Below are 57,171 nucleotides of genomic sequence, written 5' to 3'. Positions count from 1 at the left end.
CGCCAGGACGAGGTTGGCTCGATGGCGGGTGCGCTGCTGGTGTTCAAGCAGGCGGCGGTCGAGAATTCCCGCCTGCGCGAGGAGCAGTTGCGGCAGGAACAGGAGGCCGCGCGCGCCAAGCGCAGCGCCCTGCAGCAGATGGCCGAGACCGTCGAACGCGAGACCGGCCGGTCTGTCGACAGCGCGAGCGCGGCGACGCAGGGCGTGGAGCGGGTCGCCACCAGCCTGTCCGAGATCGCAAGTTCGCTCTCCGCGCAGTCGCAGGCGGTCGCCGCGGCCTCCACCCAGGCCCTCGGCAGCTCGCAAACCGTCTCGGCTGCGGCCGAAGAGCTGAGCGCCTCGATCCGCGAGATCGCGAGTCAGGTCGCGAGGACCAGCACGGTCACCAAATCTGCGGTCGCCGGCCGTGAGCAGGCGCGCTCGACCATTCAGGCGCTGGCTGGTTCGGTGAGGAAGATCGCCGAGGTCTCCGATCTTATCGGCGGCATCGCCGGCCAGACCAACCTCCTGGCGCTCAACGCCACGATCGAGGCGGCGCGCGCCGGCGAGGCCGGCCGCGGCTTCGCGGTGGTCGCCACCGAGGTGAAATCGCTGTCCGATCAGACCGCCAAGTCCACCGAGGAGATCGGGCGGCTGATTGCCGAGATCCAGACCGCGACTCAGGCTGCCGTCGACGCCGTCGAGACCATGGGGGGCCACATCGCCGAGATCGACGGTGTCGCGATCTCGGTTGCTGCCGCGATGGAAGAACAGGACGCCGCGACGCGTGAGATCACGCGATCGATCTCCGAATCGGCGTCGGCGGCGAAGGAGGTCTCGGCCAAGATCGGTCATGTCAGCCGCGACGCCGCCTCCGTGAACGAGCGCGCCGCGGAGGTCAGGCAGGCGATCGCCGGCATGGCCGCCAATCTCGAGCAACTGCGGTCGGTCGTGGTGCGGACCGTGCGGGACTCGACTGCCGCGGCGTGACGCCCGGCGCGATGCCTGCCGCTGGTGCCGGCGGTTGTGATCGTGCAGTATGGCGCGGCACAGGGGCATCGTGGTCTTCATGACGAATGCGCAACTGCCGGCGGTTGCCGAGCCCGGTCACCTCACGGCCGCGCTGCGCCGGGCCGGCGCGCTGGACGCCGGTGCGGTGCGCGAGGTGAAGGTGCTGCATCAGCGCGACACCATCGTGTCACATATCGTGCGTCTCGGTTTGCGCTATGTTGGGGAGTCCGCTGGCGCCCCGCAGTCGCTGATCCTGAAGACCGCGCATGCAGGCTTCGCCAAGTCGCTCGCAAATAGCGGCCGGAACGAAGTCGCGTTCTACACGCAGCTTGAGCCAGAAACGCCGCGGGGTCTCGTGCCGCGCTGCTTCGACGGACATTTTGACGAGGACGGCCTCACCTGGCATCTCCTGCTCGAGGACCTCACCGACAGCCATGAGATTGCAACTCAATGGCCGCTGCCGCCCTCGCGAGAGCAGGCAACGGCGATCGTGACGACACTCGCGCGCTGGCACGCGGCGTGGTGGGACCACGATAGCTTCGGCGATACTATCGGCACCTGGATGAGCACCGACGACAGTGCGAAGCTGATGGCGACCTTCGCTGGTCACTACGATCGTTTCGCCGATCTGCTCGGCGACCGCCTCAGCGAGGAGCGGCGCATCCTCTTCCGCCGCTTCATCGAGCAATCGGAACGGTTGCTCGAGCGTTATCATTCGCGCCGGCATGTCACCATCGCTCATGGCGACGCCCATACCTGGAATTTTCTGTTGCCGCGCACAGGCGTTGCCAACACCGTTCGCATCTTCGATTTCGACCAGTGGCGCATAAACGTGCCGACCGGTGACCTCGCCTACATGATGGCGACGCAATGGTATCCGGACCGCCGGCAGGCACTCGAACGGCCCCTGCTCAACCTCTATCACGAGACGCTGATACAGCACGGTGTCACGGGTTACACGCGCGGCGCGCTCGATCAGGACTATCGCCGGTCGGTGCTCTGGCAGATCACCAAGCCGGTCTGGCAATGGAGCATCAACATCCCGCCGCTGATCTGGTGGAATAACCTGGAGCGGGTGATGATGGCGGTCGAGGATCTCGGGTGCGAGGAGTTGTTGTAGCGCGCTCGTGTCCCGGGCGCGGTGCAGCGTGTAACGCTGCGCCGCAGAACCGGGACAATCGTGCCGCGGGCATGGGCCCCGGCTCAGCAGCGCATCAGTTGCGTGCTGCGCTGCGTCCGGGGCACGGGACCGATCACTACTCCATCACCGCATGCTCCGGCCCGGCGGCCTGCTTGCGTAGTGTGGCCTTGGTCGAGCCGATCAGCAAAGCGAGCGGGATGGTGCAGAGGATGAAGACCATCACCAGCTGGTAATCGTGCGCGAAAGCGATGATCTGCGCCTGCACGCTGACCATTCTGTCGGTCATGGCGCGGCCGGCGTCTGTGGAAAGATTGATCATGCCGCTGACGCTGGGCATCTGGAGCGCATGGTTGAACGGGTTGATGTGCTCGGAGAGAATCGCATAAGTCCGCCGCGTTCCCTGCGTCAGCTGGGCGATGACGACGGAGATGCCGACTGAGCTTGCGACGTTGCGCATCAGGGTCAGCATCGCGGTGCCGTCGGTACGCAGCTCGTTCGACAGCGTCAGGAACGCCACGGTCGAGAGCGGCACGAAGACAAGGCCGAAGCCGAAGCCCTGGATGACGCTGACCGTGACGATCTCCGGTACCTGGGTCAGGTCGGTCCAGCCGGTCATCTGGAACAACGAGCCCGCGGTCAGCGTGAGGCCTGCGATGATCAGCGTGCGGGCCTCGACATAGCGCATCATGCGGCCGACCAGCATCATGGCGAAGAAGGTGCCGATGCCGCGGCTCGCCAGCAGCAGGCCGGCGGTGATGATGGGATAGCCGATCACGTTCTGCATGTAGGGCGAAGCCAGCGCCATGGTCGAGAACAGCACGAGCCCCATCACGACCATGAACACGCAGCCGGTGACGAAGTTGCGATCCCGAAACAGCGCGAAGCGGATGAACGGCGTCGATGTCGTGAAGGAGTGCGCGAGGAAGAAGTAAAAGGCGACAGCGGAGACGATGAATTCCGCCAGGATCTCGCTCGACTCAAGCCAGCCGAGCTGCTCGCCGCGGTCGAGCGCAAGCTGAAGTGCGCCGATCGCGATCGCCAGCGCGGCGAAACCGAACCAGTCGAACTTCAGGCTGAAATCCTTCCGGGTCTCGTCCATGAAGACGATCAGCCCGAGCACGGTGATGGCGCCGAAGGGCAGGTTGACGAAGAACACCCAGTGCCAGGAATAGGTCTCGGTGAGCCAGGCGCCCAGCGAGGGGCCCATGATCGGGCCCATCATCACGCCCATGCCCCAGATCGACATCGCCTTGGCGCGCTCCTGGAGCGTGTAGTAGTCGAGCATGACCGACTGAGACAGCGGCACCAGGGCGGCGCCGAACACGCCTTGCAGCAGGCGGAACAGCACCATCTGGTTGATGTCCTGGGCGAGGCCGCACAACACCGACGCCATGGTGAAGCCCGCCGAGCAGATGATGAAGATGCGCTTGCGGCCGAAGCGGTTGGCGATCCAGCCCACCGGCGCCGTCATAATCGCGGCGGCGACGATGTAGGAGGTCAGCACCCAGTTGATCTGATCCTGCGAGGCGGACAGCGTGCCTTGCATGTAGGGCAATGCGACATTGGCGATGGTGGTGTCCAGCGCCTGCATGATGGTCGCGGTCATGGCGCAGATCGTCACCATGTTCCGGCGCAGGCCTGGGACCATCAGACTGGCATTGGGGCCGGACATCGATCAGTCCTTCTCAGGTTTATTCTTTGTCCTGGCCTTGGCCCGCGGTCGCTGACAGGCCAAGCAGGCCGGCGAGCGAGCGCCGATGGCCGGTGTCGATGGTGGCGTAGACGCTCATGCCGGCCTTCAGTTTCCGCACGTATTTGTCGGTCTCGTCGAAATAGATCCGGATCGGCACGCGCTGCACCACCTTGACGAAATTGCCGGTGGCGTTCTGCGGCGGCAGGATCGCGAATTGCGCGCCGGTGCCGGGCGAGAGCGATCCGATCTTGCCCTTGAAAAGGTGGTTCGGAAATGCGTCGACTTCGAGCGTGACGGGCTGTCCTTCGGTGACGTAGGTGAGATCGCTCTCCTTCGGATTGGCATCGACCCAGGGATGGGCGACGTCGATGATGGAGAACACCGGCGTGCCGGCGGCGACGTAGCGGCCGAGCTGGATCTGTTCCACTTGCGTGGCCACGCCGTCCATCGCCGCGCGCAGGACGGTGTGGTCGAGGTTGCGCTGGGCGTCGTCCAGCTTGGCTTTCGCCTGCGCGTAAGGCGGGAACTGCTCCAGCGGCAACGAGGGATCGCCCAGCAATTGCGTCTTGGCGTTGGAGAGCTGCTGCTTGATGTATTGTGCCTGTGCGCCTGCGGTCACCAGCGCGTTGGCAGCGTTGTCGAGATCGAGCTGCGAGCCGTAATTGTTCTTGACCAGCGCCTGCTTGCGCTCGACATCGCGTTGCTTCAGGTCGACGCCCTGCTGGGCAAGGTTGAGCATGTCGCCGTAGATCTTGATATTGGCGACGAGGTTCTCATAGGTCGTGCGGGCCTGCGCGAGCTGCGCCTTGGCTTCATCCACTGCGTGGCGGAACGGAACGGGGTCGATCTCGAACAATTCGTCGCCCTGCTTGACGGACTGTCCTTCTCTCACGATCACCTTCTGAATCTTGCCCGAGATGTCGGGCGTCACCAGCACCTTCTGCGCACCGACATAGGCGTCGTCGGTGCCGACATAGCGGCCGCCATGGAGATAGAAGGTGATGCCGCCGATGGCGACGGTGACCGGCAGGACGACCAGGAGGAGGAAGCGGCGGTAGCGGCGCAGGCCCGCCGCCACGCGGCGGCGCGGATCCGTGCCAGCCTTCTTTGTGGGCTTGCCGCCGTCGATCTTCTGCTCGGGCTGGAACTTGAGGACCTGATCAGCCATAGCGCTGCTCCTTGCGTGCTTGTTCCGCTCCGGATGTCTGGATCGCGGTCCGCACGTTTTCCTTGATCGTTTCGAGCTGGGTGAGGAGGCGGTGGGCGTCGGCCGCGTTGATGCCGTCGAGCGCATTGGCGGTGATTTCGGACTTCAGCCCGCTCATCCGGCCGAGCAATGTCCGGCCCGCCTTCTTCAGATACAGGCGCTTGACGCGGCGGTCCGAGGCGTCGCTGCGGCGCTCGATCCAGTCATTGTCGCAGAGCTTGTCGATCAGGCGCGTCAGCGTGATCGGCTGCATCTCGAGGAGCTCGGCGAGCTCCGACTGCTTCATGCCCTCGCTGCGCTCGACTTTGGACAGCACGGCCCATTGCGCGCGGGTGATGCCGAAACGGGACGCCTCCTTGTCGGCATAGACACGCAACAAGCGGTAGAGCTCACCCAGCGTGAACAGGAAATTCTGGTCGACCGACCCTCGGGTCATGAGCTTCGTCTCCAATAAGCCTGGAATATAATAAGCAAGCTTATGATTATTTCATGGCGGATTAGCGGGACGCCGTCCCGCTCCAAGAGCATGGCTGGCAGCCGCGTTGCCGGTCGCGCTTTGGGTTCCATCAGCAAAATGCTAGAACGCGTCCCGCATGACCCTCGCAAACACGGCATTTCCCGCGCCCGATCACGATCACGACCGCTGCACTGCGGATGCGCTGGCGCATGCCGAACAGGTCTGCGAGCAGCGCGCGCAGAAATTCACGCCGATCCGCCGTCAGGTGCTCGGGGCGCTCCTCTCCAGCCACCGCCCGCTTGGCGCCTATGAGGTGATCGACGAACTCGCCAAGTCGATGGCGCGACCAGCGCCGATCACGGTCTATCGTGCTCTCGATTTTCTGATGGCCAACGGCCTCGTGCATCGCATCGAGAGCCGTAACGCCTATTTGGCCTGCGCCGCCCATGACCACGACGCGACCTCGGCGGTGGCGTTCCTGATTTGCGAACGCTGCGGCCTGGTCGGCGAGATCCCGTCGGCCTCCTTCGCCAAGGAACTCAATGCCGCTGCGCGCAGCTCAGGCTTCGCTCCTAAATTGTCCGTGGTGGAGATCACGGGCATCTGCACCCATTGTCAGAAAGCTGCCTGAAGAATGCGATCAACTCGACCCAAGGCCGCGGTGTCCACCTCTCCCCGCTGGGGAGAGGTAAAGAGCCCCACCGTCCGATCGCTCAAGTAACAACGGCACAACGCCGGTAGTCGGGAAGAGATGTCCTCACCACAAGCCATATCCTCCGCCGGTCGCCCGCTGAGCGTCGGCGCCATCGCCCTGATGCTGATGCTGTGCTTGACCTGGGGCTTCAACCAGATTGCGGTGAAGCTGGTGCTGCCGGATATCCCGCCGATGCTCCAGGCCACGATCCGCTCGATGGGCGCGCTGCCGGTGCTATTCATCATCGGCACCCTTCGTGACGTCAATTTCTTCGAACGTGACCGCACCTGGAAGCCCGGCCTGATCGCCGGATTGATGTTCGGAATCGAGTTCGTTCTGATCTTCCAGGGCCTGCGCTTCACACCGGCCTCTCGGGCGGTCGTCTTCCTCTACACCGCGCCGTTCTTCGTCGCGCTCGGCTCCTATCAGGTGCTCGGCGAACGGCTTGGCGGCACGCAATGGCTGGGACTGGCGGTGAGCTTTGCCGGCGTCGCGCTCGCCATCGGCGTGCCGCAGCCGGATGTCGATGCCAAGGTGTTGCTCGGTGACCTCATGATCGTCGGCGGCGCGGCGCTGTGGGCGGCAACCACGCTGGTCGCCAAGGGCACGCGGCTGCGCTTCGCCGCGCCCGAGAAGGCGCTGGGCTATCAGGTCGCGACCTCGATCCCGATCCTCGGCCTGGCAGCCTGGCTGTTCGGCGAATCCGTCACGCATACGCCTGCGCCCCTGTCCCTCGCTCTCATGGCCTTCCAGGCGATCTGGGTGGTTGGAACCACGTTCACGCTTTGGTTCGCGCTGGTGAAGACGTATTCGGCCAGCAAATTGTCGGCTTTTACCTTCATCACCCCTTTGTTTGGCGTGGTCGGTAGCTATTTCATCATGCACGACACCCTAAGCCTGACATTCGGGGCCGCCGCGGTCCTTGTAATTGCTGGGCTTTTTCTGGTTAACCGTCCCAGCTCATCGGCTGCGGCGGCGCGCGATGCATTGCTGAACGTCACCAAAACCTGATATTTGGACCCCATGAACAAGCTCGAAAACCCTCTCGATTCCGACATCGCGGGCCCCGCGCCCCGGCACCGAACCACCCAGGTCAAGGTCGGCGACGTCTCGGTGGGCGGCGGTGCGCCGATCGTCGTGCAGTCGATGACCAACACCGACACCGCCGACATCGACGGCACCATTGCCCAGGTCGCAGCGCTCGCGCGCGCCGGCTCAGAAATGGTCCGCATCACCGTGGACCGGGAGGAGGCTGCCGCCGCCGTTCCGCACATCCGCGACGGCCTGCTCAAGCGCGGCATTACCACGCCCTTGATCGGCGACTTCCACTATATCGGTCACAAGCTGCTCGCGGCCTATCCGGCCTGCGCCGAAGCGCTCGCCAAATACCGCATCAATCCCGGCAATGTCGGCTTCAAGGACAAGCGCGACACCCAGTTCGCCGACATCATCGAGATCGCCAACAAGAACAACAAGCCAGTGCGCATCGGCGCCAATTGGGGCTCGCTGGACCAGGAACTGCTGACCAAGCTGATGGACGAGAACGCTGCTTCGGCCAATCCACGCGACGTGCGCGCGGTGACGCGCGAGGCCATGGTGCAGTCCGCGTTGTTGTCGGCCGCGCGCGCCGAAGAACTCGGCATGCCGAAGAACCGCATCATCCTGTCCGCCAAGGTCTCGGCGGTGCAGGATCTCATTGCGGTCTACCAGGATCTCGCCAGACGTTCCGACTATGCCATCCATCTCGGGCTGACCGAGGCCGGCATGGGCTCGAAGGGCATCGTGGCGTCCTCAGCCGCGCTCGGCATTCTCTTGCAGCAGGGCATCGGCGACACCATCCGCATCTCGCTGACGCCGGAGCCCGGCGGCGACCGCACCCGTGAAGTGCAGGTCGGCCAGGAACTGCTCCAGACCATGGGCTTCCGCACCTTTGTGCCGCTGGTTGCGGCCTGCCCCGGCTGCGGCCGCACAACCTCGACCACGTTCCAGGAGCTGGCCCGCTCGATCCAGGATTTCATCCGTGATGAGATGCCGAACTGGAAGACAAAATATCCCGGCGTCGAAGAGCTCAACGTCGCGGTGATGGGCTGCATCGTCAACGGCCCCGGCGAGTCCAAGCACGCCAATATCGGCATCTCGCTGCCCGGCACCGGCGAAGCCCCGGCCGCCCCGGTCTTCGTCGACGGCAAGAAGTTCCGCACGTTGCGCGGCCCGACGATCTCCGCCGACTTCAAGGCGCTGGTGATCGACTATATCGAACAGCGCTACGGCCAAGGCGCCAAGGTGCCGGTGACGGCGGCGGAGTGATCGAGGTCAGCACCGCTTCGGTTGCTCATATGCTTCGCCCCAATCCGGGTCCGCTGGTTCGGTAAGATCGACACCAGAGGGAACGAATGTAACGTCCTTCAACGCTCCGAACAGCGGATGGCGTCCGCTCGGCTTCGGAGGCTGAGAAGGGAGTGTCGAAGGATCATCCTCGGCCATTTGTTTCTCCCCGATTTTTCGCCCAACCTATCGGAAAAAGCATCAGCGCGCATCGCCGGGCCCATCAAGCGCCTGTGGCCCGGATGGAGCGAAAGCGAAATCCGGGGCCTTGCCCATCGTGGAACGACCGTTCTCAGATTGCGCATCGTTCCAGCCGGGCTACATTGCTCTCAATCAACAATGATCGGGAGCCAACCGCCATGAGCTCACTCGCCGGCAAGCAGGGTCCGCGCTATCGCCACACCGCCGAAGACGGTGCTCCCTACGAGACCATCGCGGTTGAAAAGCTCACCCCGATCATCGGCGCGGAAATCTCCGGCGTCGACATCGGCAGGCTCGTCGAGGGCGACACCCGCTCCAACCGGCAGATGGACGAGATCCACCGCGCGCTTGCCGAAAACCTCGTGATCTTCTTTCGCGATCAGCACATCACGCCAAAACAGCATCTCGCCTTCGGCCGCAAGTTTGGCGAGCTGCATTTTCATCCCGCTGCGCCGCATGAGGATGAAGACCCGGCGCTGATGAAAATCTATGCCGACAAGAACTCGCCGCGTGCCAATGGCGAGGGTTGGCATTCGGATGTGTCCTGCGATCTCGAGCCGCCGATGGGCTCGATCCTCTACATTAAGCAATGTCCGCCGCGCGGTGGCGACACGCTGTTCGCCAACATGTATGCAGCCTATGAGGCGCTGTCCGATCGCATGAAGGTCTATCTCGACGGGCTCACTGCGCTGCATGACGGCGAGCCGATTTATCGTGGACTCTACGCCAATTACGGCGTCGCGGACCGCCCCTCTTATCCGCACGCCGAGCATCCCGTGGTGCGAACGCATCCGGTCACCGGCAGGAAGGCGCTCTATGTCAACCGCGGCTTCACCCGCCACATCAACGGCATCCCGCGCGACGAGAGCGACGCGATGCTCGCCTATCTCTATCAGCACGCCGAAAATCCGCTGTTCCAATGCCGCTTCCGCTGGACCGAGAACGCCATCGCGTTCTGGGACAACCGCTGCACCCAGCACCGCGCGATGTGGGATTACTGGCCGCATACGCGCTCGGGCACGCGCGTGACGGTGAAGGGTGAGCGGCCGGTGTAAGCTCGTGCCCGGACGCAGCGCAGCGCGGTAGAGCGGGGCCCTAGGTGGCAGCGATGGCCCGGCTCTGCGTCGCGGCATTTCATGGCGCGCCACGTCCGGGACAGGGGCGCTATCTTGCGTTGACGCCCTTGCGCTCTCGCCCCAATCTTCCCGAAAACAAATCGGGAGGATCACATGCTCCGCGCCGAGGACAACAAGTTCCTGACCGAGTCCGGCCCCGGAACGGGCATGGGCGAGCTGCTGCGCCGCTTCTGGATTCCCGTCCTGCTCTCTGAAGAGCTCCCCGAGCCTGACGGCGAGCCGAAGAAGATCATCGTGCTCGGCGAGGAGCTGCTCGCCTTTCGCGACTCAAACGGCGTCGTCGGTGTCATCGACCAATATTGCCCGCATCGCGGCGCCAATCTCTGGCTCGGGCGCAATGAGGAATGCGGCATCCGCTGCGTCTATCATGGCTGGAAGTTCGACACCGACGGACGTTGCGTCGACATGCCGACCTCCTATCCCGATCTCAACGCCAAGGATCTGATCCGCATCAAATCCTATCCGGTCCGCGAATGGGGCGAGATGATCTGGGCCTATATGGGCCCGGCCGAAGCGATGCCCGAGCTGCCCGATCTCGAGCTGGCGCTGCTGCCGGCTTCGCATCGCTACGTCAGCAAGAAGTGGCAGGATTGCAACTGGGTGCAGGCGCTCGAAGGCTCGATCGACACCGCGCATTTCACCTTCGCCCATCTCTCCTTCGACAAGGAAGAGAACGAGATTCTGGACATCAAGAGGCATTTTGTGAATCCGCTCACCCGCGTGAACACGGACCATATGCGCTGGATCGCCGAGGACCCGCGCCCGATCATCAAAGTCAGCTCCCACGAGGCGGGGCTGACCATCGCCGGTGGCCGGCTGACCGGCGGCGACAACATCTACTGGCGCATCGCGCAATTCCTGATGCCGTTCCACGCCTATGCGCCGAGCGCGATGCCGGGCGAGAATATCTTTGGCCAGACCTTCGTGCCTGTGACCGACACCAATTGCTGGATCTACACCTATGCCTGGAATCCGGAGCGTCCGTTGACGCAAGCCGAGCGCGACGCTTTTGATCGCGGTAATGGCGTGATCGCGGAGGTCGACGACAATTACGTGCCGCTCCGCCACAAGGGCAACGACTATTTGATCGACCGCAAGCTCCAGAAGACCAGGAGCTACACCGGCATCAAGGGCGTCTCCGAGCAGGACGCTGCCGTGCAGGACAGCCAGGGGCCGATCGCCGACCGCACCCGCGAGCATCTCGGCCCGACCGATCTCGGCATCATGCATTTCCGCAAAACCGTCATGGATCTGGCGCGGGCGCTCCAGCACGGCGAGCCGCCGCCGCAGGCGGCGCACCAGGATCGCTACGCGGTGCGCTCCGGCGCCTGCGTCACCAGCAAGACCAAGGACCTGCCCGCGGTGATGCTGGAACGTTTCGGTGATGTCGCGGGCTTCGTCGGCCGCCCGCGGATCGCGGCAGCGGAGTAGAGCTTGGGGCAGTCGCGCAGCATCATCGCCGGGCTCATCGCCTCGATCCTGCTGTCGCCGCTCGCGCTTGTCGACGTCGGCGAGGCTGCTGCTACGCGAAAGATCGCGAGACCCAGGCCGAAGCCGTCGCCGGCCAAATGCGAGATGGCGAAATTCCGCATCGTCGTGGATGTCGGGCACACCCCAGACGCCTACGGCGCATTGAGCGCGCGCAATGATCCGGAGTTCGGCTTCAACTTGCGTCTCGCAAGTCTCATCACCGCAAGACTCAAATCCGAAGGTTTTGCCGCAACCCGCCTGCTCGTGACGAACGGCAAGGCGAGAGCGAGCCTGTTCAAGCGTGTTAGTGCCGCGAATGACGGCCGCGCCGATCTGTTCCTGTCGGTCCATCACGATTCGGTGCCGGACAAGCTGCTCGAGACCTGGGAATTCGATGGCGCAAACAGCTATTTCAGCGACCGCTTTTCGGGCCACTCGCTGTTCGTGTCGCACCAGAATCCGCACTTCGCCACCAGCCTGTTGCTGGCACGGATGATCGGCAGGCAGCTGAAAGAGCAGGGCCTGCACTATGCGAGGCAATACACCCTTCCAGTGATGGGCCACTACCGGCGCCAGCTGCTCGACAAGGACGTCGGCGTCTATCGCTACGACGGGCTCGTCGTGCTCTCGCGGACGAGAAGCGCCGCGGTGCTGCTCGAGGCCGGCTCGATCATCAACCGCGACGAGGAGATGGAGATGAATTCGTCGGAGCGGCAGGACGCGGTCGCGGGGGCCGTTGCGGCTGCGATGAGGGAGTTCTGCGAGAGGCGATAGACTGCCTGTTCGTTCAAACAACTGTCATTGCGAGCGCAACGAGGCAGTCCAGGCGGCCGCGGTGGAAAGAGTCTGGATTGCTTCGGTGCGCTCGCAATGACGGCGGGAAGCTACAGCGGCGCGCCCCGATACTCCCGATTCGCCAAACTCGCCTCCTCAAGGTCCAGGTCGCGCTCGATCCTTCGCCTTGTCTCGTCGGTGATTTGGCCGTCGCGCAGCAGGTCGTGGATGAATTTGCGCTCGGCGACGATCAGCTCCCGGGTCAACGCGATGCCGGCGGCGGAGACGTCGTGGTGCGTAGGATCGAGCAAATCCGGAAGCTGGCTGATGCGGATCTCGTGGCGAGCACGGAGGAGCCGCATCACCTCGTCGGACACCTCCTTCTCCGCTGTCAGCGCGTCGAGCGATTTGAGTGCTGCCTCGAGAGCCTGACGACGCGCGGCGATCTCGGCCTCATGCTCGCCGACATGCTCGTTGCGGCCGGCCTCGGCGACGCCGAGCCAGCGCACCACCGGCGGCAGCGTCAGGCCGACACCGATCAGGGTGATGAAGATGACGCCGAAAGCGACGAACAGGATCAGGTCGCGATATGGGAACGCCTCGCCGCTCGGCAGGGTGAACGGCAGCGCCAGCGCAGCCGCCAGCGACACCGCGCCGCGCACGCCGGTGAAGGCGAGCGTGAACACCCATTGCCAGGGCGGCGACGGATCGCGCTCGCGCAGCGATTTGCTGAACATCCGCGGTAGATAGGTCGCGGGATAGAGCCAGGCGAAGCGCGCAATGACGACGATCACCAGGACCACGGCGGTCGCGATCACGATGTCGTCGAGCGGAAAGGCCTTCGACTTCTCGTACAGCGCGCGCATCTGAAAGCCGGTGAGCAGGAACAAGAGGCCTTCGATCAAATAGATCACGAGGTCCCAGAAGAAGATGCCCTGCAGGCGCGTCGCGGAAGAAATCAGCAGCGGGCCGTTCCAGCTCACATAAAGGCCGCAGGCGACCGTCGCGATCACGCCGGAGCCGCCAACATGTTCGGGCAGCCAATAGGAGACGTAAGGCGTGATCAGCGACAGCGTGAGCTCGACCTGCGGATCCCCCGACCATTTGCGGAGACGCAGGGAAAGCCACCCCACGCCGATGCCGAAGGCGATCTCGCCGGCGATGATGAGGAGGAATTCGCCGGCCGCCAGTGGCAGCGAGAAATGGCCGACCATGATTGCAGCGAGCGCAAAGCGGTACAGGATCAGCGCGGTGGCGTCGTTGGCGAGCCCTTCGCCCTCGAGCACGACCAGGATTCGCCGCGGCATGTGCAGCCGGCGTGCGATGGCGAGCGGCGCCACCACGTCGGGCGGCGCGACGATGGCCCCCAACAGGAAGGCAACGGTCCAGGGCAGGCCGATCATGTAATGCGTGGCGGCCGCCACCATTGCCGCAGTGAAGATCACCGCGCCGACCGCGAGCAGCACGATCGGGCGCAAATTCTTCCTGAACTCGCGCCAGCTCATAGCGACGCTTGCCGAGTAGATCAGCGGTGGCAGCACCATCAGCAGCACCAGTTCCGGCGGCAGTTCAACCGACGGCATGCCCGGCACGAAGGCGAGGCCGACCCCGGCCAACATCAGCAGGATGGCAGGGGCGACGTTGAAGCGGCGTGCGGCCAGCGCCACGCCTGCCAGCACGGCCAGCAGGATGAGAAAGGTCTGAAACTTCGCTTCCATGATGGCCTGTCTTGACCCGGAAGCGGCGGCAACGTCAATGCGCGCGGCTCACGCCAGCCGCTCGGCCACCATCCGGCCGATCCGCGCGAAAGCCGCCGCGATCTGTGCGGCAGTCGGCGTGCCGCCTTGGACGTAGGCCGTAAGCAGGATCGGCGTGTCGGGCTTCGGCCAAGCCACCGCGATGTCGCCCGCTGCGTCCTTGCCATTGTAGCCGGTCTTGTCGCCGATCTTCCAGCCTGCGGGCAGGCCACCGCGCAGCCGGTTCGCACCGGTCTTGCAGTTCACCATCCATTCGGTGAGCTGCGCGCGCGAGGCCGGCAACAATGCTCCGCCCAGCATCATGCGGCGCAGGTTCCCGGCCATCGCCGCCGGCGTCGTCGTGTCCCGGGGATCGCCCGGCTGGGAGCGGTTGAGCTCGGGCTCGTTGTGGTCGAGCCGCGAGGTGGTATCGCCGATTGATCGCCAGAACGCGGTGAGCGCGGTCGGCCCGCCGATCCGCGCCAGCAGCAGATTGGCGCAAGTGTTGTCGCTGAGCTCGACGATCGCCTTGCACATCTCGGTGACCGACATTGCGCCGGCCGCCAGATTTTGCTTCGCGACCGGCGCGTATTCCAAGAGGTCGTCCTGGCCGTAGGGAATCATGGCGGCAAGCTGTTCCTCGCCGCGGTCGACCCGCGCCAGCACACAGGCCGCGAGCGAGGCCTTGAATGTCGAGCACATGACAAACCGCTCGTCGGCGCGCCAAGCGAGTTTGGCGCCGGTCGCGAGATTTTCCGCATAGACGCCAATCCGCCCGACGCTCTCGCGTTCGTATGTTTCGAGTTCAGGCGGCGCATCCGCGGCCAGCGCAGGAGATGCGGCCATCCAGCACAGCGAGGCAAGCAGGGAGCGGCGGTCGAGCAGCATGGGGGACTTTCGCGCGAATGAAGATGGGGGATGCGGCGCACTCTATCCGCATTGTCGTTGCGAGCGGAGCGAAGCGGAGGGATTCTGGATTGCTTCGCTTCACTCGCAATGATGGAGAATGGGAGACGAGCGCGCCCGATTTCGGGCAGCGGAAGGTTGAGCCCCTCACTCTCTCAGGTCGTATCGATAAGATTTCGAGACAATCTGCCAATCCGTCGGCGAGCTTCATCGCCACCAGGTAGTCGGTGAAATAGCGCGGCGGCAGCTGGCATCTGACCTTGACGAAGGCGGTCTTGTCGTCAGAACGGTCGATGGTGACGATGAAATCCTCTCGCGGCTTGCCTTCAGCCTTGCCGGAAGGACGCTTGCGCACGCGGTCGAGCCAGTCCGGCACGGTCAGCACCTGCAATTCGCCCTTCTCGACCCAGCGCAGGTCGGCGGAGGGATGGAAAATGGCGCCGAGCTTTTCGGCGTCGCCCTCATAGAGGCCGTCAAAATAGGATTGCACGACGGCTTCGAGACTTGAACGATTTGGGCTCATGGGTCATCCCTTTGAATGATGGCTTGAGGCGAGCTTAGTCGTACACATCAAAATGCGCTATGGAATGTCCAGACCGTTTGCGCAAGGACATCATGATGACTGGATCAGAGATTTCGAACGCTCGTATCCTGATCGGCGAATGCTATTGCCGTGCAGTGCGCTTCGAGGTGGCCGACGAATTCTCTTATGCGATGAACTGCCATTGCTCGAACTGCCGCCGCACCACCGGCTCCGCCTTCAAGCCGTTCGCCGGTATCGCGCGAGACAAGCTCCGCATCGTCAGGGGCGGCGACCAGCGGACTATTTTCGGCGACGATATCACCCACGATGTGCATTGCGCCCATTGTGGCTCCTTGCTCTATTCCCAGGTGCGTGAGGGAAAATGGGCCCATGTCGCTATGGGAGCTCTGATCGACACCCCCTCGATCCGGCCCAGCGCCCATATTTTCGTGGGCTCGAAAGCGCCCTGGCACGAGATCACGGATGACCTGCCGCAATATCGGGAGCATATCGGGGTTGACTGAGGGAACCCGGCCCGATCTGCTTCCCGGCGAACCACGGCCGCGCTGGCGCGACCAACAAAGGGGTATTTCGTCCGGTTGCGGGCGCCGCCTTCGTGACCTCCATCACAAGCGCCGGTGGCGGATCCTGCTAAAGCGGTCCCAAAGGGCCCAGCGGCCCGAATTTCGGAAGTCGTGTCATGCGCAATTTGCTCAGACTTTGTCCGCTTCTCCTTGCCTTCGCGCTGCTGTTTGGCACTGATCCGGCTTTCGCCGGCAAGCGCGTTGCGCTGGTGCTCGCCAATTCGGCCTATCAGCATGCGCCGTTGCTGGCCAACCCGGTCAACGACGGTTCGGTGATGGCCAAGACGCTGAAGGAGGCCGGCTTCGACATCGTCGATTCCCGGCACGATTTGTCGGCGCTGGACACGCGGAGGGTGCTCCGCGACTTCGCGGACGCGACCCGCGATGCCGATATCGCCGTGGTCTATTATGCCGGTCATGGCATCGAGGTCGAGGGGTCGAACTATCTGATCCCGGTCGACGCCAGGCTCGAGCGCGACACCGACGTCTACGACGAGGCGCTCTCGCTCGACCGCGTCCTGGTTGCAGTCGAGCCCGCCAAGCAGCTCCGCCTGGTGATCCTGGATGCCTGCCGCGACAATCCGTTCGGCAAGAGGATGAAGCGCACAATCGCTTCGCGCGGCATCGGCCGCGGCCTCGCCCAGGTCGAGCCGACCAGTCCCAACACGTTGATCGCCTATTCGGCCAAAGCCGGCTTCACGGCGCAGGACGGCGACGGCGCTAACAGCCCGTTCACGGTCGCGCTGTCCAAGCATCTGGCGACACCGGGCCTCGACGTCCGCCGCGCCTTCGGATTCGTCCGCGACGACGTGCTCAAGTCGACTGGCAACAAGCAGGAGCCGTTCGTCTATGGCTCGCTTGGCGGCGAGGATGTTCCGCTGGTGCCGGTGAAGATGACGGCGGCGGCTCCGGCGGCACCTGTGGCGAACCCGCAGGCCGATATCCGCCGCGATTACGAGCTCGCGCTCCAGCTCGGCAACAGGGCGGCGTGGGATGCCTTCCTCGCCCAGCATCCCGACGGTTTCTATGCGAGCTTGGCCAAGCTCCAGCTCGAGAAGATCGGTGCCGAGCAGGCCCATGCGGCGGCGATCGCGAAGGCGAAACAGGCCGAGGCCGAGCGCGACCGCCTCGCCGCCCTTGGTGCGCAGAAGGATGCGCAGGCCAAAGCCGCAGCCGATGCGAAAGCCGCTGAGCAGGCGCAGCTTGCCGCCCAGAAAGCGAAGGAGCAGGCGCAGCAGCAGGCAGCCGTGGCAGAGCAGCAGCGCGTCAACCTCGCCGCTGCGGCACCCGGCGGTGCGCCGGCCAGCACGGCCGGTCCGGCCGGCACCAACGTTGCCTCGCTGACCCCCGCCACCGCACCGGCTGATCTCACTCGCACGGTGCAGTCCGAGCTCGGCCGCGTCGGCTGCTTCTCCGGGCAGGCCGACGGCAATTGGAATACGTCTTCGCAGCGCTCCCTGTCGCAGTTCAACCGTTATGCCGGCACCAAGCTCGACGTGAAGGTGGCGAGCACCGGAGCGCTCGATGCGGTCAAGTCGAAACCGTCGCGCGTCTGCCCGCTGGTCTGTGAGCACGGCTTCAAGGTCGACGGTGATAAATGCACCAAGATCGTCTGTCGTGACGGCTATGCGGTCAACGACGACAATGAGTGCGAGAAGAAGCGTGCCGCCAAGCCGGCCAAGCCTGCGCTTGCGAAGCGCGACGACGGTGATGAACGTCCTGCACGGCAGCGTCGCCAGTCCGCCGGCGCTGGCGCAGCGGACGGTTACGGTGCTGCCGCCGGCATTGCTGCCGCCGCTGGCGCCAGTCGCGCTAAGGGTGGCGGGCAGGTGTTCTGCAATAGCGGGGGCTGCCGTCCGGTCCACCGCGGCTGCCATCTCGAATATCGCGGCGGAGGCGGCCCCGGCAACGACGCCAATGCCGAGGTCTGTTACTAGGATCGGGGTGTCCCTAAGGAATCGTCCTGGCGAATGCCAGCACGATTCCTTGGAGTGAGTTCAGGTCGCAATCGCGCTTGCCGCGATGTTCACCGTCAGCGCCAGCAACGCCGTGTTGTAGATGAACGACACGATGCCGTGCGCCGTTGCCGTGCGGCGGATGGTCTTGTCGGTGATGCCGACGTCGGAGACCTGCGCGGTCATGCCGATCACGAACGAGAAATAGACGAAATCCCAATAATCGGCGTGATCTTCCTTGTCGCCGCTCGGAAACTGAAGGCCTCCTGCCGTACCGTGCCGATAATAATCATGCGCGTAATGCAGCGCGAAGGTCGTGTGCACGGCAGCCCATGACAGGGCGATTGTGGTGATCGCGATGGTCAGCTCCATGACGCCGCGATGCGACGTGCCGAGCTCGGAGACGATCGCCGCGATGCTGGCGAAGGCGCCGGTCGCCGTCACCAGCAGGATGACGAAGCGGCCGTCGTCCTGCATCGCAGCGGCGCGACGAATGTGCTGGTGGTCGTTGCACAGCATCATCGCATAGACCAGCACGAGGTAGACCGCGATCAGCGCGTCCCAGCCGAACAAGAGCCGCGTCACCAGCCGGTGCGTGCCCGGCAGCAGCAGGCAGACAAGGATGCCGACAGCGACCGCAACAAACGTTCGCGGCCGTGCATAAAGCAGCTGCATCGGCCGCGACATCTGGCGGAAGCGGGCGAGGACGGGATCCTCTTTGCCGCCGGCGGCCATCGATGCGCGTCAGTTCTTCCGTTCGGCGACGAATCGCGCCGCGGCTTGCAGCACGGCAGCGCGGTCGTCGAAGATCGACACGGCGCTGTCGGCTCGCGCGAGCAGGTCGCGCAGGCGCTGCTTGGCGCCTTCAATGCCGAGCTGGGTGACGAAGGTGGTCTTGCCAAGCGCGGCGTCCTGGCCCGACGGCTTGCCGAGCGCTGCCGCATCGCCCTCGACGTCGAGCAGATCGTCGGCGATCTGGAAGGCTTCGCCGAGCGCACGGCCGTAATCGTCGAGCGCCTGATATTCCGCACTCGAGGCCTGGCCGAGGATCGCGCCGGCGATGCAGCCATAGCGCAGAAGCGCGCCCGTCTTCATCTGCTGCAGGCGCGCGACATCGACGGGCTCGCGGTCGCCGAAGCGGCCTTCGCCGGCGAGGTCGAGGATCTGGCCACCGACCATGCCGCCAATGCCGGCGCAGCGCGCCAGCGCCCGTGTCAGCAGCAGCCGCACATTGGCGTCGCGATGGATCTCGTCGCGGGTGATGATGTCGAAGGCGAGCGTCAGCAGGCCGTCGCCGGCGAGGATTGCGGTGGCGTCATCGGTCTTCTTGTGCAGGGTGGGGCGGCCGCGGCGCAGGTCCGAATTGTCCATCGCCGGCAGGTCGTCATGGATCAGCGAGTAGCAGTGGATGCATTCGAGCGCCGCGCCCGCGAGCAGCGCGGCTTCGCGCGGCACACCGAACACGGCGGCGCTTTCGACCACCAGGAACGGCCGCAGACGCTTGCCGCCATTGAGGCTCGAATAGCGCATTGCGTCCATCAGTCGCTTGGGGCGGGCGATCTCATCGGGCAGGATGTCGTCCGACAACAGGCGCCCGAGCAGGGCCTCGGTGTCGTCAGCGGTCTTGTCCAGACGTTTGGCGAAATCGGACGGGGACGTGCCGGTCATCAAGAAAGGCTCCAGAACAAAAATTCGGCGGGACAATCCTTTATGAGTCGGCCCCAGTCAATCGTTTGGAAGGCCTAAAAACTGCTGGAAAAGGCCCGAATTATCACAGACTTAATGGCCGGCCCGTGGCCGCGTTTCATTTTGCGCCGGAAAGGTCGATTTGCGCATCGTCAAGATCCTGCTGGTCGTGCTCGCGGTCGTGGCTCTCGCGCCCTATGTGATCGCGCCGTTTTACCGGACCGGCCATCCGGTTTCGACGCTGATAGCCTGGCGTTCGCTTCGGGGCGCGCCGATGCAGCGCCAATGGATCGATCTGGCGGCGATGTCGCCGTATCTGCCGCGGTCGGTGGTGGCCGCCGAGGACGCGCATTTCTGCAAGCATCACGGCATCGATTGGGGGGCGCTGCGCGAGGCGATCGATGACGCCCAGGAGGACGGTACGCCGTTCCGGGGCGCCTCCACCATCACCCAGCAGGTCGCAAAAAACCTGTTCCTCTGGCAGGGGCGGGACTTCGTCCGCAAGGCGCTGGAATTCCCTTTGGCTCTGTGGATCGACCTCGTCTTGCCCAAGCAGCGAATCCTGGAGATCTACCTCAACATCGCAGAACTCGGCCCGCAGGGGCAGTTTGGCGTCGAGGCGGCCAGCCTCTATGCCTTCGGCAAGTCGGCCGCCAGCCTCTCCTCCCGGGAAGCCGCCCTTCTGGCCTCGATCCTGCCCAATCCGGTCAAACGCAGTGCCCGGACCCCCGGACCGGGTGTCAGGCGGCTGGCAGCAACCTATGTGGCGCGGGGGCAGGCGAGCTCGCTTGCGACCTGCTGGCACGAAAATCGCTGATTCCGGGCCCATTCCGGGCGTATTTTCCGGCCCAAGAGCCTAGCTTTACGGCCAGCCTTCCTCTATAAGCGCGGCCTTGATCGGCATTCAGCTCGCCTCGTATTGCGGGTGCTGAGCCGTCCCTTCGCGGACGATGCCCTGATGACACCAATCCCTAGAGGATAACTGAAATGGCCGTTCCGAGAAGAAAAACCTCGCCGTCGCGCCGCGGCATGCGCCGCTCGGCCGATGCCATCAAGAAGCCGACCTATGTGGAAGACAAGGACTCCGGCGAGCTCCGTCGTCCGCACCATCTCGACCTCAAGACCGGCATGTACAAGGGTCGCCAGGTCCTGAAGAAGAAAGAGTCCTGAGGGCAGGACCTTTCTTCGGGCGGGCCGATTGGCCTGCCTGATTTCGGCCACCCCATGAGATAGACGGGGAGGCGGCGGAGCAAATGCTTCGCCGCTGTATTATCCTGTCCGGATATCTTGATCGAGAAGGCATCTTGCCGATGGTCGGTTTCCCGCTACTTCTGATTCCGCTCGCGGTCTACAATATCATCGCCTTCCTGATGCCGACGGTGTCCTTTACGGACGTGCTGTTTAAGGTGCCGATGGTGTCCGGCGAGACTTGGCCGGTCACGCTTGCCGATCTGCTGCTCGCGCTCGGGGTGGTGCTGCTGCTGCTCGAGGTGGTCAAAGGCGCGCGGCCCGGCTCGAAATTCCTGATGGATCACCTGCTGTCGCTGATCGTGTTCGGCGCGGCCGCCGCCGAATTCGTGATGTGGCCCAAATTCGGCAATTCCACCTATTTCCTGCTTGTGCTGCTCGCGATGGCCGACTTCCTCGGCGGCATCGCCCAGCGCACGCGCCGTCGCGTCACCTATGTCGCCGAGACGACGATGGCTGCGCCACGCAAGGCCAAGCGCCAGGCCGAAGCGTCGGCGGACGATGTGGCGTCCGAGCGCAAATTCGAGCCGGTGATCGCGCCACAGCCGGCACCGGTCGTGCCACCCGCACCCTCGGCGCAATCCGTCGCCGAATCCGTGCTGACGGATCATCCCGCGCCGAAGCCGGTGCAAAGCGCGCCGTCGCCGGAAATCCCCTCGCCGCATCTTCAGCCGGGCAACGGCACGCCTTCCTCGCCGGATACACCGCCGCGCTGATCAAGCCACCTGCCGTGTCCGCGCGCTGACGCTCGGCAGCGGGCGCTTGCTGCCATAGGCCATCTGCGCATCTTCGGACGAGGCGCGGCGCAGCCGGCTCGCCTGGGGCAATTGCTCGGCATTGGCGATCAGCTGGGTGACGAAGCTCGGATCGGGTCGCGGCAGCGGTGCCTTATGGACCCACTGCAACGTCGGCATCAGCGGCACGAGGGCCGTGCCTGTCCCGTTGTCTCCTGCGTCCGCTCGATCAGTACTCAACATCGCAATCACCGTTGATCCGGCGGGATTGTCGCGTTTCGGGACGCTGGCGCCGGTGCGTGCCATGTACTCGCAAGCCCTATGCCGGCCGGGCCGGATTGGTTCCCGGGTGCCGACAAACGTGGTTTCCAAATTGTTTATCAACTTTGCCTAGGGTCGAGGCCGAATCTGGCTTTATCCTGTGCCGGCTCAGGACTTCCCGCTGTCCCGAAACGAGGCGACTTTGACCCCAGCATTGCCGCAAGCCTCCGACATCCTGGCCGCACTCGGCCAGGCCGTGTTCGCCTGGGACATCGCCAGCGACGTCATCGTCTGGGGTGAACAGGTCAGCGCCGTCTTCCCGGGCATTCCCGCCGAGCGGCTCGCCACCGGGGCCGAATTTGCCAAGCTGATCGAGCCTGCGCAATCGCTACGGAGCGCTGCGCTGGCGCAGACCTCTGCCGTGCACGGTGCCGGCGGCACGCCTTATCGGGTCGAGTACGGCGTGCGCATGAGTGCTTCCGATCCTGTGATCTGGGTCGAGGAAACCGGCCGCTGGTTTGCCGGTCCCGACGGCCGCCCCACGCGCGCGATCGGCTCCGTCCGCATCAACAACGAGCGTCATGCCCGCGACGAGGAATTGACGAAGCTGGCCCGGCTCGATCCGCTCACCGGCGAGCTCAACCGCTCCCATCTGATCGCGTCACTGGCCGAGGCGATCGAGGAGACGACCCGCTTCCGCTCGACCGCAGCCTTCATGCTGGTCGGCATCGATCATCTCGCCCGCGTCAACGACGCCTTCGGCTTCGACGTTGCCGACGCGGTGATCCTCGACGTCGCCAAGCGCATTCGCGCGCGCTTGCGCGGCGGCGACGTGCTCGGCCGCTTCTCCGGCAACAAGTTCGGCCTGATCCTGAAGAACTGCACCGTCGACGACATGAACGTTGCCGCCGAGCGCTTCCTCGCCGGCATCCGGGACGAGGTGGTACCGACGAAATCAGGCCCGGTCTCGGTCACCGCGTCGATCGGCGCGGTCAGCGTGCCGCGCTATGCCCGCACCACCGACGAGGCGGTCAACCGCGCCCATGAGACGCTCGACGCCGCAAAGCGCCGCCGCGTCGGCTCGTTCGCCGCATGGCGCCCGGATCCCGCGCGCGACGCGCAGCGCCGCGTTAACATCCGCGTCACCGACGAGATCGTCACCGCGCTGAACGAGCGCCGCATCAAGCTCGCCTATGAGCCGGTGGTCTCGGCCGCCTCGCGCGAACGCGCGTTCCACGAATGCCTGGTGCGGATGGATCAGGGCGATGGCCAGGTGCTGCTCGCACCCGACATCGTGCCGGTCGCCGAACGGCTCGGTCTGATTCGCCTCGTCGATCATCGCGTGCTCGAGCTCGTGGTCGCCGAGCTCGCGGCTGCACCCGACATCTGCCTCAGCCTCAACATCTCGCCCGATACGACCATGGATCCCGATTGGTGGGCGGGGATCGAGTCGCTGATGCTGGCTCATCCCGGCGTCGCCGAGCGGCTGATCGTCGAGATCACCGAAACGGTCGCGATTCAGGACATCGATGATGTCCGCGGCTTTGTCACGCGGCTGAAGAATTTCGGCAGCCGCATTGCCATCGACGATTTTGGCGCCGGCTACACCTCCTTCAGGAACCTGCGCAAGCTCGGCGTCGACATCGTCAAGATCGACGGCGCCTTCGTTCAGAACGTCACGCGGTCCGCCGACGATCGCGCCTTCGTGCAGACCCTGATCGACCTCGCCCGCCGCCTCGAAATCAAGACGGTCGCCGAATGGGTGCAGGACGAAGAGGCCGCAAGCATGCTGCGCGACTGGGGCTGCGACTACATCCAGGGTCGTCTGATCGGCCTCGCCTCAGCCGAGCGGCCATGGGGCGCACCGCCGGACAATGCGCTGCCTGCGGCAGGGTAGGTGTTTTCGTTTTCGTCGCGCGGGGATCTCGCTTCACCTCTCCTTTGCGGGAGAGGGCGGATACGTCAGGCAGTAAGTATAAACCTCCTCACGCCCCTTCGTCCAACGCCACCAGCTCACGCTTCTTGCGCAGCGCGGGCAACAGTGGTGCGATCAGCAGCACCATCGCCAGCGCAAGACACGCCGCCGAGATCGGCCGCTGCACGAAGGTCCAGAGATCGCCCTGCGACAGGATCAGCGACTTGCGCAGATTGTTCTCCAGCATCGGTCCGAGCACGAAGGCGAGTACCAGTGGCGCGGGCTCATAGCCGAGCTTGCGCATGAAATAACCGATGATCCCGAACGCGATCATCACGTAAACGTCGAACACGTTGTTGCTGGAGCAGTAGACGCCCAGGATCGTGAACAGGATGATCAGGGGGAAGAGGATGTTATAGGGCAGCTTGAGCAGTTGCACCCACATGCCGATCATCGGCAGATTGAGGATCAGCAACATGACGTTGCCGATATACATGCTGGCGACGATGCCCCAGAACAGGCCGGGGTTTTGTGTGATCAGCAGCGGCCCCGGTTGCAGGCCGTGAATGACGAACGCGCCGAGCAGCAGCGCCATCACCACGTTCGGAGGGATTCCCAAGGTCATCAGCGGAATGAACGCGCCGCCGGCCGCCGCATTGTTGGCGGATTCGGGGCCTGCGACGCCCTCGATCGCGCCTTGGCCGAACCGCTCCGGCGTTTTCGACAGCCGCTTCTCCAGCGCGTAAGACGCGAACGAGGCCACCACGGCGCCGCCACCCGGCAGGATGCCGAGCAGAAAGCCGAGCAGCGTACCGCGTGCTACGGGACCGGCGCTCGCCTGCCAATCGGCCTTGTTGGGCAAGAGCTGCGTGATCTTGGTGTTGATGATGTCGCGCTTGATCGCCTGCTCGGTGTTGAGCAGCACCTCGGCGACGCCGAACAGGCCCATCACGACGGGCACGAGGCCGATGCCGTCGATCAACTCCATGCGGCCGAAGGTCAATCGCGGCTGCGCCGTGATGCTGTCGAGGCCGATCAGGCCGAGCACGACGCCGATGCAGGCCATCAGCAGCGCCTTCGGCATCGAGCCCTGGGTCAGGAAAGTGAGCACGACGAGGCCGAGCACCATCAGGCTGAAATACTCGGCCGGGCCAAAGGCGATGGCGATACTGGCAAGCCTCGGCGCCACCAGCATCAGCGCGATCAGCGCAAAAGTGCCGGCGATGAAGGAACCGAAGGCGGAGATGCCGAGCGCGGGGCCGGCGCGGCCCTGCTTCGCCATCTGGTGGCCGTCGATGCAGGTGACAACGGAGGCAGCTTCGCCGGGGATGTTGACCAGGATCGACGTGGTCGAGCCGCCATACATCGAGCCGTAATAGATGCCGGCCATCATGATGATGCCGGATTCCGGCGTGCCCGACAGCGTCACCGGCAACAGCAACGACATCGCCGAGATCGGCCCGATGCCCGGCAGCACGCCGACCAGCGTGCCAATGAAGACACCGATGAAGCAATAGAGCAGGTTGATCCAGGTCAGCGCAACGCCGAACCCGTGCGCGACATTGGCGAGCGTATCCATGCGATCAGCCGATCCCGAACAGGCCAGAGGGCAGCTGAATCAAGAGCAGGCGCTTGAGCACCCACCACATGCCGAGCGGAACAAGCACGGCGATTGGAATCGCCAGCGTCCAGCGCACGGGATCGATCAGGCGCAACAGCAGCAGCATCAACGGGATCGACGACAACAGGAATCCCAGCGGCTCCAGTGCGAACGAGAACGCGGTGAGGCAGGCGATGACGAGAAGTGGCTTGCTCCAACGCACATTTTCCCAGCGTGAGGCCAGCGTTGGCCCGCCCTCGGTGATTGCCGAGATGATGATGCTGGTTGCGAACACGCATATCAGGATGCCCGTGTAGAACAGCACGTAGCCGGAGCCGGGATCGTTGATGGTGCCGAGCTTGAGCTTCAGCCCCGACCAGATCACGAAGGCGCCGAGTGCGAGCCCGATCGACCCGCCCCAGAGTTCGGAGTTGCTGAGGCGGAGTTTGACGTTGGTTTGGTTGTTCATCGCTTGTCTCTCAGCCGTTCCCCGGACGCTGCGCAGCACGAAGTGGTGCGCTGCAGATCCGGAGGTCCGATGGTTCGTGGCAAGGTGGTTCCGGCTCTGCGGTGCATCGCTGAAGAAGCGCTGCACCGCGTCCGGGACACGGAAGCGGCTCAGCCTATTTCTTCGCCAGCCCGAGTGTCTCGATCACCTTGCGCTCGGACTCCGTGACCTCGACAACGAACTTCTTGTAATCCTCTGTGTTCTTGTAGTTCGGCACCATGTCATATTTGGCGAGCGTTGCCACGACGGCCGGGTCTTCGACCGCCTTTTTGAACGCATCGTGCAGCTTGGCGACGATTTTCGGATCCATCCCCTTCGGGCCGGCGATGCCGAACGGGGAGTCATAGACCATGGGATAGCCGAGTTCCTTCAGCGTCGGTACATCCGGGTAATTCGGCGAGCGGGCACCAGTCCACACCATCAATAACCGCAGCTTGCCAGCGTCGACCAGCGGCCGCCATCCCGTGGAGTCTGCCTGAAGCATTGTATGCTGCCCCAGGACCGCGGCGTTGGTTTCCGCGCCGCCTTTGAACGGCACCTGGGTGAGCTTGATGCCGGACATCGCCGCGATCTGCTCCATGCCGATGTGCAGCGAGGTGCCGGTGCCCGGCGTCGCGTAGGTCACCTTGCCCGGGTTCGCCTTGGCGAACTCCACCACGTCCTTCCAACTCTTGAACTGGGACTCCGCGTTGGTGGTGACGCCGAAGGTATAGCCGGTGAGATGGATGATGTAGGTAAAATCCTTCGCCGGATCCCATGACACCTCCTGCATCAAGGGCAAGCGGAAGACGGTGATCGGGATCTGGGAGATGGTGTAGCCATCCGGCTTCGCGGCCGCGGCCATGGTTGCAGGCCCCACGGTGCCGCCGCCGCCGGCCTTGTTGTCGATCACGATGGGCTGACCCAGGACCTTCGAAGCGCTGTCGGCGATCGCCCGCATCGAGATGTCAGTCGAACCACCGGCCGGCCAGGGCACGATCAGCGTAATCGGCTTGGTAGGATAGTCCTGCGCACTGGTGGCAGTGGAGAGCACTGCGCCTATGACCGCATGTATGGCGGCAAAGGCAATCGTCTTCAGCCCGGATCGCGACATAGAAACGCCTCCCTCGCAGCGGCCTCGCTCAAGCCGCCGTCTCTCATTTTGTGGGACGATTGTTCCCGAAATCACGAGAGAAGAAAAGCGCCATTGCGTCTGTGCCAGGCAAGGAGCGAGACGGCACTTCCGCCGGAAACCATCCATGCGACAATTGGTCGTTCGGCGGCGTGCCGAGATACGGAATTTGAGCGGGCGAAGCCGCTACGCCACGCGCCGGATTGCGCTCAGCGTCTCGATGATGCCGCCGACTTCGGCCGCCGGGCACGGCTTGCCGAAATAATAGCCCTGCACGGCGGTGCAGCCGCATTCGCGCACGAAGTCGAGTTGCTCCGCGGTCTCCACCCCCTCCGCCGTGGTCTCGACCCCGAGCACGGAGCCGAGGCTGGCGATGGTGCGGACGATGGCGACGCTTTCGGGGCTCTCGCCGAGGGTGCCGACGAAAGAGCGGTCGATCTTGATGCGATCGAACGGAAATTTGCGCAAATAGCTCAGCGAGGAATAGCCGACGCCAAAATCGTCGAGGCTGACCCGCACGCCGAGTGCGCGGAGCTGGTGCAGGATCTCTATCGTCGCCTCGCTGTCGTCGAGCAGCGCCGTCTCGGTGACCTCGAGCTCGAGGCGTTGTGGCGACAGGCCGGCTTCCGCAAGTGCGCTCGTGACCATCGTCACCAAGCCGCGCGAGCGGAACTGCACCGGCGACAGGTTTACCGCGATGGTGACCTCGGGCCAGGATACAGCGGACGCACAGGCGGTTCGCAGCACCCTTTCGCCGATCGGGACGATCAGCCCGGTCTCTTCCGCGATCGGAATGAATTCGGCCGGCGAGACGAAGCCGCGCGAGGGATGCTTCCAGCGCAACAGCGCTTCGAAGCCGGTCAGCTCGGAATTGTCGAGCCGCACTTGCGGCTGGAACACGAGATGGAATTCACGTGCTTCCAACGCGCCGCGCAGATCGTGCTCCAGCGCATGCCGGCTGCGCGCCTCTTCCTCCATCTCGGGCTCGAACAGCTGATAGGCGCCGCGGCCCTTGGCCTTAGCCTGGTAAAGGGCGAGGTCGGCGCATTTCATTAGCTCGTCGGCATCGAGCCCGTGGTCGGGCGCGACCGCGATACCGACGGAGACGCCGATATGGATCGACTGGTTTTCCAGCGGCGGGGGGTGGCCGATGATCTCGACCAGGCGACGGGCGAGCTTTTCAGCCGATTGCGGCTGCGGTCCGCGTTGGAGCACGGCGAATTCGTCGCCGCCGAGCCGCGCGACGGTATCATGCTCGCCGACATTCTCCTTCAGCCGCGCCGCAACCCAGCGCAGCAGGCGGTCGCCTGCCGCGTGGCCGAGGCGGTCGTTGACGGTCTTGAAATTATCGAGGTCGAAACACAGCACCGCCATCGCGCCGCCATCGACCGCTCGATCAGCTCGGAAAGATGCGTGCCGGGCCGTGTCTCCTCGGGCGACAGTCGGCAGATCGTGCGGTAGGTGGTGTTGCAGACGCGAAGCCGCATCTCGCTATCGTAGAAAGCGAGTCCGTGCGCCATGTTCTCCAGCGCCGCATCGAGGATGAAGTTCTGCTGCCTCAGCGTTTCCTCGTATTGCAGCCGCTCGGTGACGTCCTCGTGCACCGTCACCCAGCCGCCGTCGGGAAGGAAGCGGGAGACCGCCTGCACCATCCGCCCGTCATAGCGCATGACCAGCAGGGTTTTCGCTTTCCTGGCGCGCACGTCAGCCAGCCTGGTGTGATGGAACTCATCGGCCCACATGCCCGTCAGGTTGCCGCGCGACATCCAGTGCTCGATCACTGTGCTGTGCGAGATGCCCGGCTTCACGATTTCGGAGTCGAGGTTGTAAAGGTCAAGGAACCGGCCGTTGCAGACGACGACGCGGCTGTCGGCATCGTACATGATGAGGCCGTGCGACATGTTCGCGAGCGCGTGCTGGCTACGCTCCGTCTGCACGCGCAATTCCGCCTCGAGTCGGGCGAGACGACTGACGTCGTCGCAGATCGTCATCCAGCCGCCGCCGGGGAGAGGCTTCAGCTCGAGCGCCATGACGAGGCCGCTGGCAAGCCGCTGTTCGGTGCGGAATGGCTTGCCCCCTGCAATTTGCGCCAACCGCGCCGAGTAAAGTGCATCAATCTCGTCCTGCGGAAAGTTTCCGCGCGTCGCGCTGTGGGCAAGCACCTCGCGATAGCTCGTGCCCACCCGCACGATATCGGCCGACATGTCGAACAGCGTGAGGTAGCGCTGATTGACCAGCACGATCCGGTTGTGGGCATCGTAGACGCAGACGCCCTGCTCCATGTGGTCGAGCGCAAGCTGGCTGAGCGCGACCAGGGCCTCGGGGACCTGTTCGCGGTGTGCACCATGCTCGTTCTCGCGGGTCGACATCATGAGAGTCGTGGATCTCGGCGGGCAATAGACTTAACGCGACGTAATTCAGCCGCCGAGGGTAGCGAAGAGGCCGGAAAATTCCCTTAAGGGCAGTAGTTTACGGAGAGTGACCGGCGGTGCAGAGATGCGTGTGCACGGAGTATCACTGTCATCCTGAGGTGCCGGAGCATAGCTGAGATCTGGAAGGGCGTCGGGCCGGCTGCATCGCGGCCGGTTCATCCTTCGAGGCGTGCCGCGCTGCACAGGGCGAGCACCTCCGGATGACGGGCCAAGGCGCAGCCTGCCGGCCTGCTCAAGGCCCGTACAGCACCAGTTCCGTGTCGGTGAGATCGGCGAGCTGCGGCCGGTGCGGGCCCTTGAAATATTTGCGGCCGCGCCGTTCGGTGTAGAGGCCGACGAGGCCGGGAAGCGGGCCGTTGGAATCGACGGCCACCGCAATCTTGCCGAGCCGCAGCAACAGCCGGCCGATCCGGCCGGCGCAAGTGGCATATTCGGCGGTGTTGCGGCAGTAGATCAGCTTCATCGCAGGCGGCGCAATGAAGCCGCGGCGGATGCGCACCGGTTGCAGGATGAAGGGGAACGTTCCCTCCGGTGTGCGGCAGACGAGGCTGAGGCAATTGTAGCGCGCATGGCGTGTCAGCAACTCGGTCTCGGGTTCGCCAAGCCCCTGGATCGCCTTGGCGTGCGGCGAGATCACCTCGATCGTGCTCCAGCGCGGGGGGCGCGCCAGCGCAGGCACCGAGAAGAATATCCCGCAGCAATAGGCGCGAAAGCCCTGCGTCTCGATGATCGGCCAGGTCCACGGCGCCGGGCTGATGTTGAGATAAGTGACGTCCTTGTGCCGCTGCGCGATCTTGGTCAGCAGCGGCGCGTAGTTGCGGTAGGCCGGATCGACATACCAGCTCGACAAATTGCACTGGATGGCGGTCTCTTCGCCGTGCTGGCGCGCCGTGTAGATCAATAGCAGTACGCCGACCGGTGTGCCGTCATCCTCGAGCATGTAGCCGAAGCGCGGATAGCCCTCCGGCACGGTCCGGAAAGCCTGCCGGCGCAGGCCTTGTATCCAATAGTCCCGCGAGCGGCCGATGAAGCCGCCCGTCAGCAGGTCCGCGATGGCTTCGACATCGGGCTCGGTGATTTCGCGGCATCGGACCTTGGTGTGGATCACGCTCGTCTTGCCCGTGGAAATGGTCAGCCTCGTGAGTTCCGTTAGCGCCAGCCTTCGCCGTGGGCCTCGGCCGCAACATGCGGCTGTAAGCCCAGGACGTCCCGCACCCTGGCTGGCCAGGAAGCGGTATCAGTGCCGTGGGTGTGAAACAGGGCGACCGCGAGCCGGTCCATGCCGAAGGCAACGCAGCCGGTGTGGGCCGGCTCGCCATTGGCATCCTGAATGCCCCAGGTCGTGCCGAAATGCTCGCGGTGATAGTTGAAGCTCATGCAGGCGGTCGGCTGCTGCTCCGAGCGCAGCGGGATCAGGAGCTCGAACTTCAGCTGCTGCTGCTTCTGGCTCACCGCCTTCATCTGGCCGACGCGGCCGAAGAAAGGATCGCTGGCGTAGTCGACGCGGAAGGTCAGGCCGAGGTCGCGGGCGATCGCCTGCGCGCGCACCATCCAGCGCTCGCGGAAGTCGGCGACGTCATCGGGGCTGCCGATACAGACATATTCGCGCATCCGGAACGATTGCAGGCGGTCGAGATGCTTTGACGGCTCGCGGCGGAAGCAATCGGCGGCGACGTCGAAGCGCAGACCGCCCTTCGGCAATTGGCCTCGGCTTGCTGCGATCGGGTAGACGGGATAGCAGGCGGCTGGCGACAGCACGAGGTCGGCCGGCGAGAGCGATGAGGTCCAGTCGCCACCGGCATCAAAGCGGCTCACCGCAGCGTTGATCGCGCGTTCGGTGCCGTGCAGCCCGCAGACGCAGCCGAGCAGGTTCGGAAAGCTCTTGAGGTAGCCGGATTTCTCCAGCTGAGCCCGGCTCATCACCGGCGGAAAGCGCATCACCTCGGTTCCGGCCTCGCGATGGCCAGTGATCAGCGTGGCGAGCTTCTCGACGATGCCCTCGTAGAGCGCGGTGCGGGCGTAGACCCCGTCCGAGCCCATGCGGTGGAATAGCTTGTCGATGAGATGATCGAGCGGATCGATGATCTCTGGTGCGGTCGCGGGCGAATTGGGGAGGACGGCAATGTTCATGGAGTTGATGTCCTGCTATCTCAAATTGTTCTTGTTGGTTCAGTCGCCAAGGCTAGTCGGTCATGAAGGCACGTTAGTCACGAAGGCTCAATGGAACGCCGCTCATCAGCGTCGATGTCGCGGCGTTGGCGAGAATACGGTCATTGTTGATCATGATCGGCGACGACAGAACGTCGCGCAGGTGGCGGCCCATGGTGAACTCACCGTCGTTGCGGTAGCCGGAAAGGCCCGCTGTGCGCATCGCATGCATCACAGTCTCGACCGCGAGCTCGGAGGCCTGCACCTTTAAAAGCGTGATCGAGGATTGGAAGTCGAGCGAGCTCAGCGCGCGCTCGTCATGCTCGGCGCCGGCGAAGGCGTCGATGTTGGCAGCGATCAGCGCGCGCAGCTTTGCGAGTGACATCTTCGCGGCGGTGAAATGCGCCGCGGCCGGCGGCATTTGTCCGCCGGAGCTGCGGGCCGCTTTGCGAATGAAGGCCTGCGCACGGGTCACCGCGGCGGCGGCAATGCCGGCCCAAGCGGACGACCAGCATAGATGCGCGAATGGCGTCATGGTCTGGGCGTGGATCTTGTCATAGGATTCCGGGAAAACGCGGTCGGCGGGGCAATCCACCTTCAGCTCGAAACCGGTCGAGCAGGTGCCGCGCATGCCGAGCGTTTCCCAACCCAGCGTGCGCTTCAGCGAATAATCGTCCTTGGCGAGTGCCAGCAGCACTTGGTCGGAAGCGGCAGCGTCAGTGGCGCGGCGGGCGATGGTGACGAGACCGTCGGCTTCGGCGCCGTAGGAGATCACGGTGGCGTCGCGTACTAGCGACACGATGTCGCCGGCGTGATCGACGGCGGCGGCGCTGGCGCGGATGTTGCCGCCGTTCTGTCCCTCGGTGGTGGAAGAGGCGAGCAGCCACTGGTCGCGCGCGACCCGGCGCATCATGGTTTCCATCCAGGGGATGCCGTGGCCGTGCCTGACGACGCAGGCAACCTTGGTCTGGTGCATCGCGTAGATCATCGCGGTGGAAGCGCAGGCGCGTCCGAGCGTATAGCAGATGTCGGTGACATCGTAGATTGAGGCGCCAAAGCCGCCGAATTCGACCGGGATCATGACGCCAAGCAGTTTCTGCTCGCGCGCAACCTCGAAAGCCTTGTGGGGGAAGCGGGCGTCGCGATCGACCCCGTCTGCGTCGGCCGCTGCGGCAGCGGCTGTCCGGGCGGCACGCTCGATCAGGGAGGGGCCCTGCTCGAGAAAGCTCGTCTGCGTTTCGTCGACAGTGAGGACTGCTTCACGCACGTTCATGCTCGTCCGCCTCCGGTTCGCCGTTCGAGATCGCCGCCATCATTCGCGATGCCGCCGGCGATCCTCCGACCATCTTTGCTTGTGAGACGAGGCTACGGATTTAATTCAAATTCGTCGATGAAATAGAGGGTAAACAAAGCCCAATTCCGAACGAACAGTTAAGGTCAGGTTGTTGGAGGGGGCCGAAATTCAGCGGACCCGTTAGGATTCTGGAAGAGCCCTCCAAATTTTAGTCAATCTGAGTCATCGTTTACTAAGAAGGACGAAGTAATCCTCGCGCCCATTGCGGGATCGACTGGCCGTGCCCATCGTAGCCGGCAGTCCGGTCCGCCTCCGATAGACAGATGGGAATTTGCCGATGCAGGCTTTCAATACCGACATGCGCAATCGCATCATCAAGCTGGTGAAGGGCATCATCGAACAGAACTCGCTCACGGCGGACATCACGCCATCGGCGAAGCTCGTCGATGTCGGCCTGACCTCGATGGACATGGTCAATCTGATGCTCGGCGTCGAGGCCGAGTTCGACTTCACCATCCCGCAAGCCGAAATCACGCCGGAGAATTTCCAGACCGTCGAGACGCTGGAGCGGATGATCGCAGCTCAGCTGCAGCCGGCGAACGCAGCTTAGTTGAACCACTGCGGTCGTTCTGGCGAAAGCCAAGACCCATTTCCCAGGGAGCAGTTTTGCGGAGACCGGTCGTTCGGGACAAAGACCGTTCGCAACCGATAGACGTCGCAGTATGGGTCCTGCTTTCGCCAAGGCGACACCGATGGCGTGGCGATAGCGCCCGTTTCCTGACCACACCACCACCCCGTTCCAAATCTGGCGCAAAACTGGCATAGCTTGACCATGTCGCACGTGGCGGATGGGATGGAGCAGGCATGACGCAGGCGGTATTGGGCATCATCGGCGGTTCCGGCATCTATGATCTGCCGGGCCTAGAGGGTGCGCACGAAGAGGAGATCAAGAGCCCCTGGGGCGAGCCGTCAGCGCCCCTGCGCCGCGGCTCCATCGCCGGCTTGCCGATCGTGTTCCTTCCGCGGCACGACAAGGGACACCGACTGTCGCCCTCCGACATCAACTACCGCGCCAATATCGACGTCCTGAAGCGCGCAGGTGTCACCGACCTGATCTCGCTGTCGGCCTGCGGCTCCTTCAGGGAGGAACTTCCGCCCGGCACCTTCGTGCTGGTCGATCAGTTCGTCGACCGCACCCACAAGCGCGAGAGCTCGTTCTTCGGCCGCGGCTGCGTCGCCCATGTCTCGATGGCCCATCCGGTCTCGCCACGGCTGCGAATCCATCTTGCCGCAGCGGCCGAAGCCGAGGGGATCGCAATCGCGCGTAGCGGCACCTATGTCTGCATGGAGGGGCCGCAATTCTCCACTTATGCGGAGAGCATGACTTACAAGACGCTGGGCTATTCCGTGATCGGCATGACCAACATGCCCGAGGCCAAGCTCGCGCGGGAAGCCGAAATTTGCTATGCCACCGTTGCGATGGTGACGGATTTCGACTGCTGGCATCCCGACCACGATGCCGTGACCGTGCAGGACATCATCCGTGTGCTGAATTCGAACGCCGACAAGGCGAAGGCGCTGGTCGCGCGGCTGGCAAGGGATTTTCCGCGCGAACATGAGCCGTGCCCGATCGGCTCGGATCGCGCGCTCGACACCGCCCTGATCACGGCGCACGAGGCCCGGGATCCCGAGCTTTTGAAGAAACTCGATGCGGTGGCGGGGCGCATCCTGCGCGGTTGAGACGAAAGGCAGAATGCCATGAAGGTCGACGGCAAGCATTTTCGCAGCATCTGGCGCCAGCGCGACGGCTGGTCGGTCGGCGCGATCGACCAGCGCAGGTTGCCCCACGAGTTTGTTGTTGCGGAGCTGACGTCATGCGAGGAGGCGGCGGTCGCCATCCGCGACATGCTGGTGCGCGGCGCGCCGCTGATCGGCGCCACCGCCGCTTACGGCATCGCGCTCGCGATGCGCGAGGACGCCTCCGACGCCGGCCTGAAGCGTGCCTATGACACGCTCGTCGTGGCGCGGCCGACCGCGATCAATCTGAAATGGGCGCTGGACGAGATGCGCGCGAGGCTCGCACCGATCGATCCGGTTGAACGGGCGGAGGCGGCCTACGCGCGCGCCGACGAGATCGTCGAGCAGGACGTCGAAATCAACCGCGGCATTGCCGGCAACGGCCTGAAGCTGATCGAGGCGATCGCGGCGAAGAAGCCGGGCGATACGGTCAACGTTCTCACTCATTGCAACGCCGGCTGGCTTGCGACGGTCGACTGGGGCACCGCGACGGCGCCGATCTATCTTGCGCATGAGCGCGGCATCAAGATCCATGTCTGGGTCGACGAGACCCGCCCGCGCAATCAGGGCGCCTCGCTCACGGCTTGGGAGCTCGGCCATCACGGCGTGCCGCACACGGTGATCCCGGACAATACCGGTGGCCATCTGATGCAGCACAGCATGGTCGACCTCGCCATCGTCGGCACCGACCGCGTCGCTGCCAATGGCGACGTCTGCAACAAGATCGGCACCTATCTGAAGGCGCTCGCCGCGCACGACAACGGTGTGCCGTTCTACGTGGCGCTGCCGTCGCCGACGATCGATTTCGCCGTCCATGACGGCATCCGTGACATCCCGATCGAGCAGCGCAGTGGCTCTGAGGTCACCGACATGACCGGCCGCACCGCGGATGGGAGACTGGAGACGGTGCGCATCGTGCCGGAGGGCTCCCCGGTCGCGAATTATGCATTCGATGTGACACCGGCGCGGCTCGTGACCGGCCTCATCACCGAGCGCGGCGTGCTGAAGCCCGACCGCGCCTCGCTCGCGGCCGCGTTTCCGGAGCGGATCGCCTCCGCTGCAGAATAGGTTGGACTAGCAGAGCTTCAACCCCGTCGCGACCTCGAGCTCGGCGATGGCCTGGGCCCCGCTGGTGACCTTGATCGTGGTCATGCCCATCTCGCGAGCCGGCTTGAGATTGACGCCGAGATCGTCGAGATAAACGCAATTGTTGGGATCAACCTTCAGCGTCTCGACCATCAGCCGGTAGATGCGTGGATCGGGTTTGCGCAGGCCGATTTTGGCGGACTCGATGACGTGATCGAACAGTGCCATCACCTCGGCAATGTAGAGCGTGCGTCCCGTCAGGCTGCCGATGGCGTTGGCCGGCAGGTTGTTGGTGATGCAGCCGGTCTTGAATTGCGCCTTGATGCGCTTCAGCGCCTCGACCATCTCGGGACGCAGATCGCCCTGGAGCAGCGGCAGCACGTCGCGCCCGCGCACTTCTGCGCCAAGCGCTCGTGATTCCTCGGCGAACAAAAGATCGAACGTGTCGATATCCACCTCGGCGCGTTCAAACTTGGCCCAGGCATTTTCCAGATGGTTGGCGGCGTTGGTGCGCCGTATGATGTCGATGGGCAGGCCACGCTCGGTCTCGAACCGGGCGAACGCCTCGAACGGTGAGCTCGTCAACACGCCGCCAAAATCAAAGATCACAGCCTCGATCGTCAAGGTCCCGTCCTCGTCAATTCAGTGCCAGGATGGCTGACAAGACGGCTAGCACGCGCTATCGGCAAGGGCCAGCCTGAAGCAAACTCCGCCCCTTGACCGAAGGGCCTGCCAGACGTGTTCCCATGAAGACAATTGCGACATTCATCACCGCCATTCTGCTGCTCGCCACGCCTGCTCGCGCCATCGTCGGCGGCGGCACGCCGCAAGCGGAGGGTGTCGCGCGCGCCATCGTCACCATCGTTGGCTCGCGCGGCAATTTTTGCACCGGCAGCCTGATTGCACCGAAGCTGGTGCTGACGGTCGCTCACTGCGTGCAGCCCGGCGCGGACTACAAGATTGTCGATCGCGGCGGCGACGGCCAGCCGCAATTGCTGAACGTCCGTTCTGTCGCGATCCATCCGAATTTCAACATGCAGGCGATGCAGGCGCATCGGGCGACCGCCGACGTGGCACTGCTGCAACTGGAAATTCCACTGAAGGGAAAATCGACGGTGCCGGTCGGTGCACCGGATATTCCAATCCGCGTCGGCAGCCGCTTTACCATCGCCGGCGTCGGCGTCACAGTTCGCGGTGATGGCAAGAGCGGTGGCATTACGCGTGTGGCTGCGCTGGTCGCCACCGGCCAGCCCGGCACGCTGCAGATCCGGCTAGTTGATCCCCTAACCAACGGTGTTCGTGACGGAATCGGCGCTTGTACCGGCGATTCCGGCGGACCGGTGTTCGAGGACAAGCCGAACGGTGCCGTGCTCGTTGGCGTCGTCAGTTGGTCGACCGGGCCGAACGGCGCCGCAGGTTGCGGCGGGTTGACCGGGGTCACTCCGCTCACGCTCTACCGGGATTGGATCTTGCAGACCGCACGGAGCTGGGGTGCGGCACTGTGATTTGACCGCGACCGGATCTATGTCATGTTGAAACGGAAGCGCGATGGGCGACACTGCCTGTCGCGGAGGAAACGCGCCGTCCAGTCAAGGCCGGCCACGAAAAACGAGCAAGGCAACAAGCAACAATGAATGTCGCTGTTCGCGGTCACACCGCTACCAAGCAAGCTTCCGAACATTTCGACGTGCTGATCGTCGGCGCCGGCATCTCCGGCATCGGCAGCGCCTATCATCTCACCAAGCAGCTTCCGGGCACGAGCTTCGTCATTCTGGAGACGCAGGCGAGCTTCGGCGGCACATGGATCACACATCGTTATCCCGGTATCCGTTCGGACAGCGATCTCCACACCTTCGGCTATCGCTTCAAGCCCTGGGTCGGACCGCCGATCGCGACCGCCGAAGAGATCCTCGCCTACATGAACGAGGTGATCGAAGAGAACGATCTCGCGAAGCACATTCGCTACAAGCACAAGATCAATTCCGCGAGCTGGTCGAGTGAGCAAAGTCTCTGGACCATCGAGGCGGTAGCGACCGACACCGGCGAGCCGAAGACCTTCACCGCAAACTTCCTCTGGATGTGCCAGGGCTATTACCGGCATTCGGAGGGTTACACGCCAGAATGGAAGGGGATGGACCGGTTCAAGGGCCGCATCGTCCATCCGCAGACATGGCCCGACGACGTCGATCTCACGGGCAAGAAGGTGATCGTGATCGGCTCCGGCGCGACCGCGGCAACACTTGTTCCGAACATCGCGGACAAGTGCGCGCATGTCACGATGCTGCAGCGCTCGCCGACCTATTTCCGGCTCGGTCGCAACGCCATCGAAATCGCGGAGGAGCTGCGCAGGCTTCAAGTCGACGAGGAATGGATTCATGAGATCGTCCGGCGCAAGATTCTGTTCGAGCAGGATGCATTCACCAAGCTTTGCGTCTCCAAGCCGGAGCAGGTGAAGAAGGAGCTGATCGGTCAAATCAGCGCGGTCCTCGGCCCCGACTACGACGTCGAGACCCATTTCACGCCAAAGTACCGGCCGTGGCGGCAGCGCATCGCCTTCGTGCCGGATGCCGATCTGTTCAAGGGGATTGCCAGCGGCAAGGCCTCGGTCGTTACCGACGAGATCGAGTGCTTCGCCGAGAACGGCATCCAGCTCAAATCCGGCAAGCTGCTCGAAGCCGACGTCATCGTCACCGCGACCGGCTTCAACCTGGCCGCCCTGGGCGACATCGCCTTCGAGATCGACGGCAAGCCGCTCGCCTTCGGCGACACCGTCACCTATCGCGGCATGATGTTCACGGGTGTGCCGAACATGGTCTGGGTGTTCGGCTATTTCCGCGCGAGCTGGACGCTGCGCGTCGACCTTGTCGCCGATTTCGTCTGTCGGCTGCTCAGCCATATGAAGGGCAAAGGCGCAAAGAAGGTCGAGGTGAGATTGCGCCCCGAAGACCACAACATGCCGATCCTGCCCTGGATCGATCCGGAAAACTTCAACCCCGGATACATGATACGCAATATGGACCTGTTGCCGAAGCGCGGCGACAAGCCAGAATGGCAGCACAGTCAGGACTACTGGACCGAGAAGGACGAGATTCCGAAGACGGACCTGGACGATGCGGCGTTTGTGTATGGGTGAGGGGATTGCGGGAGCAGCGGCACGCCACGATTGTAAAGCCGTATAGGGCGCGCCGAGCATCGGCCGTCACAGGCGCACGTCACACGATCGGCCGTGAATGTAAGCGGCCTTCCATCGGGCGGTGCCGCGGCTAAGTGGAAGGGCCTTGGCCTGGCGGCCAACGAGCGAGCCAGTTGCTCGCGTCGGAGTGTCACGGCAACTCGCCGGGCATTCTGGCCAAGATTAGTCTTGGTCGCAGCAGTCGCGGTGACCTTCCTTCAGCAAGGATAACGAAGAGGTCACCGCTTCTGCTGCTCAGGCCTTCGCGGCGGCCGCGGCGCCATGGGCGTTCCCGCCATCTTGTTGGCGGTCTCGCTGACGTCGAGCAGCGAACGGCGGATGTCCTCGAGGTAGCTTGCCGATTTCTTCTTCATGGTGTCGGCGAGCTCGTGCAATCCCTGTATCTTCTCGAACAGCTCGTCGGCCTTGCCGTCGACGAAGCCGGGCACCACGCCCTCGATCTTCGTGACGGCCTTGTCGAAGTCCGCGAAGGCGCTGTCGACCTTCGCCATGACGGAGTCGATTTCGCCGCCCTTGCCCCTGAGATCCGCGGTGTAGTTCTCGAATGTGCGCAGGCCCTCCTTGATTGCAGGGGCGTTGCTCACGATCGTACGGTCGACGCTGTGCAGGGCATCGACGATGGACTCGGCGTCACTGAGATCGGCGGTCAGTATGGGAATGCCGTCCAAGTCCAGCGGCACCGGCGGCGCGGAGGGGGCGCCCCCGATCAGCGAGATCGCGGCAACGCCCGTGAGACCCTGGAACTCGATGCCTGCGACGGTGTCCTTGCGGATCGGTGCGGTGTTGTCGAGCATCACGAGCGCCACGATCCTGCCGGGACTGTCCAGCTTGATCGACAAGATCTGGCCCGCAGGCACACCGTCGAAATTGACCGGCCCGCCGCGACGCAGTCCGCTGGCGGAGCCGCCTTCGAACACCACGCGCAACTGGCTGCGGCTTTGGATGGTGCGCCATTTCTGCACGCCGAGCAGGACGCCGAACGCCACGGCGATCGCCGCCAGCGTCGCCGTTCCGATCACGAGATTGCTCGCGCGTGCCATGCAGGGAGGATTTTACGGCCAAAGCGGAGAAGTTGGAAGCAGCCCGGATGGACTTTGGCCGCATGTTACGTAGGGCAGGTTAGCGAAGCGTAACCCGCCACGTCTCTCCCATGCAGGAGCGCAAATTGGGGGATTACGCTCCGCTAACCCGGCTCTACCTCATCTCAATGCCCGGCCGCGCGCTTTGCCGCAGCGTTGTTCAGGACGATGAGGGCATCGACGGCCACGCCCGTCTTGGTGTTGATCAGGAACGGGTTGATGTCGATCGAGGCGATCCGGTCGCCGGCGTCTGCGATCAGGCTGGACAGGCCGACGAGCGCCTTCACTGCGGAGGTCTCGTGCAGCGTCGGCCTGCCGCGATAGCCGCGCATCTTGACTCCGGCCTTGGTGCGACCGATCAGGAGCCGCGCCTCGGCCTCGTCCAGCGGCGCGCCGGCGAGTGCGACGTCTTTCATCAGCTCAATGTCGATGCCGCCGGTGCCGAACAGCACGACCGGCCCCATTTCGGCATCGAGCGAGGCGCCGACGACGAGTTCGAGCTCGGCCCTGACCTGCTGCGCGATCAGGATGCCGTCGAGCTTGGGCTTGCCCTTCAGCTTCTCTACCCGAGCCGTGATGTCGGCGAACGCCTTCTTCACCTCGGCGGCACTGTTGAGGTTCAGCACCACGCCACCGATGTCGGATTTGTGGAGGATCTCGGCGCTAACGACTTTAGCGACAACCGGGAAACCGATCTGCTTGGCGATCGTCACGGCTTCCGCCGCCGTCTGCGCAATTGCCTCCTTCGAGATCGGGATGCCGTATGCTTTCAGGAGCTTCTTGGAGGCAACCTCGTCGAGCGCGGCGCCGCTCGCCGACTTCAGCGTCTTCTCGAGCACGGCACGTGCGCCCGGCTTGGAGCGTGAGACGATGTCCGGCACTTCTTTGCGCAGCTTTGCGTAATCGAGCAGCGACTTGATCGCGGTCACCGCGTGGTCCATGCCCTGCATCACCGCCAGATGCGGCAGCGATTTGCGCAGCGCTTTGGTGAACTCGGTGAAGCCGATCGACATCGCGCTGATATAGATCACGGGCTTTGCGGCCCTGCTCGCCATCTCATTGACGATGCGGAGATTGCGCTCGCGCAGCTCGTGCGGCGCCTTCGGCAGCTCAGCGTCGATGATGACGACGTCCATATCGGGATCGTCGATCATCAGCTTGATCGACCTCATGTAGACGGAGGGATCGACCACGGCGGCAAACCCTGCATCGAGTGGATTGCCGACGATCGAGCCCGGGCCGAGCATCTTTGCCAGCTCCGAGCTGACATGGGGGCTCAGCGGCGCGAAGTTCAAGCCCACGGCATAGAAAGCGTCGATCAGCATGCCGCGCTTGCCGCCGGACAAGGTGACCGCGGCGAGCCGGTCGCCTCTGGGTGCCACGGCGTGGACGAAGCACTCGGTGGTCTCGATCAGCTCGTCGAGCCCACCGACCCGAATCACGCCTTCGCGGGTTGCAATGGCATCGAATGTCTCGATCGACCCGGCGAGTGCACCGGTATGCGCCATCGCCGCAGCGCGGCCGCCCTCCGACGCGCCGAGCTTGAGCGCGATCACGGGCTTGCTCGCGGCGCGCGCCGCCTTGCACGCGTCGCGGAACGCCTTGGTATTGCGCACGCCTTCGAGATAGACGACGATCACCTTGATGCTCGGGTCCTCGGCGAAATAGCGCATCAGGTCCGGCGTCTCGAGCCCGGCCTCATTGCCGGTCGTCACCATGTAGCCGACGCCGACACCCCGGTCCTCCAGCGCCTGGCGGATCGCCATGACGATGGCGCCGGATTGTCCGGCGATCGCCACCGGCCCCTGCTCCATGGTGACGATACGATCGTCGATATTGGTGAAGAGCTTTTCGCCGGCACTCAAATTGCCGAGACAGTTCGGTCCCGTGACCGCAAGTCCCGTCTCGCGCACGGCTGCTTGCAATTTGGCGGCGAGCTTCTGACTGTCGTCGTCCTGCAACTCGCTGAAGCCCGAGGTGACGATGGTGGCCGAACGCGCGCCGGCCGCGGCGGCATCGCGGATCACCTGCACCGCAGAGCGCGCCGGCACCAGCACCAGGACGTGATCGGGCTGCTCGGGAAGACTGGCAAAGTCCTTGTAGCAAGGGACATCCCAGATGGTGTCGCGCCTGGCGTTGACCGGATAGAGCCCGCCCTCGTAGCCGTACTTGATCAGATTGTTCCAGATGCGCTCGGCATAGTTGCCGGGCTTGTCGGTCGCGCCCACCAGCACGATGTTGCGCGGGTGCAGCATGGCATGGATGCCCTTGACCACGTCGCTGGCGTCGGGTGGGGGAGACCATCGATGGAGACAAACCGACGCAGCGGACACCTGAGCTTCCATGGCGTGACCTCACCTGTTCTTGTTTTTGGTGGCGCGTCACGCTTTTCTATGGCGAGTTCGCCGCAGTGGCAACCATCAGAAAGGTATGCCGTATGACGGAATGGCGATCCGTCGGTTGCTCCACGCATCGCGGGCCGGCACCTTAGCAGCATCTTCGAGCGGATTGAAAATCTAGCTGCCGGCATCAATCAAGACGGCGTGCAGGATGTAGCGCTCCGGACCGGCCACGACGGCATCGAACGGCCAACATGTGGTCAGCACCAGTTCAAAGCGCTGTGTCGCGGGGTCGATGCCCGATACATCGAAATGCACCACCGCCGCTGAGTCGATGCGATAGCGAAAGTGCCTGCCATCCCGGCGGCTGATGTCGATCGCGTCGTCAACGGCAACATTCCGCAAGAACCGCGCTCAAGAACCTCCCGAAGCCGTCTTTGGGAAGGATCGGGCCCGATGACGCCAATCAAGCTTTGTATCGTAAGCACCTGCGACGCGCGGTGGAGGAGCGCTTCGCGCTCTTCCTGCCGGGGTAGCCACGCTTTGAATGCATTCGCGCCAAAGATAGCGGCCCTTTCGGCCGCTATCTTGCTTGGGCATGTCGAGCTGATGCGGATTAGCCGCCCGTTTCCGCGCTGATGATATCCCCGAACAGTTCCCACTGACCAGCCTTGAAGCGGATCATCTTGAGCTGCTCGATCGGCGCGAAATCGTTGGCGCCGGTGTTGATCTTGATGCCGGGGATCAGCGTATCCGGCGCAAAGCCCTTTAGGCTGGCAGCCTGCTTCATCACGTTCTCCCGGGTCAGCTCGTCCCCGCACTGCTTCAGCGTCTGGACCAGGGTCTGCGCGGCGGCGTAGCCGTAGACGAGATTGGTATCGGAGACGTTGGCGCCCGGCATGTACTTGTCGATAAAGGCCATGAACTTCTTCATGCCCTCGTCTTCCTTCCATTGCGGGTCGGACGCGTCCTTCAAATAGGTCGCAGACAGCACGCCTTCCGAAGCATCGAGGCCGGCGGGCTTCATCACCGCGCCGATCGAGATCGACACGTCGGTCATCACATGCATCGGTTTCCATTCAAGCTCGGCGATCTTCTTGATCGCCTGCGCCGCGAATTTCGGCGTCGAGATATTGACAAGGACATTGGCGCCGGTGCCCTTCAGCTTGACGATGTGGGAATCGATCGACGGCTCGGTGGTCTCGTAGCTCTCCTCCGCCACGATCAGCGAAGAGGCTTTTTCGCCGAAGATCTCCTTGATGCCGGCGACGTAGTCTTTGCCGAAATCATCATTGGCATAGAAGATCGCGACCTTGGCATCGGGCTTCGTCTGCAAGATGTACTTAGCGAAGATCCGGGCCTCGACCCGGTAGCTCGGCTGAAAGCCCATGGTCCAGGGAAAACCCTTCGGGTCGTTCCATTTGCTGGCGCCTGTTGCAAGGAAGAGCTGCGGCACCTTCTTGGCGTTGTGATATTTCTGCACGGCGGTCTGGGTCGGGGTGCCCAGCGCGTTGAAGACCAGGAACACCTCATCGCTCTCGATCAGCTTGCGAACCTGTTCGACGGTCTTGGGCGGCGAATAGCCGTCATCATAGGAGATCCAGTTGATCTTGCGGCCGTTGATGCCACCCTGGTCGTTGATCATCTTGAAATAGGCTTCCTCGGTTTTGCCGATGATGCCGTAGGCGGAAGCCGGACCGGAATAGGCTTCGACATTGCCGATCTTGATCTCGGTGTCGCTGGCACCGGTGTCGTATTTCTTTTGCGCGTAGGCACCTTGTACCGAGAGCAATGACAGTGCCGCTGCCGCGGCGAGCAGGGCAAGTTTCTTGTTTTTCATGGCAATTCCTTGGGGCTTTCTTGTGGGTTGGAGCAGGCACTTCGAAAAGAAAAAGCGCCCACGAAGGGCGCGCTTTGGTCAGGCGGTGGCGACTTTCTCGTCGACTTCGGAAGCCACCGAGAACTCCTTGCGCAAGGCCGGTTTGTGGATCTTGCCGGTGGCGTTGCGCGGCAGCGCCTCGACGAAGCGGATCTGGCGCGGGCATTTGAAGCGCGCGAGGTTGGCGGCGCAATGTGCGAAAACCTCGACCTCGGTCAGCTTCTGGCCCGGCTTGACCGCAACGATGGCAAGGCCCACTTCGCCCCATTGTGGATCGGGAATCCCGATCACTGCGGCTTCCGCGATGGCGTTGAGTTGATGCAGGACGTTCTCGACCTCGGCCGGATAGACGTTCTCGCCGCCGGAAATGTACATGTCCTTCCAGCGGTCGACGATGTAGTAGAAACCTTCCTCATCGACGCGTGTGGCATCGCCCGTATGCAGCCAGCCGTCCGTAAACGACGTCTTGTTTGCTTCCGGCCTGTTCCAGTAACCGGGCGTGATGTTGGGCCCCTTGACCCAGAGTTCGCCGAGCTCGCCGACATCGGCATCGCTGCCGTCGGGTCGCACGATGCGGACCTCGGTGTGCAGCACCGGCTTGCCAGCGGAGCCGGCCTTGCGCGCAGCATCCTCGCGATCGAGCACCAGCACGGCCGGCGATGTCTCGGTCATGCCATAGCCCTGCTGAAGCGCGACGCCGCGCGCTTCCCACACTTTCAGCAGCGCCACCGGCATCGGCGCGCCGCCGACACCGCCGACGATCAGCCGGCTGAGATCGGTGGTCGCGAAGGCGGGGTGTTGCGCCATGAACTGGTAGATCGCGGGCACGCCGAAGAAGACGTTGATGCCCTGCGCGGGATCGTTGATGAGACCGAGCGCAGTGCCGGGATCGAAGGCGCGCATGATCATCACCGTGCCGCCGGCATGCAGCACCGGATTGGTGTAGCAATTGAGACCACCGGTGTGGAACAGCGGCAGCACGGTGAGCAGCACCGAGGACGGTCCGATGCAGGCCGGGCCGCCGAGATTGACGCAATTCCAGAAGGTCATGCCATGGGTGATGGTCGCGCCCTTCGGATGTCCGGTCGTGCCCGACGTGTACATGATGGTCGAGACGTCATCGAGCGTCACTTCTTCGCCGCGGTCGAGCGGTTTGGCGGCGGCGATGCCAGCTTCATAGGACCCGCCGGGGCCGAGCAGCAGGCTGGTCGCGACACCGCAGAGCTTGGCCACGCTCAGCGCCGTCTCGGCCAGGTCGGCGTCGTGGATCATCACCTTCGGCGCGCAGTCGCCCGTGATGAACTGGAGCTCGGGAATGGTGAGGCGGGTATTCAGCGGCACGAAGATGGCGCCGAGCCGCCCGCAGGCGAACTGCACCTCCAGCGTATCGGTGGTGTTCAGCGCCAGCACCGCGACGCGGTCACCGCGCGAGACGTTGAGCGTGTGGCGCAGGAATGAGGCGAGGCGCGAGACACGGGCATCGAGCTGCGAATAGGTGAAGCGGCGCTCACTCGCGAGGTCGATGACCGCCACCTTGCCGGGCGTGCGCCGGCCATGATGAGCGATCCAGTCGTAGTAACGAACGGCCAAATATCCCTCCCTCGGCGCTCTTGCGTCGCTATGTTATTTATTGCCATGCACCAGGCCCGGCGTGGCCTTGCTGGGCCAGCCGGAGTTGTGTGCACAATATTTTTGATCCGGAGTTGGCCTGCGAGGAGCGAAAATCGTCTTGCGTCAAGTTGCTGGCGGCTTGAAGAGGACTGGCCCTCTCCGGCCAGCCACTTGGCGCAAGTGAAACCAACAAAGTTCCGGCCATGCTGGCCGAGGCGAATCCGTACGAGGCGAGAGTGCCATGAAGAGCCCGTTCTACACTGCGGAGCATGACGCCTTTCGCGATGTCATGCGCCGCTTCGTCGAGAAGGAGATCGCGCCCTTCGCCCATGAATGGGACGAAGCCGGCGAATTCCCCCGCGCGCTCTATCGCAAGGCGGCCGCGATCGGCCTGTTGGGGCTCGGATTCCCGGAGGAATATGGCGGGATCGCCGCCGACCAGTTCATGAAGATCGTGGCGAGCCAGGAGCTCGCGCAGGCTGGTGCCGGCGGTGTCAGTGCCAGCCTGATGAGCCACACTATCGGCTCGCCGCCGATCGCCCGCGCGGCGCGCCCCGAGATCAGGGCGCGTGTGCTGCCGCAAATCCTCGCTGGCGAGAAGATTTCAGCGCTCGCCATCACCGAGCCGGGCGGCGGCTCCGATGTCGCGAACCTGCGCACCCGGGCGCGGCGCGACGGCGATCACTACGTTGTGAGCGGGGAGAAGACCTTCATCACCTCAGGGATGCGTGCGGATTATCTGACCGTTGCGGTGCGTACCGGTGGCGAGGGCGCCGGCGGCGTCAGCCTGCTGCTGATCGAGGGCAATAGGCCCGGCCTGTCGCGCACGAAGCTGAAGAAGATGGGCTGGTGGGCTTCCGACACCGCGACGTTGCATTTCGACGAATGCCGCGTGCCCGCCGAAAATCTGATCGGCGAGGAAGGTCAGGGCTTCAAGATCATCATGCAGAACTTCAACAGCGAGCGCATGGGCATGGCCGCGAGCTGCACCGCCTTCGCCCGGGTCTGCCTGGATGAGGCGATTGCCTATGCCAAGGATCGCAAGACCTTCGGCAAGCCGCTCGCCCAGCATCAGGTGATTCGCCACAAGATCGTCGACATGGCGCAGAAGGTTGCCGCCTCCCAGGCGATGCTGGAGATGCTGGCCTGGCGGCTCGAGCAGGGCGAAAGCCCGGTCGCAGAAATCTGCATGATGAAGAATCAGGCGACGCAAACCATGGCCTTCTGCGCTTCGGAAGCGGTGCAGATTTTCGGCGGCGCCGGCTTCATGCGCGGCATCAAGGCCGAGCGCATCTACCGCGAGGTCAAGGTCAATGCCATTGGCGGCGGCACCGAGGAGATCATGAAGGATCTGGCATCGAGGCAGATGGGGTTGTGATTGAGGCTGTCATTCCGGGGCGCAAAGCGCAGCGGAGCGAGCCGGGATTCCATCGGGCAGCGACTACCGGAGGGGAATGGATTCCGGGCTCATCGCTCCGCGATGTCCCGGAATGACGAAGGGAAAGACATGCTATTCACCGCCGACCATGACGACATCCGCCGGTCCTTGCAGAAATTCATCGCCAATGAGATCAACCCTCATGTCGATGAATGGGAGAAGGCCGACATCTTTCCGGCGCATGAGCTGTTCAAGAAAATGGGCAGCCTCGGCTTTCTCGGATTGAACAAGCCCGTGGAGTTCGGCGGCTCAGGTCTCGACTACTCCTACGCGCTGATGATGGCAGAGGAGCTCGGGGCCATCACTTGCGGCGGTGTCCCGATGGCCATCGGCGTGCAGACCGACATGGCGACGCCGGCGCTGGCGCGGTTCGGCTCGGACGAGGTGCGGCACGAGTTTCTGGCGCCGTCGATCTCGGGAGACTATGTCGCCTGCATCGGCGTCTCCGAGCCCGGCGCAGGATCGGACGTCGCCTCGATCAAGACCAATGCACGCTCGGATGGCGATGATTACGTCATCAATGGCGGCAAGATGTGGATTACCAACGGCACGCAAGCCGATTGGATCTGCCTGCTGGCCAATACGGGCGAGGGGCCCGTCCATCGCAACAAGTCGCTGATCTGCGTCCCCATGAAGAGCAAGGGCGTCACAATCGCGCGAAAACTCGACAAAATGGGCATGCGCTCGTCAGACACCGCGCAGATTTTCTTCGACGATGTCCGCGTGCCCAAGCGCAACCGGATCGGTGAGGAGGGCAAAGGCTTCACCTACCAGATGATCCAGTTCCAGGAGGAGCGGCTCTGGGGCGCGGCGGCCTGCCTGAAGGCGCATGAATACATCATCGATCAGACCATCGAATACACCCGCAACCGCAAGGCGTTCGGAAAGTCGATCCTCGACAATCAGGTCGTGCACTTCAAGCTCGCGGAGATGCAGACCGAGGTCGAACTGCTGCGCGCGCTGATCTATCGGGCCGCCGAGCAGCTGGTCGCCGGCGAGGACGTCACCAGGCTTGCCACGATGGCCAAGCTGAAGGCCGGGCGACTCGGCCGTGAGCTCACCGACGCCTGCTTGCAATATTGGGGCGGAATGGGCTTTACCAACGAGACGCCGGTCAGCCGCGCCTATCGCGACAGCCGTCTGACCTCGATCGGCGGCGGTGCCGACGAGGTCATGCTGATGGTCCTCTGCAAGATGATGGGCACGTTGCCCGGCAGTAAAGGAAATACGTGATGATCACGCTCTACCACTGCGAGGCCGCGCGCTCGTTCCGCCCGCTCTGGATGCTGGAGGAGATGGGGCTGTCCTATGAATTGAAGATGCTGCCGTTCCCGCCGCGGGTGTTCGCGAAGGATTATCTCGGCATCAATCCGCTCGGCACGATCCCCTTCCTGATCGACGGCGAGACGCGGATGACCGAATCCTCCGGCATCTGCCACTATCTCGGCATGAAATATGGTCCGGCGCCGCTGATGGTCGGCCCCGAAGATCCCGCCTACGGCGCGTTCCTGAACTGGATGTATTTCAGCGATGCCACGCTGACCTTCCCGCAAACGCTGGTGCTCCGGTACACCCAGCTCGAGCCGGAGGAGCGCCGCAATCCGCAGGTCGCCGGAGACTATGCGAAATGGTTCCTGGGACGCTTGCGCGCCGTTGAGGCAGCCACCGCAAATGCCGAAACCTTGTGCGCCGGCCGCTTCACAGCCGCTGACATTGTCATTGGTTATGCCCTCCGCCTTGCCGACAATATTGGACTGGCCAAGGATTTCGGGCCAAATGTCGCAGCCTATTGGGGGCGCCTGCAGCAACGCGACGGCTTCAAGCGCGCGGTTGCTGCGGAACAGAGGGCAGGCGTCGAGCAGAACGTCGCACCGCGGGTGCGGGCGTAAGCTTCAGCCCGTCATTCCGTGGCGGTGCGCAGCATCGAGCTACGGCGCATCGTTGCGCATCTGAGAATCTCGGGGTTCCGGGTTCGGTCCTGCGGACCGCCCCGGAATGACTGGCTGTGTCTTTTGACAGCGCTATCCTATCGTGACAGCGCCCAAATTTCCGCTAAGGTGACCTCCGTCCGCAGCGGCCAGAGAGCCGCGCGAGGAGGACCCCAATGGAAGATACAGGTCGCGAATCCGACCATTTGATGCTGATCACGCCGGAACGGGTATTCTATGCCGGCCTGCTCGGCCGCCCCCGCAAGCGGACCCCGGGCTGCTGCCATATCTATGTCGCGGTGAAGGGCAGCCTGCATCTGACGATCGAGGACGTCCATACCTCCGACGAATTGATCGTGACCCTGCCCAACCAGCGGCACACCATCGCCAGCGATTATCGCAGCGTGATCAGCGTGACGTTGGAGCCTGAGAGCATGCCGGATGGTGTGATCGAGGCTTTGGCCGGGCGGCTGCGGGGACCGGACAAGACTGCCTATGCCCGCAAGATCCTCGCCGCCTACGCGCTACTTCGCCAGCGCCGCTACGGCGACATCACCACCGCCGAGTTCGACGAGATGTGTTTTGGCGAGGCACTGCCGCGCCGCGTGCTCGATCCGCGCGTGATGCGCGCGGTCGCGCGCATCGAGCGCTTCTCCGGCGAGCCGGTCACGGCCGATACTTGCGCAGCCGAAGCGGGATTGTCCGCCTCGCGCTTCCTGCACCTGTTCAAGGAAGAGACCGGCATCTCGTTCCGGTCCTTCCGCGCCTGGAAGCGTGCGCGGCATCTCTTGCACTACGCCAACCAGGACCTCAACCTCGCCCATCTCGCGCAGGACATCGGCTATCCCGATTCCACCCACTTCAGCCACTCGATACGCCGCTTCTACGGCCTGAAGCCGCGCGCGATCTTCGTCGGCTCACGCGATCTCGCGATCTATCGCAGCACCGAGACGGTGCGGATGGCCGAGGCGAGTTAGCGTCCCTCTCGTAGGGTGGGCAAAGGTGCAATGCGCCATGCCCACCACCTGTCCCGGATCGCGATAGAAGAGGTGGGCACGCTTCGCTTTGCCCACCCTACGAAGCTCGTCGTTTTCCAGCTTCTCCGCGCAAGAAGCCGCATGCCGCGCGTCACATGATCGGAAGCGTTGAATTCTCAACGTGCGAGACATCCAAGTCATGAGCGTCAAGGCATGAACGACAAGGCCGTCATCACCTGCGCGCTGAACGGCGTGCTGACCGATCCGAAGCAGCACAACGTGCCTGTGACGCCCGAAGAGATGGCGCGCGAGGCCAAGGCTGCGTTCGACGCCGGCGCGTCCATCATGCACATTCATCTGCGCCAGCAGGCGCCGAACAAGGGCCACTTGCCGTCCTGGGAGGTGAGCGTCAGCAAGGAGATCCAGCAAGCGATTCGCGAGGCCTGCCCCGGCGTGATCATCAACCACACCTCGGGCGTGTCAGGGCCGAACTACTCAGGCGCGCTCGATTGCATTCGTGAGACGAAGCCGGAGATCGCGGCCTGCAACGCCGGCTCGCTGAACTATCTGAAGGTCAAGGCTGACAACAGCTGGGCCTGGCCGCCGATGATGTTCGACAACGCGGTCGAGAAGGTGAAGGACTATCTCGATGTCATGAACGCGGTCGGCACCATTCCCGAGTTCGAATGCTTCGACGTCGGCATCGTCCGCTGCGTCGGCATGTACCACCAGGTCGGCATGTACAAGGGGCCGCTCGAATATAACTTCGTGATGGGCGTCGCCTCAGGCATGCCGTCTGATCTCGAGCTGTTGCCGATCCTGCTCAAGCTGAAGCGGCCCGAAGCGCATTGGCAGGTCACGGCCATCGGCCGCGAGGAGATCTGGCCGCTGCACCAGCGTTGCGCCGAGCTCGGCGGCCATCTACGCACCGGTCTCGAAGACACCTTTTATCTCGCCGACGGCAAGAAGGTGACGTCGAACGGTCAGCTGATCGAAGCCGTCGCTGCCTGTGCCCGGCGTGCCGGCCGCGAGATCGCAAGCCCCGCCGAGGCGCGGAAGATCTTTGGGACGAAGCGCTGAACGTCGGTCCGGGGCGCGCGAAGCGCGAACCATGGTGCCCAATTGCGCACCTGAGAACCTCGAGATTCCGGGTTCGATGCTTCGCATCGCCCCGGAATGACGGAGTAAACTGTGTCCATTCTCGAAAACACCATTTCCCCCGGTAGCGCAGCCTACCACGCCAACCGCGACGGCATGCTTGCGCTGATCGACCGTATGCGCGCGCTGGAAGAGCGTACGCGGGCGGCATCAGCGGCAGCGAAAGATCGCTTCCACAAGCGCGGCCAGCTTCTGCCGCGCGAGCGCGTCGCGCTGGTACTCGATCCCGGCGCGCCGTTCATCGAGCTGTCGACGCTCGCTGGCTACAGGTTCGACGTGCCGGATCCGGACAAGAGCGTGCCCGGCGGCGGCGTCATTGCCGGCATCGGCTTTGTCTCGGGCGTCCGCTGCATGGTCAGTGCCAACGACGCCGGCATCGATGCCGGTGCGCTGCAACCTTACGGACTCGACAAGACGCTGCGGGTGCAGGAACTCGCGCTGGAGAACAAGCTGCCTTACGTCCAGCTCGTCGAAAGCGCCGGCGCCAATCTGTTGCGCTACCGCGTCGAGGATTTCGTCCGCGGCGGCAACATTTTTCGCAATCTCGCGCGGCTCTCGGCAGCGGGATTGCCGGTCGTCACCGTGACGCACGGCTCATCCACCGCCGGCGGTGCCTATCAGACCGGCCTCTCCGACTACATTGTCATGGTCCGCGGCCGCACCCGCGCCTTCCTTGCCGGGCCGCCGCTATTGAAAGCCGCGACGGGCGAGATCGCGACCGAAGAGGAGCTTGGCGGCGCCGAGATGCACACGCAGGTATCCGGCCTCGGCGACTATCTGGCCGAGGACGATCGCGACGCACTTCGCATCGCACGCGAAATCATGGCGGCGCTGCAATGGGACCGGCCGGGCAAAGCGGCTCTGCACTTCAAGCCACCGCGCTACAACCAGGACGAGCTCCTCGGCATCATGCCGATGGACCACAAGCGCCCGGTCGACATGAAGCAGGTGATCGCGCGCATCGTCGACGATTCCGATTTCACCGAGATGGCGCCGAATTATGGTCCGGCCACGGTCTGCGGCCATTCCCGCATCGAGGGTCAGGCTATCGGCATCATCACCAACAACGGTCCGCTCGATCCCGCCGGCGCCAACAAAGCGACGCATTTCATCCAAGCCTGCTGCCAGACTCGCACGCCGCTGCTCTATCTGAACAACACCACCGGCTACATGGTCGGCAAGGCTTACGAAGAGGCCGGCATGATCAAGCACGGCTCGAAGATGATCCAGGCCGTGACCTCGGCGACGGTGCCGCAGATCACCCTCTATTGCGGCGCCTCGTTCGGCGCCGGCAATTACGGCATGTGCGGCCGCGGTTTCCATCCGCGCTTCTGCTTCTCCTGGCCGAATGCCAAGACCGCCGTGATGGGCGGCGAGCAGGCTGCAGAAACCATGGCGATCGTGACCGAGGCGGCTGCCGCGCGCCGCGGCAGACCGGTCGAGAAGGACAAGCTCGAGGCCATGAAGGCTGAGATCATCGGCGTGTTCGACGGTCAGATGGACGTGTTCTCGACCAGCGCGCGCGTGCTCGACGACGGCGTGATCGATCCGCGCGACACCCGCGCGGTGCTGTCCGAAGTGCTCGCGATCTGCCGCGAGGGTGATGCACGCACACCCCAGCGCATGCAATTCTCCGTGGCCCGCCCATGAGGAACGGATCAGTGCAGCACCGGCCGTTCTTCAAGGTCCTGATTGCCAACCGCGGCGAGATCGCTCTGCGCGTGATGCGCAGCGCGCGACGACTCGGCCTTGGCGTCGTCGCGGTCTATTCAGATCCCGATCGCGACGCCCTCCATGTGCGCCAAGCCGATCAAGCCGTGTGGATCGGCGAGGCGCTGCCGGCGCAATCCTATCTCAACATCCCCGCGATCATCGCCGCCGCCAAGGCGAGCGGCGCGGACGCTGTCCATCCCGGTTACGGCTTCCTCGCCGAGAACGAGGCGTTTGCGCGCGCTTGCAAGGATGCCGGCCTCGTCTTCATCGGCCCGTCGCCGCAGGCGATCGAGGCGATGGGCAACAAGGCGGGCGCCAAGGAGATCATGAAGAAGGCCGGCGTGCCCGTCGTGCCCGGCTATCAGGGGACAGATCACAGCGACGACGTGATGCTGTCGGAAGCAACAAGGATCGGCTTTCCCGTGATGATCAAGGCGGTCGCCGGCGGCGGCGGACGTGGCATGCGGCTCGTGACCGATGCAGCATCTTTTCCCGATGCGCTGCGCAGCGCGCGATCGGAGGCCAAGGCGGCGTTCGGCGATCCCACGGTCATCCTCGAACGGGCCATCCAGAACCCCCGCCATATCGAAATCCAGGTGTTCGGCGACAGCCACGGCAACGCCATCCATCTCGGCGAGCGCGATTGTTCGGTGCAGCGGCGGCACCAGAAGCTGATAGAGGAGGCGCCGTCGCCCGCCGTGACGCCGGAACTGCGCGCGAAAATGGGCAAGGTCGCCGTCGCTGCCGTGAAGGCGCTGCGCTACGAGGGCGCCGGCACGTTGGAATTTTTGCTCGACCAAAGCGGCGAGTTCTACTTCATGGAGATGAACACGCGGCTCCAGGTCGAGCATCCCGTGACCGAGGCGATCACCGGGTTCGATCTCGTCGAGTTGCAGCTGCGCGTTGCGCGCGGCGAGCCGTTGCCGGTGAAGCAGCAGGATATCCGCTTCGAAGGCCACGCCATCGAGGTGCGGCTGTGCTCGGAAGATGCCGCACACGATTTCATGCCGCAGTCCGGCCGCATGGCGCGCTGGCAGGTGCCGGAAGGTATCCGCGTCGAGCATGCGCTGCAATCAGGCACGGAGATCCCGCCGTTCTACGATTCCATGATCGCCAAGGTGATCAGCCATGGCACGACGCGCGAGGAGGCGAGGGGCCGGCTGATCGTCGGCCTCGAACAGCTCACGGCGTTCGGCGTGACCACCAATCAGGCGTTCCTGATGTCCTGCCTGCGTCATCCTGGCTTTGCCCGGGGCGAGGCCACCACCGCCTTCATCGGCTCGCACCGCGATGAACTGTTTGCGCCGCGGACGGCCGCCGCACTTGATACGGCGCTGGCCGGCCTGCTGCTCTACGTCACGAACCCGTGCGCGCCGTCATGGCGAACTGGACGGAGCCTTGCGGCAACGTTTCCGCTGCCGGCAAAAGTCGAGATCGCAGGCCACACGCATGAGCTCGAAATCACGCGGGAGCGCGACGGGCGCTACGCTGTCGCAACGGATGGTCGGCAAGACCGATTCGAGATCGACCAGCTCGATGCCGACGCCATCCGCTTCCGCCATGACGGCGTGATTGACAGCGCCAAATTCCTGCGCGATGGCGACCGGCTCTACGTCCAGCGCCGCGGCATCCCTCTCGCGGTCGTCGATCTTACCCTCGCCGCGCCGAAGGCTGCCGCGAGCAATGGCGGTGACGGCAAGGTCCGCGCGGCCCTGAATGGCCGCGTCGTCGCCGTCCTGGTCAAGCCGGGCGATCGCGTCGCCGCCGATCAGCCAGTGCTCACGCTGGAAGCGATGAAGATGGAGCACGTTCACAAGGCGGGCATCGACGGCGTCGTCGCAGCGATCGATGTCGCCGAGGGCGAGCAGGTGACCACTGGCAAGATCATGGCTGAGATCGAACCGGGGTAGCGGCGGCAAACCAACTTAACGCCCATGGGACTTCACCGGGACGACGTTAGACAGGCCGTCCGGTTCCGTCATTGAGCAAACACGCGACCTGGTGCCCGCCGGCGGCATCCACCAGTGCCGGCCGTTCCACTCTGCACCGCTCCATTGCAAACCGGCAGCGCGTGTGAAACGCGCACCCCGAGGGCGGATTGACCGGGCTCGGCACATCGCCATCGACCAGCGGCGCAAGTTTCTTCGCAAGCGGATTGGGGACCGGCACCGAGGCGAGCAGCGCCTGCGTGTACGGATGGCGCGGATTGCGGAACAGCTCGTCCTTGTCGGCAATCTCGACGATTCGCCCGAGATACATCACTGCGACGCGGTGGCTGATATGCGCCACCACGGCGAGATCGTGCGCGATGAAGAGATAGGAGAAGCCGTGCTGCCGCTGTAGATCGATCAAGAGATTGATCACTTGCGCCTGGATCGAGACGTCGAGTGCGGAGACCGGCTCGTCGCAGACGATCAGCCGCGGCTCCAGTGCCAGCGCCCGCGCGATGCAGATGCGCTGACGCTGGCCGCCGGAGAATTGATGCGGGAAGTTGCGCATCTGGTCTGGCCGCAAGCCGACTTGTTCAAAGAGCTTGGCCACGCGCCCCTCCAGCGCCTTGCCCGTGGCGAGTCCATGCACGGCCAGCGGCTCGCCGACGATGTCGCCCGCGGTCATGCGCGGATTGAGCGAGGCAAAGGGGTCCTGAAACACGATCTGCATCGAGCGGCGGTGCGGCCGCAGCGCCGTCTTCGAGAGATGGGTGATGTCCTCGCCCTCGAGACGGATTTGCCCTGAGGTCGGCTCGACCAGCCGCAGCACGCTGCGCGCCACCGTGGACTTGCCGCAGCCGGATTCGCCGACGAGGCCGAGCGTCTCGCCGGTGCCGAGCGAAAACGACACGCCGTCGACCGCATGAACCGTGCCGACCTGCCGGCGCAGCACGCCGGCGCGGACCGGATAGTGCTTTTTGAGGTCGGTGACTTCGAGCAGCGCTTCGGTCATGCCACCTCCGCCACTTCCGCCGCGCGCCAGCACGCCGCGAGATGGCCGCCGCCCCAGTCCGCCAGCGGCGGATACTCGGCCTCGCAACGCTTGATCGCGAGCGGGCACCGTGGCGCGAAGGCGCAGCCTTTCGGCAGCCGCACCAGCGACGGCACGGTGCCGGGAATTTCGTTCAGCCGCGGCGGCGCGGCGACGCCGGACGCCGGCACGGCTGGAATCGAAGCCATCAGCCCACGCGTATAGGGGTGCTTTGGCGATGCAAACAGCGCTTCGACGCCGGCTTCCTCGACCTTCCGGCCCGCATACATCACGATCACGCGCTGCGCGGTTTGCGCGACGACGCCGAGATCGTGCGTGATCAGCACCAGCCCGGTGCCGAGCTCCTTCTGAAGGTCGAGAATCAGCGCCAAAATCTGCGCCTGGATGGTGACGTCGAGCGCGGTGGTCGGCTCGTCCGCGATCAGCAGCGCGGGCCGGCACGCCAGCGCCATCGCGATCATCGCGCGCTGGCGCATGCCGCCGGAGAGCTGGTGCGGATATTCCCGTGCGCGCCGCGCCGGCTCGGGGATGCGCACCAGCCGCAGCATCTCGACTGCGATATTCCCGGCCTCCTTGGCCGACAAGTTCCGGTGCAGCCGCACCGCCTCGGCGATCTGGTCGCCGATCCGCATCACCGGATTGAGCGATGTCATCGGCTCCTGGAAGATCATGGAGATGCGGTTGCCCCTGATAGCACGCATCTCCGCTTCATCCAGCGCTAGCAGATCGGTGCCTTCGAGCGTGACTGAGCCGCCGACAATGCGGCCGGGCGGATCGGGCACCAGCCGCATCAGCGACAGCGCCGTGACGCTCTTGCCGCAACCGGATTCGCCGACGATCGCCAGCGTCTCGCCGCGCCGCACTGTGAATGAGACGTCGTCAACCGCCTTGAAGAGGCCCGAATTGGTGAAGAACACCGTCTTCAGGTTCTTCACGTCGAGCACGAGATCGAATTTGTCAGCCATCAGCCGCGCTGCCGGGGATCGAGGATGTCGCGGAGGGCGTCGCCGAACAGATTGGCGCCGAACACCGCGAGGCTGATGGCGATGCCCGGGAAGATCACCAGCCACGGCGCAGTGCGGACATATTCGGCAGCCGATTCCGAGAGCATACGCCCCCACGACGGATAAGGTTCGGGAATGCCGAGGCCGAGGAAGGACAGCGAAGCCTCGGTCAGGACGGTCGAGCCGAGCTGGGCGGTCGCCAGCACGATCAGCGGCGCCAGCGTGTTCGGCAGCACGTGGCGCAGCGCGATCCGCATC

48 protein-coding genes and 4 pseudogenes (2 of these 52 cut by a window edge) are annotated in these 57,171 nt (G+C 64.1%); 27 read left to right on the top strand and 25 right to left on the bottom strand.

Annotation, left to right across the window (positions count from 1 at the left end):
* Together IVA78_RS17470 and IVA78_RS17465 are read left to right on the top strand one after the other, a co-directional pair.
* Window positions 1–969 carry the 3' portion of a methyl-accepting chemotaxis protein gene (locus IVA78_RS17470; protein ID WP_247418255.1) on the top strand. 720 nt of this gene lie to the left of the window's left edge, so the window shows 969 of its 1,689 coding nt (coding positions 721–1,689); its start codon lies beyond the left edge, outside the window; the stop codon is at window positions 967–969.
* Between the two features lie 49 nt (window positions 970–1,018).
* Window positions 1,019–2,110, top strand: a complete 1,092-nt coding sequence (locus tag IVA78_RS17465) for an ecdysteroid 22-kinase family protein (protein WP_247466723.1) — start codon at window positions 1,019–1,021, stop codon at window positions 2,108–2,110.
* Window positions 2,111–2,246: 136 nt separating this feature from the next.
* On the opposite strand, the gene IVA78_RS17460 is transcribed toward IVA78_RS17465, so the two are convergent.
* The 3 genes from IVA78_RS17460 to IVA78_RS17450 are packed head-to-tail and all read right to left on the bottom strand — an operon-like array spanning window position 2,247 to window position 5,467.
* Window positions 2,247–3,803 carry an MDR family MFS transporter gene (locus IVA78_RS17460; RefSeq protein WP_247281969.1) on the bottom strand — a complete coding sequence of 519 codons (1,557 nt, stop codon included), beginning with the start codon at window positions 3,801–3,803 and terminating at the stop codon, window positions 2,247–2,249.
* Window positions 3,804–3,822: 19 nt separating this feature from the next.
* Window positions 3,823–4,992, bottom strand: coding sequence for an HlyD family secretion protein (locus IVA78_RS17455; protein WP_247281968.1), 1,170 nt, complete (start codon window positions 4,990–4,992; stop codon window positions 3,823–3,825).
* The gene (locus IVA78_RS17450; protein ID WP_247281967.1) at window positions 4,985–5,467 is read right to left on the bottom strand and encodes a MarR family transcriptional regulator; all 483 of its coding nucleotides are present in this window, start codon (window positions 5,465–5,467) and stop codon (window positions 4,985–4,987) included. Before IVA78_RS17450 ends, IVA78_RS17455 begins: the two co-directional genes overlap by 8 nt.
* Before the next feature lie 157 nt (window positions 5,468–5,624).
* Here IVA78_RS17450 and IVA78_RS17445 point away from each other — a divergent pair, with 157 nt between their 5' ends.
* The 6 genes from IVA78_RS17445 to IVA78_RS17420 all read left to right on the top strand — a co-directional run bounded on the left by IVA78_RS17445 (window position 5,625) and on the right by IVA78_RS17420 (window position 12,088).
* Complete coding sequence (locus IVA78_RS17445) at window positions 5,625–6,119, top strand: transcriptional repressor (RefSeq protein ID WP_247281966.1); 495 nt, start codon at window positions 5,625–5,627, stop codon at window positions 6,117–6,119.
* Between the two features lie 120 nt (window positions 6,120–6,239).
* On the top strand, window positions 6,240–7,193 hold the full coding sequence (locus tag IVA78_RS17440; RefSeq protein ID WP_247281965.1) for a DMT family transporter: 954 nt from the start codon (window positions 6,240–6,242) through the stop codon (window positions 7,191–7,193).
* A gap of 12 nt (window positions 7,194–7,205) precedes the next feature.
* Window positions 7,206–8,489 (top strand): flavodoxin-dependent (E)-4-hydroxy-3-methylbut-2-enyl-diphosphate synthase, encoded by a 1,284-nt coding sequence (gene ispG / locus IVA78_RS17435; protein WP_247281964.1) that lies wholly within the window; start codon window positions 7,206–7,208, stop codon window positions 8,487–8,489.
* A 377-nt stretch (window positions 8,490–8,866) separates the two neighbouring features.
* Window positions 8,867–9,763 (top strand): TauD/TfdA family dioxygenase, encoded by an 897-nt coding sequence (locus IVA78_RS17430; protein ID WP_247281963.1) that lies wholly within the window; start codon window positions 8,867–8,869, stop codon window positions 9,761–9,763.
* Between the two features lie 174 nt (window positions 9,764–9,937).
* Complete coding sequence (locus IVA78_RS17425; protein WP_247450636.1) at window positions 9,938–11,275, top strand: Rieske 2Fe-2S domain-containing protein; 1,338 nt, start codon at window positions 9,938–9,940, stop codon at window positions 11,273–11,275.
* Between the two features lie 3 nt (window positions 11,276–11,278).
* Entirely contained in the window at window positions 11,279–12,088 is an 810-nt protein-coding gene (locus tag IVA78_RS17420; protein ID WP_247281960.1) for an N-acetylmuramoyl-L-alanine amidase, read from the top strand.
* Window positions 12,089–12,198: 110 nt separating this feature from the next.
* On the opposite strand, the gene IVA78_RS17415 is transcribed toward IVA78_RS17420, so the two are convergent.
* From IVA78_RS17415 to IVA78_RS17405, 3 genes and pseudogenes are all read right to left on the bottom strand, one after another.
* Window positions 12,199–13,806, bottom strand: coding sequence for a Na+/H+ antiporter (locus IVA78_RS17415; RefSeq protein ID WP_247281959.1), 1,608 nt, complete (start codon window positions 13,804–13,806; stop codon window positions 12,199–12,201).
* Between the two features lie 48 nt (window positions 13,807–13,854).
* Window positions 13,855–14,712, bottom strand: a complete 858-nt coding sequence (bla, locus tag IVA78_RS17410) for a class A beta-lactamase (RefSeq protein ID WP_247281958.1) — start codon at window positions 14,710–14,712, stop codon at window positions 13,855–13,857.
* A 165-nt stretch (window positions 14,713–14,877) separates the two neighbouring features.
* Window positions 14,878–15,253 (bottom strand): annotated as a pseudogene (locus IVA78_RS17405) (nuclear transport factor 2 family protein).
* Between the two features lie 95 nt (window positions 15,254–15,348).
* Here IVA78_RS17405 and IVA78_RS17400 point away from each other — a divergent pair.
* A complete protein-coding gene (locus IVA78_RS17400; RefSeq protein WP_247282055.1) occupies window positions 15,349–15,777 on the top strand; it encodes a GFA family protein in 429 nt (142 codons plus the stop codon).
* 176 nt (window positions 15,778–15,953) lie between these two features.
* Entirely contained in the window at window positions 15,954–17,774 is a 1,821-nt protein-coding gene (locus tag IVA78_RS17395; protein WP_247466719.1) for a caspase family protein, read from the top strand.
* Between the two features lie 60 nt (window positions 17,775–17,834).
* On the opposite strand, the gene IVA78_RS17390 is transcribed toward IVA78_RS17395, so the two are convergent.
* Both IVA78_RS17390 and IVA78_RS17385 read right to left on the bottom strand, forming a co-directional pair.
* Complete coding sequence (locus tag IVA78_RS17390) at window positions 17,835–18,527, bottom strand: DUF1345 domain-containing protein (RefSeq protein WP_247281955.1); 693 nt, start codon at window positions 18,525–18,527, stop codon at window positions 17,835–17,837.
* Window positions 18,528–18,536: 9 nt separating this feature from the next.
* Window positions 18,537–19,460, bottom strand: a complete 924-nt coding sequence (locus tag IVA78_RS17385; RefSeq protein WP_247466716.1) for a polyprenyl synthetase family protein — start codon at window positions 19,458–19,460, stop codon at window positions 18,537–18,539.
* Window positions 19,461–19,620: 160 nt separating this feature from the next.
* On the opposite strand from IVA78_RS17385, the gene mtgA reads away from it, so the two are divergent.
* The 3 genes from mtgA to IVA78_RS17370 all read left to right on the top strand — a co-directional run bounded on the left by mtgA (window position 19,621) and on the right by IVA78_RS17370 (window position 21,442).
* The gene (gene mtgA, locus IVA78_RS17380; protein ID WP_247281953.1) at window positions 19,621–20,295 is read left to right on the top strand and encodes a monofunctional biosynthetic peptidoglycan transglycosylase; all 675 of its coding nucleotides are present in this window, start codon (window positions 19,621–19,623) and stop codon (window positions 20,293–20,295) included.
* 170 nt (window positions 20,296–20,465) lie between these two features.
* Window positions 20,466–20,648, top strand: a complete 183-nt coding sequence (gene rpmF / locus IVA78_RS17375) for a 50S ribosomal protein L32 (RefSeq protein ID WP_007598106.1) — start codon at window positions 20,466–20,468, stop codon at window positions 20,646–20,648.
* 140 nt (window positions 20,649–20,788) lie between these two features.
* Complete coding sequence (locus IVA78_RS17370; RefSeq protein ID WP_247282054.1) at window positions 20,789–21,442, top strand: hypothetical protein; 654 nt, start codon at window positions 20,789–20,791, stop codon at window positions 21,440–21,442.
* Here the strand turns inward: IVA78_RS17370 and IVA78_RS17365 are convergent, their stop codons facing one another.
* Window positions 21,443–21,703 carry a hypothetical protein gene (locus IVA78_RS17365; protein WP_247282053.1) on the bottom strand — a complete coding sequence of 87 codons (261 nt, stop codon included), beginning with the start codon at window positions 21,701–21,703 and terminating at the stop codon, window positions 21,443–21,445. It abuts the gene before it with no gap.
* Window positions 21,704–21,923: 220 nt separating this feature from the next.
* On the opposite strand from IVA78_RS17365, the gene IVA78_RS17360 reads away from it, so the two are divergent.
* On the top strand, window positions 21,924–23,618 hold the full coding sequence (locus IVA78_RS17360) for a bifunctional diguanylate cyclase/phosphodiesterase (protein WP_247281952.1): 1,695 nt from the start codon (window positions 21,924–21,926) through the stop codon (window positions 23,616–23,618).
* An 88-nt stretch (window positions 23,619–23,706) separates the two neighbouring features.
* On the opposite strand, the gene IVA78_RS17355 is transcribed toward IVA78_RS17360, so the two are convergent.
* From IVA78_RS17355 to IVA78_RS17320, 7 genes and pseudogenes are all read right to left on the bottom strand, one after another.
* A complete protein-coding gene (locus tag IVA78_RS17355) occupies window positions 23,707–25,215 on the bottom strand; it encodes a tripartite tricarboxylate transporter permease (RefSeq protein WP_247281951.1) in 1,509 nt (502 codons plus the stop codon).
* A gap of 4 nt (window positions 25,216–25,219) precedes the next feature.
* A complete protein-coding gene (locus tag IVA78_RS17350; RefSeq protein ID WP_247281950.1) occupies window positions 25,220–25,705 on the bottom strand; it encodes a tripartite tricarboxylate transporter TctB family protein in 486 nt (161 codons plus the stop codon).
* Between the two features lie 154 nt (window positions 25,706–25,859).
* Window positions 25,860–26,837, bottom strand: coding sequence for a tripartite tricarboxylate transporter substrate binding protein (locus IVA78_RS17345; protein WP_247281949.1), 978 nt, complete (start codon window positions 26,835–26,837; stop codon window positions 25,860–25,862).
* 204 nt (window positions 26,838–27,041) lie between these two features.
* Window positions 27,042–29,227, bottom strand: a pseudogene (locus tag IVA78_RS34590) (EAL domain-containing protein).
* Between the two features lie 292 nt (window positions 29,228–29,519).
* Complete coding sequence (locus IVA78_RS17330; RefSeq protein ID WP_247281947.1) at window positions 29,520–30,395, bottom strand: acyl-CoA acyltransferase; 876 nt, start codon at window positions 30,393–30,395, stop codon at window positions 29,520–29,522.
* Window positions 30,396–30,436: 41 nt separating this feature from the next.
* Window positions 30,437–31,417 (bottom strand): amino acid--[acyl-carrier-protein] ligase, encoded by a 981-nt coding sequence (locus IVA78_RS17325; protein WP_247466708.1) that lies wholly within the window; start codon window positions 31,415–31,417, stop codon window positions 30,437–30,439.
* A 73-nt stretch (window positions 31,418–31,490) separates the two neighbouring features.
* Window positions 31,491–32,708: an acyl-CoA dehydrogenase family protein gene (locus IVA78_RS17320; protein WP_247281945.1), complete on the bottom strand. Its 1,218-nt coding sequence runs from the start codon at window positions 32,706–32,708 to the stop codon at window positions 31,491–31,493.
* 358 nt (window positions 32,709–33,066) lie between these two features.
* Between IVA78_RS17320 and IVA78_RS17315 the strand changes: the two genes are divergently transcribed.
* The 3 genes from IVA78_RS17315 to mtnA all read left to right on the top strand — a co-directional run bounded on the left by IVA78_RS17315 (window position 33,067) and on the right by mtnA (window position 35,594).
* Entirely contained in the window at window positions 33,067–33,339 is a 273-nt protein-coding gene (locus IVA78_RS17315; RefSeq protein ID WP_247281944.1) for a phosphopantetheine-binding protein, read from the top strand.
* A gap of 254 nt (window positions 33,340–33,593) precedes the next feature.
* The gene (locus IVA78_RS17310) at window positions 33,594–34,469 is read left to right on the top strand and encodes an S-methyl-5'-thioadenosine phosphorylase (RefSeq protein ID WP_247281943.1); all 876 of its coding nucleotides are present in this window, start codon (window positions 33,594–33,596) and stop codon (window positions 34,467–34,469) included.
* A gap of 18 nt (window positions 34,470–34,487) precedes the next feature.
* Window positions 34,488–35,594, top strand: a complete 1,107-nt coding sequence (gene mtnA, locus IVA78_RS17305; protein ID WP_247281942.1) for an S-methyl-5-thioribose-1-phosphate isomerase — start codon at window positions 34,488–34,490, stop codon at window positions 35,592–35,594.
* Window positions 35,595–35,600: 6 nt separating this feature from the next.
* Here mtnA and IVA78_RS17300 read toward each other — a convergent pair whose 3' ends face one another.
* Window positions 35,601–36,236, bottom strand: coding sequence for an HAD-IA family hydrolase (locus tag IVA78_RS17300; protein ID WP_247281941.1), 636 nt, complete (start codon window positions 36,234–36,236; stop codon window positions 35,601–35,603).
* A 122-nt stretch (window positions 36,237–36,358) separates the two neighbouring features.
* On the opposite strand from IVA78_RS17300, the gene IVA78_RS17295 reads away from it, so the two are divergent.
* Both IVA78_RS17295 and IVA78_RS17290 read left to right on the top strand, forming a co-directional pair.
* On the top strand, window positions 36,359–37,117 hold the full coding sequence (locus IVA78_RS17295) for a trypsin-like serine protease (protein ID WP_247281940.1): 759 nt from the start codon (window positions 36,359–36,361) through the stop codon (window positions 37,115–37,117).
* 125 nt (window positions 37,118–37,242) lie between these two features.
* The gene (locus IVA78_RS17290) at window positions 37,243–38,745 is read left to right on the top strand and encodes an NAD(P)/FAD-dependent oxidoreductase (RefSeq protein WP_247281939.1); all 1,503 of its coding nucleotides are present in this window, start codon (window positions 37,243–37,245) and stop codon (window positions 38,743–38,745) included.
* A 278-nt stretch (window positions 38,746–39,023) separates the two neighbouring features.
* Here IVA78_RS17290 and IVA78_RS17285 read toward each other — a convergent pair whose 3' ends face one another.
* The 3 genes and pseudogenes from IVA78_RS17285 to IVA78_RS17275 all read right to left on the bottom strand — a co-directional run.
* Window positions 39,024–39,845 (bottom strand): MlaD family protein, encoded by an 822-nt coding sequence (locus tag IVA78_RS17285; RefSeq protein ID WP_247466705.1) that lies wholly within the window; start codon window positions 39,843–39,845, stop codon window positions 39,024–39,026.
* A 164-nt stretch (window positions 39,846–40,009) separates the two neighbouring features.
* Window positions 40,010–42,229: an acetate--CoA ligase family protein gene (locus tag IVA78_RS17280; protein ID WP_247466702.1), complete on the bottom strand. Its 2,220-nt coding sequence runs from the start codon at window positions 42,227–42,229 to the stop codon at window positions 40,010–40,012.
* A gap of 171 nt (window positions 42,230–42,400) precedes the next feature.
* Window positions 42,401–42,634 (bottom strand): annotated as a pseudogene (locus IVA78_RS17275) (sortase); the annotation flags it as partial.
* A 2-nt stretch (window positions 42,635–42,636) separates the two neighbouring features.
* Between IVA78_RS17275 and IVA78_RS17270 the strand changes: the two are divergent.
* Window positions 42,637–42,759 (top strand): annotated as a pseudogene (locus IVA78_RS17270) (transcriptional regulator); the annotation flags it as partial.
* A gap of 80 nt (window positions 42,760–42,839) precedes the next feature.
* Here IVA78_RS17270 and IVA78_RS17265 read toward each other — a convergent pair.
* Both IVA78_RS17265 and IVA78_RS17260 read right to left on the bottom strand, forming a co-directional pair.
* Window positions 42,840–44,063 (bottom strand): ABC transporter substrate-binding protein, encoded by a 1,224-nt coding sequence (locus IVA78_RS17265; RefSeq protein ID WP_247466698.1) that lies wholly within the window; start codon window positions 44,061–44,063, stop codon window positions 42,840–42,842.
* Window positions 44,064–44,141: 78 nt separating this feature from the next.
* On the bottom strand, window positions 44,142–45,692 hold the full coding sequence (locus IVA78_RS17260) for a long-chain fatty acid--CoA ligase (RefSeq protein ID WP_247466693.1): 1,551 nt from the start codon (window positions 45,690–45,692) through the stop codon (window positions 44,142–44,144).
* Between the two features lie 262 nt (window positions 45,693–45,954).
* Here IVA78_RS17260 and IVA78_RS17255 point away from each other — a divergent pair, with 262 nt between their 5' ends.
* From IVA78_RS17255 to IVA78_RS17225, 7 genes are all read left to right on the top strand, one after another.
* Window positions 45,955–47,091 (top strand): acyl-CoA dehydrogenase family protein, encoded by a 1,137-nt coding sequence (locus tag IVA78_RS17255; RefSeq protein ID WP_247466690.1) that lies wholly within the window; start codon window positions 45,955–45,957, stop codon window positions 47,089–47,091.
* A 129-nt stretch (window positions 47,092–47,220) separates the two neighbouring features.
* Complete coding sequence (locus IVA78_RS17250) at window positions 47,221–48,384, top strand: acyl-CoA dehydrogenase family protein (RefSeq protein WP_247466687.1); 1,164 nt, start codon at window positions 47,221–47,223, stop codon at window positions 48,382–48,384.
* Window positions 48,384–49,040, top strand: a complete 657-nt coding sequence (locus IVA78_RS17245; protein ID WP_247466684.1) for a glutathione S-transferase family protein — start codon at window positions 48,384–48,386, stop codon at window positions 49,038–49,040. Before IVA78_RS17250 ends, IVA78_RS17245 begins: the two co-directional genes overlap by 1 nt.
* A 215-nt stretch (window positions 49,041–49,255) precedes the next feature.
* Window positions 49,256–50,056, top strand: a complete 801-nt coding sequence (locus tag IVA78_RS17240; RefSeq protein ID WP_247466681.1) for an AraC family transcriptional regulator — start codon at window positions 49,256–49,258, stop codon at window positions 50,054–50,056.
* Between the two features lie 213 nt (window positions 50,057–50,269).
* Window positions 50,270–51,136: a 3-keto-5-aminohexanoate cleavage protein gene (locus IVA78_RS17235; RefSeq protein ID WP_247466678.1), complete on the top strand. Its 867-nt coding sequence runs from the start codon at window positions 50,270–50,272 to the stop codon at window positions 51,134–51,136.
* A gap of 111 nt (window positions 51,137–51,247) precedes the next feature.
* Entirely contained in the window at window positions 51,248–52,864 is a 1,617-nt protein-coding gene (locus IVA78_RS17230; RefSeq protein ID WP_247466675.1) for an acyl-CoA carboxylase subunit beta, read from the top strand.
* Complete coding sequence (locus IVA78_RS17225) at window positions 52,861–54,837, top strand: acetyl-CoA carboxylase biotin carboxylase subunit (RefSeq protein WP_247466672.1); 1,977 nt, start codon at window positions 52,861–52,863, stop codon at window positions 54,835–54,837. The genes IVA78_RS17230 and IVA78_RS17225 overlap by 4 nt, the downstream gene beginning before the upstream one ends.
* A gap of 46 nt (window positions 54,838–54,883) precedes the next feature.
* Here the strand turns inward: IVA78_RS17225 and IVA78_RS17220 are convergent, their stop codons facing one another.
* The 3 genes in view from IVA78_RS17220 to IVA78_RS17210 are tightly spaced (each overlapping or abutting the next) and all read right to left on the bottom strand, a layout consistent with a single transcriptional unit that may run on beyond the window.
* The gene (locus IVA78_RS17220; RefSeq protein WP_247466668.1) at window positions 54,884–55,870 is read right to left on the bottom strand and encodes a dipeptide ABC transporter ATP-binding protein; all 987 of its coding nucleotides are present in this window, start codon (window positions 55,868–55,870) and stop codon (window positions 54,884–54,886) included.
* Window positions 55,867–56,874, bottom strand: a complete 1,008-nt coding sequence (locus IVA78_RS17215) for an ABC transporter ATP-binding protein (protein WP_247281926.1) — start codon at window positions 56,872–56,874, stop codon at window positions 55,867–55,869. The genes IVA78_RS17220 and IVA78_RS17215 overlap by 4 nt, the downstream gene beginning before the upstream one ends.
* Window positions 56,874–57,171 carry the 3' portion of an ABC transporter permease gene (locus tag IVA78_RS17210; protein WP_247466665.1) on the bottom strand. It continues 596 nt past the right edge of the window, so the window shows 298 of its 894 coding nt (coding positions 597–894); its start codon lies beyond the right edge, outside the window; its stop codon occupies window positions 56,874–56,876. The genes IVA78_RS17215 and IVA78_RS17210 overlap by 1 nt, the downstream gene beginning before the upstream one ends.

The organism is Bradyrhizobium sp. 137 (assembly GCF_023074095.1).
Classification (GTDB): Bacteria; Pseudomonadota; Alphaproteobacteria; order Rhizobiales; family Xanthobacteraceae; genus Bradyrhizobium.
Note: the sequence above shows the minus strand (reverse complement) of the source record. Positions and strands in the feature narration are given on the sequence as shown.

Bases quoted from the DNA above. Each gene is read 5' to 3' on its own strand.
- IVA78_RS17465 (WP_247466723.1), top strand. From the start codon at position 1,019: ATGGCGCGGCACAGGGGCATCGTGGTCTTCATGACGAATGCGCAACTG.
- IVA78_RS17460 (WP_247281969.1), bottom strand. From the start codon at position 3,803: ATGTCCGGCCCCAATGCCAGTCTGATGGTCCCAGGCCTGCGCCGGAAC.
- IVA78_RS17455 (WP_247281968.1), bottom strand. From the start codon at position 4,992: ATGGCTGATCAGGTCCTCAAGTTCCAGCCCGAGCAGAAGATCGACGGC.
- IVA78_RS17450 (WP_247281967.1), bottom strand. From the start codon at position 5,467: ATGACCCGAGGGTCGGTCGACCAGAATTTCCTGTTCACGCTGGGTGAG.
- IVA78_RS17445 (WP_247281966.1), top strand. From the start codon at position 5,625: ATGACCCTCGCAAACACGGCATTTCCCGCGCCCGATCACGATCACGAC.
- IVA78_RS17440 (WP_247281965.1), top strand. From the start codon at position 6,240: ATGTCCTCACCACAAGCCATATCCTCCGCCGGTCGCCCGCTGAGCGTC.
- ispG (WP_247281964.1), top strand. From the start codon at position 7,206: ATGAACAAGCTCGAAAACCCTCTCGATTCCGACATCGCGGGCCCCGCG.
- IVA78_RS17430 (WP_247281963.1), top strand. From the start codon at position 8,867: ATGAGCTCACTCGCCGGCAAGCAGGGTCCGCGCTATCGCCACACCGCC.
- IVA78_RS17425 (WP_247450636.1), top strand. From the start codon at position 9,938: ATGCTCCGCGCCGAGGACAACAAGTTCCTGACCGAGTCCGGCCCCGGA.
- IVA78_RS17415 (WP_247281959.1), bottom strand. From the start codon at position 13,806: ATGGAAGCGAAGTTTCAGACCTTTCTCATCCTGCTGGCCGTGCTGGCA.
- bla (WP_247281958.1), bottom strand. From the start codon at position 14,712: ATGCTGCTCGACCGCCGCTCCCTGCTTGCCTCGCTGTGCTGGATGGCC.
- IVA78_RS17400 (WP_247282055.1), top strand. From the start codon at position 15,349: ATGACTGGATCAGAGATTTCGAACGCTCGTATCCTGATCGGCGAATGC.
- IVA78_RS17395 (WP_247466719.1), top strand. From the start codon at position 15,954: ATGCGCAATTTGCTCAGACTTTGTCCGCTTCTCCTTGCCTTCGCGCTG.
- IVA78_RS17390 (WP_247281955.1), bottom strand. From the start codon at position 18,527: ATGGCCGCCGGCGGCAAAGAGGATCCCGTCCTCGCCCGCTTCCGCCAG.
- IVA78_RS17385 (WP_247466716.1), bottom strand. From the start codon at position 19,460: ATGACCGGCACGTCCCCGTCCGATTTCGCCAAACGTCTGGACAAGACC.
- rpmF (WP_007598106.1), top strand. From the start codon at position 20,466: ATGGCCGTTCCGAGAAGAAAAACCTCGCCGTCGCGCCGCGGCATGCGC.
- IVA78_RS17370 (WP_247282054.1), top strand. From the start codon at position 20,789: ATGGTCGGTTTCCCGCTACTTCTGATTCCGCTCGCGGTCTACAATATC.
- IVA78_RS17365 (WP_247282053.1), bottom strand. From the start codon at position 21,703: ATGTTGAGTACTGATCGAGCGGACGCAGGAGACAACGGGACAGGCACG.
- IVA78_RS17355 (WP_247281951.1), bottom strand. From the start codon at position 25,215: ATGGATACGCTCGCCAATGTCGCGCACGGGTTCGGCGTTGCGCTGACC.
- IVA78_RS17350 (WP_247281950.1), bottom strand. From the start codon at position 25,705: ATGAACAACCAAACCAACGTCAAACTCCGCCTCAGCAACTCCGAACTC.
- IVA78_RS17345 (WP_247281949.1), bottom strand. From the start codon at position 26,837: ATGTCGCGATCCGGGCTGAAGACGATTGCCTTTGCCGCCATACATGCG.
- IVA78_RS17325 (WP_247466708.1), bottom strand. From the start codon at position 31,417: ATGAACATTGCCGTCCTCCCCAATTCGCCCGCGACCGCACCAGAGATC.
- IVA78_RS17320 (WP_247281945.1), bottom strand. From the start codon at position 32,708: ATGAACGTGCGTGAAGCAGTCCTCACTGTCGACGAAACGCAGACGAGC.
- IVA78_RS17315 (WP_247281944.1), top strand. From the start codon at position 33,067: ATGCAGGCTTTCAATACCGACATGCGCAATCGCATCATCAAGCTGGTG.
- IVA78_RS17310 (WP_247281943.1), top strand. From the start codon at position 33,594: ATGACGCAGGCGGTATTGGGCATCATCGGCGGTTCCGGCATCTATGAT.
- mtnA (WP_247281942.1), top strand. From the start codon at position 34,488: ATGAAGGTCGACGGCAAGCATTTTCGCAGCATCTGGCGCCAGCGCGAC.
- IVA78_RS17295 (WP_247281940.1), top strand. From the start codon at position 36,359: ATGAAGACAATTGCGACATTCATCACCGCCATTCTGCTGCTCGCCACG.
- IVA78_RS17290 (WP_247281939.1), top strand. From the start codon at position 37,243: ATGAATGTCGCTGTTCGCGGTCACACCGCTACCAAGCAAGCTTCCGAA.
- IVA78_RS17285 (WP_247466705.1), bottom strand. From the start codon at position 39,845: ATGGCACGCGCGAGCAATCTCGTGATCGGAACGGCGACGCTGGCGGCG.
- IVA78_RS17280 (WP_247466702.1), bottom strand. From the start codon at position 42,229: ATGGAAGCTCAGGTGTCCGCTGCGTCGGTTTGTCTCCATCGATGGTCT.
- IVA78_RS17265 (WP_247466698.1), bottom strand. From the start codon at position 44,063: ATGAAAAACAAGAAACTTGCCCTGCTCGCCGCGGCAGCGGCACTGTCA.
- IVA78_RS17255 (WP_247466690.1), top strand. From the start codon at position 45,955: ATGAAGAGCCCGTTCTACACTGCGGAGCATGACGCCTTTCGCGATGTC.
- IVA78_RS17250 (WP_247466687.1), top strand. From the start codon at position 47,221: ATGCTATTCACCGCCGACCATGACGACATCCGCCGGTCCTTGCAGAAA.
- IVA78_RS17245 (WP_247466684.1), top strand. From the start codon at position 48,384: ATGATCACGCTCTACCACTGCGAGGCCGCGCGCTCGTTCCGCCCGCTC.
- IVA78_RS17240 (WP_247466681.1), top strand. From the start codon at position 49,256: ATGGAAGATACAGGTCGCGAATCCGACCATTTGATGCTGATCACGCCG.
- IVA78_RS17235 (WP_247466678.1), top strand. From the start codon at position 50,270: ATGAACGACAAGGCCGTCATCACCTGCGCGCTGAACGGCGTGCTGACC.
- IVA78_RS17225 (WP_247466672.1), top strand. From the start codon at position 52,861: ATGAGGAACGGATCAGTGCAGCACCGGCCGTTCTTCAAGGTCCTGATT.
- IVA78_RS17220 (WP_247466668.1), bottom strand. From the start codon at position 55,870: ATGACCGAAGCGCTGCTCGAAGTCACCGACCTCAAAAAGCACTATCCG.
- IVA78_RS17215 (WP_247281926.1), bottom strand. From the start codon at position 56,874: ATGGCTGACAAATTCGATCTCGTGCTCGACGTGAAGAACCTGAAGACG.